We start from the raw sequence: 57,440 nt of genomic DNA, 5'->3' as shown, positions 1-57,440 counted from the left end.
GCGAAGTTTTCTAGTAGCTGTTTTTCGTGACATGTGAAGAGTATAGATATACCTTGTTGTTTTAATGAGAGTAAAATATGTTCTAATTCTTGCTGAGAGTTCGGATCGAGTCCAGAAAGCGGTTCGTCTAAAATTAATAAATGTACGTCCGTAAGTAACGCTTGCATAATACCGGTTTTTTGTTTCATACCTTTTGAAAAGTTTCGTATAACGGAATGCCTTGCATGAAGTAAATGAAACCTTTCAAGAAGCAGCGGAATTTTATCTTTTACATATTTTGTTGATAAACCGTGAATGCGGCCGAGATGAAATAGATAATCCTCTAATGTAAAACGAATCCCTTCAGGAAAATGTTCAGGTACATAGCCGATTTGTATATGTTCTTTCCTTTGAATTGTCCCTGCCGTATGTGAAATAAAGCCTGCAATTATTTTGAGTAGAGTACTTTTTCCAGTCCCGTTCCCGCCAATAATGGCGAGTGCTTCTCCTTCTGGAATGGATAAATCAATGTTGTCTAGTATAAGTGATTTGCCATACTTCTTTTGAATTCCCTTTAGTTCTACTAGCAAAGTTCTATCCTCCTATACAGTGTATATATCCATTATATAGGAGAATAACAAAAAGACGTGCAGTGAGTGCACGTCTTTTTTTGTTATGTTTTGTCGATAAGTCGATATAGTGTGTCGAATCGTCGATATATCGAAAAAATCGTTGATATATTCTAAGTTACGATAGATATAATTGAAAAATCGTCGATATATTTATCGCTTCTCAATCGCCACAATAAATGGCGGGTTATTTTGTTGGTTAATGAAGCCGTAGCGCAGTACGTGTGCTTGTTTTTGGTCTAATTCTTCGGCAAATTTGAGAACAGCGTCCCGTTCTACTTGTCCTTCTGGATGTCCGTGGTAAATAACAAGGACGATGATACCTTCAGGTGCCATTACTTCTAATAATTGTTCGATTGCTGAGATTGTTGAGTTCGGTTTTGTAACGATATGCTTGTCTCCGCCTGGAAGGTAACCTAAGTTGAAAATTGCGCCTGTTACTTTACCTTTTGCATCTTCTGGTAATACGGATAGAAGTGTATCGTGACTATCGTGAACTAAAACAGTACGTTCGAAAAGTTCTTTTTCTTTTAGACGAGTTGTTGAGCTTTCAATTGCCTCTTTTTGAATATCAAATCCAAATACTTTTCCGTTATCGCCAACGATTTCAGCTAGAAAGCATGTGTCATGCCCGTTTCCTAAAGTTGCATCTACAGCGTAATCGCCTTCTTTTACTGCCGTTTGCAAGAGAGTGCGAGCAAACGGTAATACACGTTCTAATTTCATTTTTGTTTCTCCTCATTTGCATATTTTCCTTGCCAGCTTCCGCGGCGTACAAATTCTGCATCGATGGAATTTAATACTTCCCATTTATTTAAGCTCCACATTGGACCAATCATTAAATCAGGTGGACCGTCACCTGTGATGCGGTGCACAATTACGTCCTCTGGAATGATTTCAAGTTGATCAACAACGAGACTTACGTAATCCTCAAGAGAAAGGAACTCGAGTTGTCCTTTTTCATATTGCTTCACCATTGGCGTTCCTTTTAATAAGTGAAGTAAATGAATTTTAATTCCTTGTACGTCAAGCTTCGCTACTTCACGAGCTGTTTCCATCATCATGTCGTAATCTTCAAGAGGAAGACCGTTAATAATATGAGAGCAAACTCGAATACCATGCTTACGTAATTTATTTACGCCTTCAACGTAAGAAGGATAATCGTGAGCGCGGTTAATAAGGTTTGCAGTACGTTCATGAACAGTTTGTAATCCGAGTTCAACCCAAAGGTATGTGCGTTTATTTAAGTCCGCTAAATATGCAACGACATCGTCTGGTAAACAATCTGGACGAGTTGCGATAGAAAGACCGACAACGTCTTTTTCAGCTAGAAGCGGTTCGAATTTTTCTTTTAATACTTCAAGTGGTGCATGTGTATTTGTGTAAGCCTGAAAATAAGCGATACATTTTCCATCTTTCCACTTTGAGTGCATTTTTTCTTTCATTTCATGATATTGCGTTATAACATCATCGCGGCGATCGCCAGCGAAGTCACCAGATCCAGCAGCACTGCAAAATGTACAACCGCCATAAGCAACTGTACCGTCACGGTTCGGACAATCGAAGCCAGCATCTAATGAAACTTTAAAGATTTTTCCACCAAATTCATTTCGTAAATGGTAATTCCATGTATGATAACGTTTATTGTCGTTTGTATATGGAAAAGGGTTTTGAACCTTCATTACTTTCCCTCCTAAGCCGATCAAAATGAAACAAAATCCATTATAACATACTCATAAGGTTCATATGGAAGGGACACACTAAAGGGGAATTGAAGCAAGGAGGGACAATTATGGCAGAGCGTCAATCACTTGAATCGTATATTACACAAGCGGAACAAGCGGTGGAATATGCGAAAGAACAATTAGACCAAGGCATGAGACAAGAGCATTACAATACGATGGAGTATTCGGATGCGCAGTTACAATTAGAACAAGCGTATAACGATTTACAAACGATGCAACAACATGCGAATGATGAGCAACGTGAGCAATTAAATAGAGCGCGTATGGCAATTCGCCAGTTGCAACATCAAATGATTATTACACCGCACTAATAAGGAGTGAATGTAATGGCGAAACGTTCAGATCAAAATAACCCAGAGCAAAAAACGCAAAATGGACATAACGCTGAGTTTTCGAATGAGCTTGATCCAGTTGTTCAAGTGAAACAGCGTAACAGTAAAAAAGGACAACCTCAAAGATCGAAACAATCAGAGTAGACCAGGTCGCAATATGACCTGGTTTTATTTTGTTATATGACAATAATGTAAGATTTCTGTAAGGTTTGTCGATAGTTGCGAGCCGTTTTCTCCAGTAGAGTAAGGAAGGGTTAAATTTTATACAAGGAGTTGCTTTATGGGGAACAATATGACAAACAAACGAATTGATGAGTTAGATTACATTCGTGGCTTCGCATTACTGGGGATTATTTTAGTAAATATTCTTGCACTACTTAACATTAAAATTCCAGATCCTAATACAGTGGATGCTAGTTATCAAAGGTTTTTATACTTATTTGTAGAAGGTCGTTTCTTCTCAATCTTCTCATTCTTATTTGGAGTGGGATTCTATATCTTTATCTCTAGAGCAATTGCAAAGGGGAAAAATGGATATGTTTTATTTTTACGCCGCTTAGTTGCACTATTTATTTTCGGTTTGATTCATCAAATGTTTCAGCCTGGAGAAGCATTAACGTTATATGCAATTTGCGGGTTGATCGCTTTACCATTTTATAAAGTGAAAAAACAAGTGAACTTAGTTATTGGTCTTATTTTAACAATTGCCTTTAGCGTAATGGGTGCTAAGGAACTATTGCCACTTGGCTTAATTTTATTAGGGCTTGCTGCAGGGCAATATCGTGCATTTGAAAATCTTGCGCAAAATATAAAGAAAGTCGCTATTTTTACAGGTATTATGTTTGTTTTAAGTGTCGTAGCTGTATGGTATCAATACGGGCACGTGCCTGCTGATCCATTTGTAAATATGATACTAATGAATGAGGACGGAACAATGGATGCTGCAAGCCAATTTTTAAAAATTGGTGTTACAGTTGGCCCAATTATTTCAGCTTTCTATGTTGGAGCATTAATTTTACTACTTCAATTAAAACTAGTTCAAACATTGTTAGCGCCACTGAAATATTATGGTCGTATGGCTTTAACGAATTATATTGGACAAACTGCAATGATTTTAATCGCAGGAAGTGTATGTAACTTTGCGGGAAATTTAACTTACATGCAGACGTTATATGTGTGTATTGCAATTTATGCAATTCAAATTGTGTTTAGTGTGATTTGGATGAAAATCTTTAAAATGGGTCCATTAGAATGGATTTGGCGTGTTATTACGTATTGGACGGTAACACCTTTAAAGAAATAAAGAGAGAAGTGGGCTGTTCCTTTTGTGGAGCAGCTTATTTTATTGTCAGCTTTTGTCGATAAGTCGATATATTTTGAAAATCGCTGATAAAAGTGGGAGAATCGCCGATATATTAAAAAAATCGCTGATAAAAGTAGGAGAATCGTCGATATATTTGAAAAATCGCCGATATAATTTCAGTTACCGATTCACTATGTTACTAGTAGTAAAAGCCAAGCTTACAAACACACCTTTTTTATCTTACAAAAGTGTAAGGTAATTGTAATGTTAACAAATAGCAGTTCATCTCCAAAAGGCGCAAAATAGGTAATGGAAAAACAAGCGTAGGAGGATATATATGACGAAACCAGTTGTAGACGTGAAAAACGTTCAAAAAGTGTACGGTAAAAAAGGTGAGAACCAATCACATGCATTAAAAGGTGTATCATTCTCAATTCAAGAGGGTGAGTTTGTTGGGATTATGGGACCATCTGGTTCTGGTAAAACGACATTATTAAATGTAATTTCAACGCTAGATAAAGCAACGGGCGGTGTTGTTGAAATTGCGGGTACGGACATTACGAAAATGAAACAAGGTGAGCTTTCTGATTTCCGCTCTCAAAAATTAGGATTCATCTTCCAAGACTTTAACTTATTAGAGAACTTATCTATTTACGAAAACATTGCACTTCCATTATCTCTTCAAGGTGTCTCATCACGAAATATTGGACCAAAAGTAGAAAAGGTAGCAGATATGTTAGGCATTTCGGCAATACTTCAAAAGTATCCATCTGAAGTATCTGGTGGACAAAAGCAACGTTCAGCAGCGGCGCGTGCATTAGTGCATGAACCTGCAATTATTTTAGGGGACGAGCCAACAGGAGCGCTTGATTCTAAAAATGCAACGAGTTTACTTGATGCGATGACAAACTTAAATAAAGATCAAGGCGTATCTATTATGATGGTTACACATGATCCTTACAGTGCAAGTTACTGTCAGCGTATTTTATTCATTCAAGATGGTGAGCTATATAAAGAAATTCACCGCGGCGGTACACGTGAAGAGTTTTATAAAGAGATTTTAGATGTGCTAGCAGACTTAGGCACACAAAAAGCGTAAGAAAGGAGGTTCTAAGGCATGTTATTCAAACTTTCCATGTCAGGACTAAAAAGTAAGCTGAAAGATTATATCGTCTTACTTGTTGGTCTTGTCATGTCGATTTCAATTTTTTATATGTTCCAAACGTTAGCACTAAATAAAGCGTTTATTGAATCCAACTCAGTTATTCAATCAATTGGATTTGTATTCCAAGCAGGTTCATTTTTACTTGCTATTATAACGTTCTTCTATATTTTATATGCGAACTCTTTCTTATTATCTCTTCGTCAAAAAGAGTTTGGTATGTATATGATGTTAGGAGCAAAAAAGCATAAAGTTACATTACTTATGTTTATCGAAACAATCGTATTAGGCGCTGCGTCTCTTGCGATCGGTATTACAGTTGGTGTAGGACTTGCAGAAGGTATCGGACAGTTATTAATGAAACAATTAGAGTTTGCTGGTGAAGGCTATAAAGCATTTTACCTTCCATCAATGACCGTTACTTGCATTTTCTTCTTAGCACTATTTGTATTATCAGCAATTATGAATAGTATTAAGTTATCACGTATTTCTGTACTGCAACTTGTACATGCAGATGCACAAACAGAACGTGTTGCGGTAAAAGGAAAAATGACAGGTGTAGTTGCATTCCTAGCGGTTATTTTATTAGGCATTGGCTATGCATCGATGATTTACATGGAAAAACTAAGAGAAATGGGAATCCTTATTGCATTAGTGACAACAACAGCTGGTACTTACATGTTATTTGGATCACTTCTTCCTGTTATTATTAAAAAGTTAAAAAGTAATAAAAAGCGTAGTGAAAAAGGGCTTAACGCTTTTACATTTGCACAATTAAACTTCCGTATTAATAGCTTAACAAAGGTACTTGCAACAGTAGCGATGTTAGTTGCGCTTGGAGCCGGTGCCATTTCAGGTGGTATGGCGTTTAAAAATAACGTTATAAAAATGGTTGATGGTTTCGTAATATATGATTCAGTAGTTCATAATCCAACTGCTGAAGAAAAGAAAATTTTAGACGATATTACATTTAAAGAGAAAAGCGAATATCGTTACAAAGTCGATGATAAATACGTTTACTATGTAAAAGAAGATTTAGAGAAAAATCGTCCTTTAGTAAAAGATATGACAAATATGAAGTCGATGAAGGATTTAGTAAAAACGAAAAAAGTTTCAGAGGAACTACCAGTGGGTGCAGTTGCTAGAGAAATGAATGAAAAAGATGCGAGTGCTAAAGAACTTCCACAAGAATGGGACGAGGCTTTCAGAACAATCCAGCCATTTTACGTGCATGAAGATCATGCAATTAAAATTGTAGATCAAAAAATGTACGATACTGTAAATGGTAAAGAAGGAATTGTATTTACTGGAAAAACAGATGATTTTGAAGCGCATAAAAAAGAATGGAAAAAACTTGACGAGTTGCAGCTAGATAAATATAAAAATGTAAAAGCTGAAAGATTAGATAGTAAATATCAAGCTTACGACATGTTCTATGGCGTTGCGAGCGGAACAGTGTTTATGGGATTCTTCCTTGGAATTGCTTTCTTAGCAATGATGGCAAGTTGTTTAATGTTCAAAATTCTTTCTGGTGCATCAAAAGATATTACGCGTTATCAAATGCTTCGTAAAATCGGGGTGCGCCGTGAATTATTAACGAAATCCATTTATAAAGAGTTATTCTTAGTCTTCTTATTCCCAGCAATTGTAGGTATTGCTCACGTATTAGTTGGTATGAATATTTTCGGATTTATTTTAATCGATCCGTACTTCCGTATTTGGGTACCAATCATAATTTTCGTAGTTATTTACACGATTTATTACTTCATTACAGTTCAATTGTATAAAGGAATTGTTCTTCCGAAAGAAGATTAATAAAAACCGAGCGAAATTGCTCGGTTTTTATTATTTTCAGAAAAAATACTTTAATGTTACTGAAATATATAATATAATGTAAATAAGTAACATAATATAAAAGTAGAAGCAACTGGATAAGGAAAGGAGGAATCCGATCTGTAGAAAGAGGCTGAACTTGTATCCCCTATTATTCCTACCCCTACTGTATTTGCACAATTATAAATTTCCGAGCTTAAAAGTATATTGTAAAAATAATGGATAATACATGGAAATCTCATAGCGTGATAAGGTAAAATGGACAACATGATGAGAAAATTACCGTTCATAAGATGAGGAGAATACATGTATGGAAGTTGTAGAGGCATTAAAAGATATAAGCCAAATTGAGGCGATGAAAAAGTATTTAAAAGAGCACTCACAGCGAGATTATCTTTTATTTGTTATTGGAATTAACACAGGATTAAAGATTACTGAGCTACTTAGTATGAAATTTGAAGAGGTATTAAATGAAGATGGAACTGTTAAAGAGTTTTATTCTCTTCCTGTGAAAGATGAAAAGTTTAAACAAGATATTTATTTAAATACAAAAGTAAAAGAAGCACTTTTAGAGTACGTACAATCTATTGATGTGAAAAGAGAAAACTACGTATTTCAATCTAATAAAACGAAAAATTCAATTACACGTCAACAAGCGTATCGTGTCATTCATAATGCTGCTGAAGCGGTTGGGATTGTTGGTAAAATCGGAACAAACTCAATGAGAAAAACGTTTGGATTTCATGCATACAAAAGAGGGATAGCGATTGCACTATTGCAAAAGCATTTTCATCACGCAACGCCATCAGAGACGCTCAAGTATTTAGGAATCTCAAAAGATGAAGAATTTAAAACCGAGATTGATGTTGATTTGTAAAAGCCGTAACTAAAAACTTTAGGAGGCGGGAATATGAATATTCGAGAGAGTGAATTACCGGGCATTGGATGTAAGTTTGAAGTAATTACAAAAGGTAATGAAAAGCTGGTTATTGTTATTCATGATGATGGCCGAAGAGAAATGTATCATTTTGATGCAGATCATGATGAAAGTATTTCAAGTATTTCTCTTCGTGATTCTGAAGCGAGACAAATTGCGGCTATATTAGGCGGAATGGTATATAGACCGCAAGCTTTAGACACAATTGAGATGGCTTTTGAAGGACTATCAATTGAATGGTTTAAGGTGGAAAATAACGCACCAGTCGTACAAAAAACAATTGGTAGCTTACATGTCAGAAAAACATATAACGTAACGATTATTGCTATTTTAAAAAAGAATATGAAGAAATTCTTTAATCCAGGTCCAGACTCTATTATTGAAGCTGGCGATATGCTTGTGTTATCGGGCGCGAGACATGAAGTGAAAAGAATTATTAATGAATTGCTTTCAGCAGGAGGTGATTCATAATCGATGGATACTTTAATCTTTGAAGTTGGAACTGCGTTAGTATTAGTAGCTTTTGCAGCTATCCTCGCTGCAAAGTTAAAGTTTTCGATTATTCCGTTTCTCATTATACTCGGTATGTTAGTGGGGCCTCATGCCCCAGATCTAGGACTTATCGATTTAAGGTTTATTGAAAGCGGAGAAGTTATTTCCTTCCTCGGCCGCGTTGGCGTCATATTCCTCCTATTCTATTTAGGCTTAGAATTCTCAATAAAAAAATTAATTAAATCAGGAAAGTCGATTGCTTTTGGGGGGACTGTTCACATATCACTTAATTTCTTATTAGGTTTGCTTTATGGATATGTGGTGGGATTCCCCTTATTAGAGACGTTAATTATTGCTGGAATCATTACAATTTCATCAAGTGCAATTGTTGCAAAAGTCATTGTTGATTTAAGAAGATCTGGTAATAAAGAGACTGAATTAATATTAGGAATCATCATGTTTGATGATATTTTTTTAGCTGTATATTTATCAGTCGTTTCAGGGTTAGTACTCGGTGGTGCCACATCATTTGTAGGTGCTCTTACATCGGTGTTAATCGCAGTAGGGTATATGCTACTATTCTTTGTAATCGCTAGAAAAGCTACGCCGTTTTTAAATAAAATATTAGATATTTCCTCAAATGAAATTTTTATTATCGTAATATTCGCTATTTTATTCTTCGTAGCAGGATTTTCAGAAACGATTCATGTCGCTGAGGCAATTGGAGCGTTATTGTTAGGACTCGTCTTTTCTGAAACAGAGCATAGTGATCGGATTGAGAAGCTAGTCGTCCCATTCCGTGATTTCTTTGGAGCCATATTCTTTTTCAGCTTCGGTTTAAGCATAGATCCGTTTTCGCTTGGAGGAGCAGTGTGGTTGGCATTAGGAGCAGTTTTCATTACTCTAATCGGCAATTTTACTGCTGGAATGGTTGCGGGACGTAAAGCCGGGTTATCCCATAAGGCTTCTACGAATATAGGTTTAACACTCGTATCACGCGGGGAATTTTCTATTATTGTAGCGAATATCGGCATTGCCGGTGGCTTAATGTCAGCGATTAAACCGTTCTCTGCTTTATATGTTTTAATATTGGCATCGTTAGGACCGTTATTAACGAAAGAGTCTGGGAGAATATACTCTCTACTAGATAAGGTATTTAAATGGAGTGCGAAAGAACGTGCAAAGCGAGAAAAAGAAGTTGGATAGTATAAAGAGGCTGCATGAAGTTCATGCAGCCTCTTTATATAGTGTTGCTGTTGTCGTTTTTTGTCGGTAAGTCGATATATTTTAATAATCGCTGATATATTTCGAGAATCGTCGATATATCTTAATAATCGTCGATATATTTCCAAAATCGCCGATATATTTTCAAACAGCAATCAATATAATTTCATTTACCGACAAACCATTATCTGAATTTCATCAACTATTAATCAGTTGCCTTCCTATTTAAAAACGACTACAATTTTACTGTTATAGATGAACGAAAAAATAGAATAGGAGGGGAGACTATGCCAAGGAAAGTATGGCTATTAGTAGCTGGGATGATTATTAATGTCACGGGTGCTTCTTTTTTATGGCCTTTTAATACAATTTATTTGCATGATCACCTAGGGAAATCTTTATCTGTGGCCGGAATGGTATTAATGATCAACTCGCTTACTGGTGTAATCGGAAACTTGCTCGGCGGTGTTTTATTTGATAAATGGGGCGGTTATAAATCAACTTTAGTAGGGATTGTCATTACACTCGTATCGATTTTAGGTCTTGTGTTCTTCCACGGTTGGCCGTTATATGTTGTTTGGCTAGCGTTAATCGGCTTTGGTTCTGGAATGGTCTTTCCATCGATGTATGCGATGGTTGGTACGGTTTGGCCAGAGGGCGGAAGACGAGCATTTAATGCGATGTATGTTGGACAAAACGTTGGTATTGCGATTGGAACAGCGTGTGGTGGATTAGTTGCATCATATCGTTTTGATTATATTTTCTTAGCAAACTTTATTTTATACTTTGTTTTCTTCTTAATTGCTTTTATTGGATTCCGTGGTATGGAAGACAAAAAAGAGCCAGGAGTACAAAAAGAAGTGGAAACGAAAAAAGGTTGGTCGCTTACACCTGGATTCAAAGCACTTCTTATCGTATGTGTAGCATATGCTTTATGCTGGGTTACATACGTACAATGGCAAGGAGCAATTGCAACACATATGCAAGAGTTAAATATTAGTCTTCGTCACTATAGTTTATTATGGACGATAAACGGAGCGATGATCGTTTGTGCACAGCCACTAGTTAGTATGTTAATTCGCTGGATGAAGCGTTCGTTAAAACAACAAATTATGATTGGGATTCTTATTTTTGCAGTGTCATTCATTGTATTAAGTCAAGCGCAGCAATTTACGATGTTCCTCGTTGCGATGGTAACATTAACAATTGGTGAGTTATTCGTATGGCCAGCAGTTCCAACGATTGCAAATATACTTGCGCCAAAAGATAAGTTAGGGTTTTATCAAGGTGTTGTAAATAGTGCGGCGACTGTAGGGAAAATGTTCGGGCCGGTCGTTGGCGGAGCAATTGTGGATTTATACAATATGGAAGTATTGTTTATAGCAATCATGGTAATGCTTGTAGTAGCGCTTATCGCAACGAGTATTTATGATAAACGAGTAAAAGTAGAAGAAACAGTTGAAGAAAAAATTGCAGTTTAGTTTGACGGAACATGTTCACATGTTTTAGAATATATTTAAATAAAACAACCTTTAGAACAAGGGAGATAGCTCGGCTGTCTTAAGACGAATTCGTTAGTTATTAAAAGTAACGATTAACCGAGAAGCCCCGCTTTAAGTAAGCTCTTTAGAGATACGAAGTGGAGGGTAGTTCAAATTAACTCATATGTGTAATAACAGTGAGAAGGAGTAGTAGTAATAGAAGCTGGTTTAGAGAGTTGACGGTCGGTGCAAGTCAATCCACGTTTCGTTATGAACTCGCCTTTGAGTTGCAGTTGTGAAACTAATAGTAGCAATTGCCGTTAATCCACGTTACGGATCTAAGCGAATGTATATTTGTACATTAATTTAGGGTGGTACCGCGGGAATCTATAACCTCTCGTCCCTTTCTAGGGATGAGAGGTTTTTTGTATTTTGGGCGGTGAAAATAAATAGAATTTCAAGGAGGGTATCTCATGAGCTTTAATCATCAAGAAATTGAGAAGAAGTGGCAAGGGTACTGGGAAGAGAATAAAACATTCCGTACGCCAGATGAGACAGAAAAACCAAAATTTTATGCACTAGATATGTTCCCATATCCATCAGGTGCAGGCTTACACGTAGGACATCCAGAAGGTTATACAGCAACAGATATTTTATCTCGTATGAAGCGTATGCAAGGATATAACGTTCTTCATCCAATGGGATGGGATGCATTCGGTCTTCCAGCAGAGCAATATGCACTTGATACTGGAAACAGCCCAGCTGAATTTACAGAGCATAATATTAATACATTCCGTAACCAAATTAAATCATTAGGTTTCTCTTACGATTGGGACCGTGAAGTAAATACAACAGATCCAAACTACTATAAGTGGACACAATGGATCTTCCTAAAACTATTTGAAAAAGGCTTAGCTTACGTTGATGAAGTACCTGTAAACTGGTGCCCAGCACTTGGTACAGTACTTGCAAACGAAGAAATCATTGACGGTAAGAGTGAGCGCGGTGGACATCCAGTTGAGCGTCGTCCGATGAGACAGTGGATGTTAAAAATTACAGCTTACGGAGATCGTCTATTAGAAGATCTAGATGAGCTTGATTGGCCAGAAAGCTTAAAAGATATGCAACGTAACTGGATCGGTCGTTCTGAAGGTGCCGAAGTACACTTCAATATCGATGGCACAGACGAGAAGTTCACAGTTTTCACAACGCGTCCTGATACATTATTCGGTGCAAGCTACTGTGTACTTGCTCCGGAACATGCACTTGTTGCTGATATTACAACTGCTGAACAAAAAGAAGCTGTAGAAGCTTACATTAATTCTGTAAAAATGAAGAGTGATTTAGAGCGTACAGAACTTGCGAAAGAGAAAACTGGTGTATTCACTGGTGCTTACGCAGTTAACCCAGTAAATGGTGAGAAATTACCAATCTGGATCGCTGATTACGTTCTTGCAACTTACGGAACAGGTGCTGTAATGGCAGTTCCAGCTCATGATGAGCGTGACTATGAATTTGCATCAACGTTCAATCTTCCAATGAAGGAAGTTGTAAAAGGCGGAGACATTACGAAAGAAGCATACACAGGTGATGGTGAACACGTAAACTCAGCATTCCTTGATGGTTTAAATAAAGAAGAAGCAATCGCAAAAATGATTGAATGGCTTGAAGTAACGAGCGCAGGAAATCAAAAAGTAACATACCGTCTACGTGACTGGTTATTCAGCCGTCAACGTTACTGGGGTGAGCCAATTCCAGTTATTCACTGGGAAGATGGCACAATGACAGCTGTAAAAGAAGAAGAATTACCATTAGTTCTTCCGAAAACAGACAACATCCGTCCTTCAGGTACAGGTGAATCACCACTTGCTAACATTGACGAGTGGGTAAATGTTGTTGATCCTGAGACTGGTAAAAAAGGTCGTCGTGAAACGAACACAATGCCACAATGGGCTGGTAGCTGCTGGTATTACTTACGTTACATCGATCCAAACAATAGCGAAGCACTTGTAGATCCTGAAAAAGTAAAACAATGGCTTCCAGTTGATATTTATATCGGCGGAGCAGAGCACGCTGTACTTCACTTACTATATGCTCGTTTCTGGCATAAAGTATTATACGATATCGGTGTAGTTCCAACGAAAGAGCCGTTCCAACAATTATTCAACCAAGGTATGATTCTAGGTGAAAACAACGAGAAAATGAGTAAATCAAAAGGTAACGTTGTAAACCCTGATGATATCGTAGCAAGCCACGGTGCAGATACACTTCGTCTATACGAAATGTTCATGGGACCATTAGATGCTTCAATCGCTTGGTCTGAAAATGGTCTTGACGGAGCTCGTCGTTTCCTAGACCGCGTATGGCGCCTATTCGTTCAAGATAACGGTGAATTAAGTGAGAAAATTACTGATGCACCAAATAAAGAGCTTGAAAAAGCTTACCACCAAACAGTGAAGAAAGTAACAGAAGACTATGCAGAGCTTCGCTTCAACACAGCGATTTCTCAAATGATGGTATTCATCAACGATGCATACAAAGCTGAAACGCTTCCGAAAGAATATGTAGAAGGTTTCGTAAAAATGATTGCACCAGTTGCACCTCACATCGGGGAAGAGCTATGGAGCAAACTTGGATACAATGAAACAATCACATATGCAAGCTGGCCAACATTTGATGAGTCTAAACTTGTAGAAGATGAAGTTGAAATCGTTGTTCAAGTTATGGGTAAAGTTCGCGCAAAACTAACAATGAGTAAAGACGCATCAAAAGAAGAAATGGAACAACTTGCACTTGAAGCAATTAAGGACCAAATTGAAGGGAAAACAGTTCGTAAAGTAATTGTAGTTCCTGGAAAACTTGTTAACGTTGTTGCAAACTAATGTATTCTAAATAAAAGCTCAGAGTATTTATGCTCTGAGCTTTTTTGTGTAGAAAATAATCTCTGGATCACCTTAGTCTAAGTTTTCAATTATTTCACTACGTACAAATAAAAGAGCGGAATTCCAATACAGACAAACACCTATTTTTCTATAGGAAATATGATAAAAAAGGTAGGCTAAATTGAGTAGAAGAGGTGAAAGGAATGAAAGGGATGGACAATAATGCACCACATGGCTTTTTCGGAGGTGGATCGGATAGTTATGAACAAATGATGTTAATGGGAGGCGGACAACAAGGGTATGGCGGAATTCCGAGCTGGATGGGTGGAACACCTGGAGGATTTTCCACATCAGTAGCTGGAGCACAAACAGGAATCCCAACATTTGTAGGCGGAGCAGCGGGAGGAGTACCAGTGGGCGTACCAACTACATTCCCATCTTTCGTTGGAGGAGTACAAACAGGATTTCCGGTACCGGGAGTAGGTGTTGTGGCAGGCGGAGTAGGTGGTTATCCACAAGGTTTTTACGGTCACCATGGCCACCACGACGGTCATCATGGACACCATCATCAAGGTCACCATGGCCATCATGGACACCATCATCAAGGTCACCATGGCCATCATGGACATCACCACCAAGGTCACCATGGCCATCATGGACACCATCACCACCAAGGTCACCACGGTCATCATGGACATCATCAACAACAAGTACATCACCACGGACACCATCATATACATCCGCAGGCTGTTCTTTATCAAATTCATCAAGATCACCATGGTCACCATGGCCACCATGGTCACCATGGCCACCATGGTCACCATGGCCACCACGGCCACCAAGGTCAACATGGTCATCAAGGTCACCACGGTCACCAAGGTCAACATGGCCATCAAGGTCACCACGGCCACCAAGGTCAACATGGCCATCAAGGCCACCAAGGTCAACATGGTCATCAAGGTTACCAAGGCCAACAACATCAACAATACCAACAGTATCAACAGTATCAACAACAATCTTCTCCTTGGACAGGTGGAATTGGAGCAGGAGGAGCGGGGGCAGCAGCAGGAGCGGCTAGCATTAGTGGAGCAGCAGGACATGCGGGACACGTGGGTCATTAATGATTGCCAGAAAAAAAGACATAATAAAAAACTGCTAGGAAATCCTAGCAGTTTTTTTCAGCTTCTTGGCGTTGACGTTCGATTTCAGCACGAAGTTGTGGTTCTGGTGCTTGCCAGCCTTCAGGTTTTAGAATTTTACCGTCACCTTCGCGGAATCGAGGTTTCCCGTCAGGGAATAGTTTTGCCATGTTTGCGTTATTTACAATTTCGAATCCTTTATCAGGACGTACGCCCATTTCGGCAAACGTGCCGAATGCAAAGTAAATAAGGTCAATCAGTGCATCATATTGATCTTCAACAGTCGTTGCTTCTAGAAATTCTTCTAACTCTTCTTGCATAAAACTCGCACGGATTTTTGCACGTTCTTCTGTTAATTTTGTTGGAGTATTTGTTACGGGATGTCCGAATACTTCATGCATTTTTGCAACAAGTTCGTACCCTTTATCTAAACCTTTTTCGTTTGTCATGTTGTTTCATCCTTTCTCGCTTAGTGCCGAATCTCATTGTAACATAAGGTGATTATGAAATGAAAAGAACATCTTATAGAAAATAAGATGCTCGCCTGTTATTCTTCTTTCTTAATTAAAATGGATAAAATAAGGTCGATGCCAAACATACCAACGAGCAACATTGGTATAACGACAAGTAAATAACGTGTGAAGGAAACATTTTTTAAGTATGTATGAGCAAATAAAAAGACGCCGAGAAATAAAATACCATTTAAAATAGGCTTTACTAATTTTTTAGACATAAGCTCCCCCATAAATATCTTCTCTCTCTATCTAAAATAAAAACTCCTCTTTCCGTTGTATCATGCCGGGAAGAGGAGTTCAATCATTTCTCATTCAATTACACCAGAATTTGTAATATTTACAGTGTATTTTATATGAATTGGAACATCTTTGTACATTTTTCTCCACTCTTCTAATTTGAATGGACGATAATGGTGTTTATATTTTGCTCCTAGCCCGAGGGGATCGACATTTAAAGATTTAAACTGCTTAATTAACTTAGCAGCTTGTTTATCTAATTGCTTTTGAACATCTTTTTCAATGTTTTTTGTGTTTTTATTATTTTCTAAGTTAATTTGTTTTGATAGTTCTTGAATACGTGCATCAAGATGAACGTGAATGAAAAAAGAAGGCTTCCCGTTTTTAATCTTTATATCGTAATATGGAATGGAACGAATGTTGTTAACCACTACGTATGCAGAATCCGTTTTAAATTCATGTGAATCTAATTTATGTTTCTCTAATAGTTCTTTAAAGATGAACATATCTTTTTCCGCAATTTTACCGATATATTTATCCTTTTTAAAAAGACCAATTCCGGTAATTTTTATTTTATCACCATGCTTCTTTAAAATGGGAATATAGTAGTCTTGTCCTTCTTGATAATAACGGAATGCTCCTACATGTAGGTTATCCGTTGGTAAAGGACCGGTCTCCATATTATGTTCTAGCAATTTTTTTATATAAATTGCAACGTTGTATGAAGTCGAATATTTGCCTTTTAAAAGTTCAGTACCATTCCCCTCTAATAAAGCAGCATATAAAGCGTTCCCTATATTCACATCTCGAAGTAATGTATCGAATGAAGTAGCCATTCCTGTTTTAGCAAGTCTTATCGTATATAGAGCGACACGCATTTGTCCGCTAGCAAAAGGTTGAGAAGATTCTAACGATGTATCTGCTTTTACTTGTTTTACCGCATTTGCAGTTCCTTCAAAAACTTGAACTTTATTTCCCTTTTTCTGAATGGGGCAAACGAATGTCACTTTTACTTTATTATCTTTTGCAACGTCAAATACGGTTCCTTGAATAAGTTGTACATCATCGATAATGTTTTTTTGTAAACATCCCGTTAGACTGAAGAATGTTATACAAGAAATAAGTATTAATTTGCTTGTGCTTTTGATTTTTTCCATTTTCTTTTCACCCACACAATGATAAATAGGATTGGGATGTATACATAAATGAGCCAAAAACTAACTTTTGCTGCATTACTAATAAAATTGTTAATATCGTGCCTGTTTGTTAAAAGTTGTGAAACAATAAGCGTGATAAAGAAAAAAGCAATTAAAATACCTCGTTGTTTTACACGAAATATTTCGTGAGTTGCTCTCATTGACGCCCATAAAGGGAGGATAAAACTTGAAATAATAACAAGTGCATAGCCTGAAATTGCAATATATTCGAGTCTTTCTATAAATGGTAATTGAATGACTTGGGTCATAGAAAGTTGGGCCCATATCGTTTTTAACAATTGTTTTTCACTAAAAAAAGAAAAGGCTAAAAGGGTGCTAAATAGATATAGAAGATTTGAAAATAGTGCTCCGAGCTGAGCGTATTTATGAGATTGCATAGGCTTTTTCACAAATGGATACACCATGAGGTAAATCTCAAAACCGGTCATACTGTAGATTGACAGTTGAGCGGATTTTAAAATGTCTGAAAAAGAATGTGTAAATATAGGTAGTAAATTATCCCAATGTGAGTATTTCAAAACGAATAAACTTAGAAATAAATATCCTAATGTACCACCAATAGAGATGACGCAAATACCGGTAATTACACGAAATCCAGAAGAGATAATGTAATAGCTAACTAAGCACAAAAAGAGTGTTAACATAAAGGTGGAAGCGGTAGGAAACATCCATACTTGAATAATTTCAACATACGTTCGAATAACCGAAATACTGACGATTAAAAAATAAGCTGCAAAGATGATATTAAAGACATTTCCTATCCACTTTCCAAACGTTTGCCTTTGTAAATCAATTAAATTTCCATTTGTTTCTTTTAATAAAAAATACATCATCCATATAAGGAGATGGATACAGAGTCCTGTGATTACAACGCCCATCCATCCGTCATATCCAGCGGCCTTTGCGATGATTCGAGCGAAGCCGAGAACGCCAGCACCGAACTGTGCACCGTGAATTAAGAAGAAAACGAAGATAGGAGATATTTGATATTTTTCTTGAACTTTACTCATCGAATGCACCTCATTTCTTAATCATCAAAGTCTGATCTATGTTTTGTTGAAATTCCTTTCGCTGCTTTTTTTACATGTTGTGGCCTTGCTTGTACATCCCGTGTATCAATCATTGTTAAAGGGAAACGGATCCAAGAATCTTTAACAGATTGTTGTCTTGTTGGGTAGAACAAAGCGTACGGCTTGCGTAAAGAAGTAAGTCTAAATAGATGCGTAAATAAGAAGATAAATCCAAGTGAAATCCCGAAAAGTCCTCCTATTTCTGCAAATATGAGAAACGGGAAACGTAGTAATCGAACTGCATTACCCATTTTATAAATAGGTGTAATAAAGGAAGCGAGTGCTGATAAGGCAACGATAATTAATAAAATATTACTCGTTAAACCAGCTTGTACAGATGCTTGCCCGATTACGATACCGCCTACAATACCGAGCGTTTGACCAACTTTCATCGGTAACCTTGCCCCAGCTTCTCTCAGTAAATCGATTGCGAGTTCTAAAAAGAGTGCTTCAATTAAAGGCGGGAATGGTACTTGCGCCCTTGATAAAATTAAAGTTTCAAGTAAATCACTCGGAATGAGTTCATAATGATAATTTAAAACTGCAACGTATAACGGTGTAGCGCATATAGAGAATAAAACGGAAATAAGACGTAAAACCCTTGAGAATGTAGCGTATAGCCAAGAGACGTTGTAGTCTTCTGGTGAAATGAAAAAATCGAAATAGGATACAGGTGTTAGTAAAACACTTGGAGAACCGTCCACAAAAATAGCGATTTTCCCATCGATTAGTGCTTTTGTAACTCTATCAGTGCGTTCTGTATTGATATAGAGAGGGAAAATCGACTTTTCTCCCATCAATTCTTGTAAATAAGCACTATCATTAATTTGATCATATTCAAGAGCACGTAAAGACTCCTCTAGAAAATCAACATTATCTTTTTCAGCAAGGTTGTCTAAATACATCATGACAACTTTTGTTTTGGAAAACTCACCGATAATCATCTCTTTTGTTTGTAAATCTAAAACAGGAAGACGTTTTCGTACTAAATTTATGTTTGTATCAATATCTTCTACAAAACCTTCTTGCGGACCAATAACAGTCGATTCATTTAAAGGAGGAGTTGGTGCACGATAATTATCAATTGCAATATTTGCGAGCATACATTTTTGATCTTGTTGATTTACTTGAACAATCGCATGCCCCTTTAAAACCATGTCCTCAATTTTTTGTAAATCGTTCGTAATTGTAATGCCGCTCATCGGAATATGTTCCTTCAGCTCTTCTAGTGATGCGTTAGGTCGTTCTAAAAGAGTGGGCATTAAATATTTTTGTAATTTCTCTCCATCAAGCGAAGGACGATAGTAAGAAATCCAATAAGGCATCGTTTCGTCGTCGGATGTATGATAATTCACAAAATCACTAGACTTTTTCAGCTTCTCTATTAAATCTTGTAAAGAATGAATACGATCTTTTTCTGGTTTCGAAAAATCATAAATACTATTACCTTTAGAATTTTGTTGCTTACCCTGATTTGAGTTGTCTTGTTTAGAGTGTTGCTGTTGACCCTGATCGGAGTCGTTCTGCTTAGAATGCTTCTGTTGCCCTTGATTCGAGTCGTTTTGTTTAGAGTGTTGCTGTTGACCCTGATCGGAGTCGTTCTGCTTAGAATGCTTCTGTTGCTCTTGATTGGAGTCGTCTTGCTTAGAGTGTTGCTGTTGACCCTGATCGGAGTCGTTCTGCTTAGAATGCTTCTGTTGCTCTTGATTGGAGTCGTCTTGCTTAGAATGCTTCTGTTGCCCTTGATTGGAGTCATCTTGTTTAGAATGCTTCTGTTGTTCTTGATTGGAGTCGTCTTGCTTAGAATGCTTCTGTTGCCCTTGATTGGAGTCGTCTTGTTTAGAATGCTTCTGTTGCTCTTGAGAAGATTCATCTTGTTTAGCACTTTGTTGCTGATTTTGATTCGATTGATTTTGCTGCTTATCTTGAGAAGATTCCTTGTGTTCCTCTTTTTTTTGCTCGCTATTGTTACCTTTATTATGTTTCGTACTTCTAGTCTGTTCTTTGTTGTCGTCCTCTTGATTGTTAGGTTTTTGCTCCGAATTATCTGTTTCGTTTTTCTCTGTTGTATTTGATTTTTTTTTCTTACGTAGCCAATTCCAAATCATATGTATGCCCTCTTTGATTGTGTAATATAGTGCTATTTTGTGGCTAATTTTGTATATTATTCATTTATTTATGAAAAGAAGGAGGAGATGGGTTTGCATAGAAAAAATCCTTTAGTAAGCAGTACATACTATGACGAGAAGAGGGCGAGTCTGTGCAAATTGTAAAAAAGGAGAAATTTATTTTAAAGGAGTTTACATTTGAAAATGGTAGGACAATTCCTGTTCAAATGGGGTATGAGACTTATGGTACTTTAAATAGAGAAAGGTCAAATACGATTTTGGTTTGTCATTATTTTAGTGCAACTAGTCACGCGGCAGGAAAATATACAGCGCATGATGAGGAGTCTGGCTGGTGGGATGGTTTAATTGGACCAGGAAAAGCAATTGATACAAATAAATACTTCGTTATATGCACTGATAATCTTTGTAATGTGCAGGTGAAGAACCCTTATGTAATTACAACGGGACCGAAATCGATTAATCCGAAAACTGGAGATGAATATGCGATGGACTTTCCGGTTTTTACATTTCTTGATGTAGCTCGTATGCAATATGAGTTAATAAAAGATATGGGAATCGCAAGGCTACATGCTGTAATGGGACCGTCAGCTGGCGGGATGATTGCGCAGCAATGGGCTGTTCATTATCCTCATATGGTAGAGCGGATGATTGGTGTTATTACGAACCCGCAAAATCCAATTATTACGTCGGTAAATGTAGCGCAAAATGCAATTGAGGCTATCCGGCTGGATCCAAGTTGGAAGGGCGGGAAATATGGAGAAGAGCAGCCAATGAAGGGGCTTCAGTTAGCAAATAGAATGATGTTTATGAACGCGTTTGATGAGCATTTTTATGAAACAACCTTCCCTCGTAATAGTATAGAAGTAGAACCGTATGAAAAGGTTTCTTCATTAACATCATTTGAGAAAGAGATAAATAAATTGACATATAGAAGTATAGAGTTAGTAGATGCAAATTCGTGGATGTACACTGCGAAAGCAGTTTTATTACATGATATTGCACATGGATTTTCGTCTTTAGAAGACGCACTGTCTAATATAGAAGCAAATGTACTTATGATTCCGTGTAAACAAGATTTGCTTCAGCCGTCACGTTATAATTATAAAATGGTAGACCTATTGCAAAAACAAGGGAAGTATGCAGAAGTATATGAGATAGAAAGTATAAATGGGCATATGGCGGGAGTATTTGATATTCATTTATTTGAAAAGAAAGTGTATGAGTTTTTAAATCGGAAAGTATCTAGTTTTGTGTAGAAAATAAATGATGTGAAAAAGGTGCAATGTATGTAGTAGGCACCTTTTTTTACATGATTTGTAGGCGGAAAATATATGTGGCAATTGCTATACCGAAGAAGGCGATACTAAGCAATAGAAACAAGAATGACATTTCTTGTGGTGATTTTATCTTTCTATTATTTTTCATACTAAGAGCAATAATTGCAGCGATTAAGAAAATGATGCCCATAATGAAAAGAAAAAGTGTCATTTTCATTGGCTCCTTTCATAAAACAAGTATATTGAGGATACAATGCAAGAGTTATGTTTGTAAAGGATAAGTTTTACGAGAAAATTGAGAAATAAATTCCCTATTCTTTGCGTTCTTTCTTTCGCGTGCTAAAATTGATGAGAAATGATTGTTTAAAGAAGAGATTAAAGGTTTTATTGTATATAAGGAGGAACGAAATATGACAGAAGTGAAAACAATTACTACAGAAGAAGTACAAGAGCGTTTAGAAAACGGAGAAACGTTATTTTTAGTAGACGTAAGAGAAGATGAAGAAGTAGCAACAGGGAAAATTCCAGAAGCTGTACATATTAAAATGGGGGATATCCCAAATAAAGTAGATTTCTTTGATAAAGAGAATGAATATATCTTTATTTGCCGTTCGGGAATGCGCAGTGAAAATGTATGCCATTATTTAAATGAGCAAGGCTTTAAAACAGTGAACATGGTTGGCGGTATGCTTCGATATGAAGGCGAAATCAAATAAGTAGTTTAAAAAACTTGAAACGAGTCTGTTTCAAGTTTTTTTCTTTTGCATACAGTGTACAAAAGGGGGATAGGTAAATGGGGATTAACTTACGGAAAGTAAAAATTATAAATAATACAGGGGCTGTTAATGTCGGCGATTGTTATGATATCTCACCTTTAGCTGTAGCAAAAGTATATGCAGGTGCTGGAGGATCGAGTGCGGCTATTTTTTTAAATGGGAAAAGACAGCCAGAAGCGGTCATTAGAACATCGGTGTTTCTTCCGCCATTAGCAACGAGTACACGTACATTAGGCTCATAGAAGAAAGGTAGAGTGTAATTATGCCTGCTCATATAAAAGAGTTCGTTATTGTGAATAACACTGGGAATATATTTACTGGTGATAATTTGAGTGATACGTCATTTACTGCTTCGAAATCGTATAGTGGTTCGATGGGGTGTACTTGGATTGATGTTGTTACAGTAATAGGGACGGAGACGAAGCTTTGTTTACAGCCAGGAGATTCTGTCACAACAACGTATACGAGAGGTACTCCTGCCGGTACTGTAACAGGAACAAATATGGGGCAAAGTGTAAATGCATCGGGTATAGCACAAGCTGTCCCTAATACAGATAATATGGATTCAGTTGCTGGACTCCCCTAAAATCATAGGGGAGTTTATTATTTGTAGAAGAGCTTATGTAGCGTGAAAAGCGGAGTAATTGTTTGAAAAATAGTATTGGAAACCTCTTTGGAAAATACAATTCAAATAGAAGGTGATTTTTTATCCCACTTTAATGGGCAGTAAGATCCTCCACCTCAAAATTCAGCGAAAGCAAAGAAGGTAGGTGGGGGGCGGGCTGCTTATAAAAGTCCGATTGGCGAGGGCTGATTGAAGTTTCACTTTATGTGAAGCATATTTTGTAATTGTATTTTGCTGTTGAAGGTGGTGGGAGTAGTGGAAGGAAATGATGAAAATTTAAAAATAAAAAGGTCGATACATTCTAATTTTAAGTTATCACCAGATCTTGTTGGTCCTACTTTTCCTCCAGTGCCAACTGGAATGACAGGGACGACAGGGCCGACGGGGAGTACCGGAGCAACCGGAAGCACGGGAGCAACGGGAGTAACAGGTCCAACCGGAAGTACGGGAGCAACGGGAGTAACAGGCCCAACCGGAAATACGGGAGTAACGGGAGTAACAGGCCCAACCGGAAATACAGGAGTAACGGGAAGTACGGGCCCAACCGGAAATACGGGAGTAACCGGAGCAACGGGAAGTACAGGAGCAACAGGAGATACAGGAGCAACGGGAAGCACAGGTCCAACCGGAAGCACGGGAGTAACGGGAGTAACAGGCCCAACCGGAAATACAGGAGTAACGGGAAGTACGGGAGCGACAGGAAATACCGGGGCAACGGGAGATACGGGTCCGACCGGAAGTACGGGATCAGCCGGAAGCACGGGATCAACGGGAGTAACAGGTCCAACCGGAAGCACGGGTTCAACGGGAGTAACAGGCCCAACCGGAAATACAGGAATAACGGGAAGTACGGGAGCGATAGGAAATACAGGGGCAACGGGAGATACGGGCCCGACCGGAAGTACAGGAGCCACGGGAGTAACAGGCCCAACCGGAAATACGGGAGCAACGGGAAGTACGGGATCAACAGGAAGCACGGGATCAACAGGAAGCACCGGCCCGACAGGAAGTACGGGAGCAACGGGAGTAACCGGCCCAACCGGAAATACGGGAGCAACGGGAAATACAGGAGCAACGGGAAGTACAGGAGCAACAGGAAATACAGGATCAACGGGAAGCACCGGCCCGACAGGAAGTACAGGAGCAACGGGAAGTGCAGGAGCAACAGGAAATACAGGATCAACGGGAAGCACCGGCCCAACCGGAAATACGGGAGCAACGGGAAGTACAGGAGCAACAGGAAGTACAGGAGCAACAGGAAGTACAGGAGCAACAGGAAGTACGGGAGCAATAGGAAGTACGGGTCCAACAGGAAGTACGGGAGCCACGGGAGTAACAGGCCCAACCGGAAATACAGGAGTAACGGGAAGTACGGGAGCGACAGGAAATACCGGGGCAACGGGAGATACGGGCCCAACAGGAAGTACGGGAGCAACGGGAGCCACGGGAAGCACCGGCCCAACCGGAAATACAGGAGTGACAGGAAATACAGGAAATACAGGAGTGACAGGAAATACAGGAGTGACAGGAAATACAGGAGTGACAGGAGATACGGGATCAACAGGAAGCACCGGCCCGACCGGAAGTACGGGATCAACAGGAAGCACCGGCCCGACCGGAAGTACGGGATCAACAGGAAGCACCGGCCCAACCGGAAGCACAGGTTCAACGGGAGTAACAGGACCAACGGGAAGTACAGGAGCGACCGGAAGTACGGGATCAACGGGAAGTACGGGATCAACAGGAAGCACCGGCCCAACCGGAAGCACGGGTTCAACGGGAGATACGGGTCCAACGGGAAGTACCGGATCAACCGGAAATACGGGAGTAACGGGAGCCACGGGAAGTACGGGACCAACAGGGAGTACAGGAGCAACGGGAAGTACAGGAGCAACAGGAAATACAGGAGCAACGGGAAGCACCGGCCCGACAGGAAGTACAGGAGCAACGGGAAGTGCAGGAGCAACAGGAAATACAGGAGCAACGGGAAGCACAGGCCCAACCGGAAATACGGGATCAACGGGAAATACGGGATCAACGGGAAGTACAGGAGCAACAGGAAGTACGGGAGCAATAGGAAGTACGGGCCCAACAGGGAGTACAGGAGCAACGGGAAGTACAGGAGCAACAGGAAGTACGGGAGCAATAGGAAGTACGGGCCCAACAGGAAGTACGGGAGCAACGGGAGTAACAGGCCCAATCGGAAATACAGGAGTAACGGGAAGTACGGGCCCAACCGGAAATACGGGAGTAACCGGAGCCACGGGAAGTACAGGAGCAACAGGAAATACCGGAGCAACGGGAAGCACCGGCCCGACAGGAAGCACAGGATCAACAGGAAGCACCGGCCCAACCGGAAATACGGGAGTAACCGGAGCAACGGGAAGTACAGGAGCAACAGGAGATACAGGAGCAACGGGAAGCACAGGTCCAACAGGAAGCACCGGAGCAACGGGAGATACGGGTCCAACAGGAAGCACCGGAACAACGGGAAGTACTGGCCCGACCGGAAATACCGGAGCAACAGGAAGTACGGGAGCGACAGGAAACACGGGTCTAACGGGGAGTACCGGCCCAACCGGAAGCACCGGAGCGACAGGAAACACGGGTCCAACAGGAAGCACCGGAGCAACGGGAAGTACTGGCCCGACCGGAAATACCGGTCCAACAGGAGACACGGGAGCGACCGGGGCGACTGGAGTTAGTACAACTGCAACGTACGCTTTTGCAAATAATACATCAGGAAGTGTTATTTCTGTTTTGTTAGGTGGCACGAATATTCCGTTACCAAACAATCAAAATATTGGACCGGGAATAACTGTTAGTGGTGGGAATACTGTATTTACAGTTGCAAATGCAGGGAATTATTATATAGCCTATACAATTAATTTAACAGCAGGTTTACTTGTGAGTTCCCGTATAACTGTAAATAGTAGCCCACTTGCGGGAACGATAAATGCTCCGACAGTGGCTACCGGTTCATTTAGTGCAACAATCATTGCTAACTTGCCTGCTGGAGCTGCTGTTAGCTTACAATTATTTGGAGTAGTTGCGTTGGCTACATTATCGACGGCAACGCCAGGAGCTACTTTAACGATTATTAGATTAAGTTAATAAGGAGAAAACCTTGGGGCTTTTATGCTTCAAGGTTTTTTATCTCCTTATTTGTATGTAGTCTCATTGATTAGGAAAGTTTTACTTTATTCACATGAGTAAAAACATCGCAGTTCGAAAATATATTATAATAGAATGAAAAGAAAGAAATTTGGCAGAAAGGGAGGGTGGCGATGCAGGAGATGGTTACAGATTTTTTTGGACGCCCACTTCAAGATTTGCGCATATCTGTCATTGATCGTTGCAATTTTAGATGTACATATTGTATGCCAGCGGAAGTGTTTGGGCCAGATTATGCTTTTTTAAAAGATGAGTTTTTACTGACGTTTGATGAAATTGAGCGTTTAGCAAAACTATTTGTTAGCATCGGTGTACGAAAAATTAGACTTACTGGTGGCGAGCCACTACTTCGTAAAGATTTAACAAAACTTATTGCACGTCTCGTGAAAATTGACGGGCTATTAGATATAGGGTTAACGACCAATGCAATTCATTTAACAAAGCAAGCAAAAGTATTAAAAGAAGCTGGATTACATAGAGTAAATGTTAGTTTGGATGCAATAGATGATGATGTATTTAAGGCTATTAATGGCCGGAATATTAATACGAAACCTGTTATAAAGGGAATTATGGCTGCAAAAGAGGCTGGGCTTGATGTAAAGGTAAATATGGTTGTGAAAAAAGGGATGAATGATCATCAAGTACTTCCGATGGCTGCGTATTTTAAAGAGCAAGGAATCCCGCTTAGGTTCATTGAGTTTATGGATGTTGGTAGTACAAATGGATGGAATTTTGATCAAGTTGTTACGAAGCGAGAGTTAATTGAGATGATTCATCGCGTGTATCCGCTTGAGCCAGCTGAAGCGCATTATTTTGGTGAAGTTGCGAAGCGATATCGTTACGTTGGAACAAATATTGAAGTCGGTTTTATTACTTCTGTTTCTGAGTCCTTTTGTTCCTCTTGTACGAGAGCGAGAATTTCAGCAGATGGAAAGTTTTATACTTGCTTATTTGCGACAGAAGGACTGGACATAAGAGAACTTCTTAGAGGGAATCTTTCAGATGATGAGTTATTACGTGTTATACAAGATGTATGGATGAATAGAAAAGATAGGTATTCGGATGAACGGACAGAAGAAAGTGCAAAAAATCGTCCGAAAATTGAAATGTCTTATATAGGGGGATAAGAAGGGAGGCTATCGTATGCAGGAGCGATATTCAAGGCAAATATTATTTTCTGGTGTTGGAGAAGAAGGACAGAGAAAAATTAGAGAGAAGCATGTGCTTATTATTGGTGCTGGAGCTCTTGGTGCAGCAAATGCAGAAGCGATTGTTAGAGCAGGTGTTGGAAAAATAACAATTGCGGATCGTGATTATGTAGAGTGGAGTAATTTACAAAGGCAACAATTATATACAGAAGGAGACGCAAAGCAGTATAAACCGAAGGCGGTAGCAGCGGCAGAGCATTTAAAAGCGATTAATTCTGAGGTGGAAATAAATCCGGTTGTAACTGATGTAACAGTACAAGAAATGGAAGAGCTAGTGAATGGTGTAGATTTAATATTAGATGCGACAGATAATTTTGAAACGCGACTTCTTATTAATGATATTTCACAAAAGTATAATATTCCGTGGATATATGGTGGTTGTGTCGGAAGCTATGGCGTAACATATACAATTTTACCAGGGAAAACACCGTGTTTTCGCTGTTTAATGGAGCATCCAGCAAGCGGAGCAACATGTGATACGGCTGGTATTATACAGCCGGCAGTACAATTAGTAGTTGCGCATCAAATAACGGAAGCGCTGAAAATATTAGTAGAAGACTATGGGGCGCTTCGCGAAACGATGTTATCGTTTGATCTTTGGAATAATCAACAGATGGCATTTAAAGTGAATAGACAGAAAAAAGAAACGTGTTTATCTTGCGGAAGATTACGTACATATCCGAGTTTAACATTTGAAGCACAAACGAAAACAGAAGTGTTATGTGGACGAAATACAGTACAAATCCGTCCAGGTGTGCGGAATGAATTTAATTTAGAAGAAATTAAAAAGCGCTTACAAAGAAGTGTGGATGTAAAGGCTACTCCGTATTTAGTATCGTTTCTGGTAGAGGAATTTCGTTTTGTTTTATTTACAGATGGCAGAGCTTTTATTCATGGGACGAATGATATAAATGTAGCAAAACGTTTATATACAAGATACATAGGTTGAACCTAAAGAGAAACCCTTTAGGTTCAACAGAGAGAAAATCAAGACTTTCTCGTATAATCTCCACTTTTTCCACCTGTTTTTTCAAGTAAGTACGTTTCGCCAATAATCATACCTTTATCAACAGCTTTACACATATCATACACAGTAAGGGCAGTAGCGGAAGCAGCTGTTAAAGCTTCCATTTCAACACCGGTGCTACCTTCTGTTTTAACTTTTACTTCAATCAGTAATCGATATTGTTCATCAGATTGTTTCCAATCGAAAGAAACGTCAACACCTTTTAATAATAAAGGATGACACATTGGGATAATATCAGAAGTGCGTTTCGCAGCCATAATACCAGCGATTTGTGCAACTGCTAATACGTCACCTTTCCCGATTTCATTATGAGAGATTTTATCGTAAATTTCTTTCGTAACGACAATGCTAGAGCGCGCCATTGCTGTTCGAACGGTTGCTTTTTTGTCGCTTATATCAACCATTTTCGCGCGTCCTTGGTCATTAAAGTGTGTGAATGAAGACATGGAATTCCTCCTTGAAGTAATTTCTATTTAATATATAAAGTTTAATCGAGATAAAAAAAATTGCAAATATGGGGTGAGAAACGATGGTAGAAAAACGAATTCCGATTCAAGTTGCTGAGGCAGTAGAGAGAGTAATGGAATATGCGAAAATTGGTGAAGTAGAAGAAGTTTCTATTACGGAAAGTTACGGGAGAATTCTTGGGGAGGATGTTGTCTCTGATCATGACGTTCCTCATTTTGATCGTTCTCCTTACGATGGTTTCGCAATTCGAGCAGAAGATACGAAAGAAGCAAATCAAGAGAATGCAATTGAGTTTGAAGTAATAGGGGAAATCGGGGCTGGATCTGTTTTTACAGAAGAAGTAGGATCTTTTCAGGCGGTTCGTATTATGACAGGAGCAGCTATTCCAGCAGATTGTAATGCAGTCGTAATGCTAGAACTGACGGAAGGTTTTGAGAAGGACGGAAAAACATATATGAAGTTAAAGCGTCCTTTTCATAGTGGCGACAATGTGTCATTTAAAGGGGAAGATATAAAACAAAATCAAGTTCTCGTTCAGAAAGGTGTTGCAATTAATCCAGGTGTTGCGGCCTTATTAGCGACGTTTGGATATAGTACTGTGAAAGTTGTAAAACAGCCTGTTGTTGGTATTGTGACGACAGGAAGTGAATTGTTAGAAGTACATGAGTCGTTACAACCGGGGAAAATTAGAAATAGTAACTCTTATATGATTGCTGCTCAAATTATGAAAGCTGGAGGTAAAGTCCGATATTATGGCCAACTTGCCGACGAGTTAGGTGCATGTTTTACAGCTGTTCAATCAGCGATGGATGAAGTTGATATTTTAATTACGACAGGCGGTGTGTCGGTAGGAGATTATGACTACTTGCCAGCTATTTATGAAAGATTACAAGCGAATGTACTCTTCAATAAAATAGCGATGAGACCAGGAAGTGTAACGACCGTAGCTGAAGTTGATGGAAAGTTACTTTTCGGTTTATCAGGGAATCCGTCAGCTTGTTACGTAGGATTTGAGCTATTTGTGCATCCAGTTATAAAAACATATTTGAATGCGAAAGAACCTCACATATATAGAGCAGATGCTATTTTACAAAAAGATTTTCCAAAGCCGAATCCGTTTACTCGTTTTGTAAGAGCAAAGGTGACAATTGTGGACGGGGCATTACAAGCGATGCCGGTCGGTTTAGATAAATCGAGTGCGGTATCTTCACTTGCAGATGCGAATGCTTTTATTGTGTTGCCTGGAGGAACGAGAGGCTTTGAGGCAGGGATGAAAGTGTCTGTATTATTGTTAGAGCACGCTGAGGGATGTGATTGGCCATGGGCAAAGCCCCTTCAATCTTACAAATAGTAGGGTATCAAAATAGCGGGAAAACAACACTTGTTGAGAAAATTGTACATGTATTAACTGAAAGCGAAATGAAAGTTGCTACGATTAAACATCACGGGCATGGAGGGTTTCCAGAAGTAGCGCAAAAAGATAGTGAAAGGCATAGAAAGGCCGGTGCTGTCGTAAGTAGTGTAGAAGGTGCTGGGTTACTTTCATTGTCATCATTAAGAGAGGAATGGTCCTTGCAAGAAATTATCCGTTTATACGAGTTTTTTGAAGTGGATACAATTTTAATTGAGGGCTATAAAAAAGAGAGCTATCCGAAAGTGGTGTTACTTCGTTCTGAGGAAGACGTTGAACTTTTACATAAAGTAGAAAATATAGTAGCAGTTATTACGTGGTATGATGCTCCTGCAAACTTACGAGAAGAATATAAAGTATTTCATATAACAGAAGAAAAATTGTACATAGACTGGTTTTTACAAACGGTAAGGAGTGCGAAATGACACATACGTATTATGAAGTAATTGATACAGAAATTTCAATTGAAGAAGTAGCGAATAAGGTTATTCGCCGCGAATGTGGTGCTGTTACAACATTTATTGGAACGGTTAGAGAGTTTACGAAAGGGCGTCGTACATTATACTTAGAATATGTCGCTTATAAAACGATGGCAGAAAAGATGCTAGAGAAAATCGGATCAGAAGTGAAAGAGAAATGGCCAGATACACACGTTGCGATTACACATCGCATCGGTACACTGCAAATTTCTGATATCGCGGTTGTTGTGGCTGTTTCAACGCCGCATCGTAAAGCGGCTTATGAAGCAAATGAATACATTATGGAACGCATAAAACAAATTGTTCCGATTTGGAAAAAAGAGTTTTGGGAAGATGGAGACTCTTGGATTGGCGATCAATTAGAAAAAACGCCATATCCGGCGGGAGAGCCTGGGAAGGAGCTATAAGTATGATTCGAGTATTGTTATTTGCGAACTTACAAGAAGAAGCAGGAAGAAGTGAATTACAAATAGAGAAAGAAAGTATTACGGTTGCAGAGTTAAAAGATGTTATTGCAAAAGAATATAATGTACCAGTCACAGAACCAATTATGGTTGCGATTAATGAAGAATATGCAAATGAAGATGATACGATTCAATCTGGTGATGTTGTTGCACTAATCCCACCAGTGAGCGGTGGTTAATATTGGATTCATTAAAACGACTTTCCTATGTAGGGAAAGTCGTTTTTTTATGGCGGTTTTGAGAACACTAACGTATAGAACAAGGAGGGCGTTATGAAAAAAATATGTGTAATGCTAACAATGATATGTTCTATCTTTTCTTTATTGCCAAGTTATTCTTTGGCAAAAGAATCGAATGAACAACTTTTAGAAAGTGCATTATTAAATCGATATTATTCTGTGATAAGACAAGTGACAGAAGATCAATATGAATGTGCTTCAGTTATCAATATAAAGCGTCTCGGCAAGAATGGTGAGTTCGTTCCTAGATATGAAGTGACGCTACAATTTCTTACATTTCAAGGAGCACATAACCCGCCGAATGATAAAGTTACGCTTACTTTGGAAGATTATTTAGATCACGTAAGGATAAAGAAAGTGGAGCGAGAAAAGAATGTTTCTGGTGCTATTGTAGAAAAGATTTGTGAAAGGGAAAAAGAAAAAATAAAAGCTCACTCTACTGATTCAGAGTGATAACCTATGACATTTAGTAAAGAAAGGTAATGAGCGATGGATATATTTTTAGCGATTTTACCAGCTATATTTTGGGGAAGTATTGTGCTATTTAACGTAAAACTGGGCGGGGGGCCTTATAGTCAAACGCTCGGTACAACGTTTGGCGCGCTTATTTTCTCGATTGTTGTTTATATTTTTATGAAACCAGTATTGACTCCTACTGTTATCGGAGTTGGTATTGTGTCAGGTTTATTTTGGGCGCTCGGTCAGGCGAATCAATTAAAAAGTATTGATTTAATGGGCGTTTCAAGGACGATGCCGATTTCAACAGGACTTCAATTAGTTGCGACAACTTTATTTGGAGTCATCGTATTTCATGAGTGGTCCACAACAATATCAGTCGTCCTTGGTGTTTTGGCCCTCGTTTGTATTATTATCGGTGTTATTTTAACATCGCTTCAAAGTGAAGAAGAAAAGAGTGCAGAGCAAGCGGGGAATTTTAAAAAAGGCATTATCATTTTATTGATTTCAACAGTCGGCTATTTAGTTTATGTAGTAGTGATTAGACTATTTAAAGTAGATGGTTGGTCAGCTTTGTTGCCACAAGCAGTTGGTATGGTGTTAGGGGGGATTTTGCTTACTTTTAAACATCATCCATTTAATAAATATGCAATACGAAATATTATTCCAGGATTAATTTGGGCAGCTGGAAATATGTTTTTATTCATTTCACAGCCGCGTGTTGGAGTGGCAACAAGTTTCTCGCTATCGCAAATGGGAATTATTATTTCGACGCTTGGCGGGATTCTTATATTAGGTGAAAGAAAAACGAAACGCCAATTAACAGGGATTGTTGTCGGTATCATTTTTATTATTGCAGCCGGAATTATGTTAGGTATAGCAAAAAGTTAAAGGAGGTATGGAAATGTATAGTGATTTAGAAGGAAAGGTTGTCGTTATTACAGGATCAGCAAGTGGTCTTGGAAGAGCAATGGGGGTAAGGTTTGCTGAGGAGAAAGCAAAGGTAGTGATTAATTATCGCTCACGGGAGTCAGAAGCGAATGATGTGTTAGAAGAAATTAAAAAGGTAGGCGGAGAAGCGATTGCTGTAAAAGGTGATGTGACGGTCGAATCAGATGTGGCGAATCTCATTCAATCTGCTGTGAAAGAGTTTGGTACGCTTGACGTTATGATTAACAATGCAGGGATAGAAAATGCGGTACCATCGCATGAAATGCCGCTTGAAGATTGGAATAGGGTAATTAACACAAATTTAACAGGTGCTTTTTTAGGAAGCCGTGAAGCGATTAAATATTTTGTAGAACATGATATTAAAGGATCTGTCATTAACATGTCGAGTGTTCATGAGAAAATTCCGTGGCCATTATTTGTGCACTATGCAGCAAGTAAGGGTGGTATTAAACTGATGACAGAAACGTTAGCGTTAGAATATGCACCAAAAGGTATTCGAGTAAATAATATAGGGCCAGGTGCAATTAATACGCCGATCAATGCAGAGAAGTTTGCTGATCCTAAAAAACGTGCTGACGTAGAAAGTATGATACCGATGGGCTACATCGGAAAACCAGAAGAAATTGCAGCAGTAGCAACTTGGCTCGCTTCTTCAGAGGCGAGTTATGTAACGGGTATTACGCTATTTGCAGATGGTGGAATGACGTTATATCCATCGTTTCAAGCTGGGCGTGGGTAATAGAAAAGGACGAAGAGATAAAACTCTTCGTCCTTTTTTACAAAAAAAAAATAGCGGCCAGCTATTTTAAATTTAGTGATTAATTGTATCTTGAAGATATTCTGTTGCTTGATGTTCAGAAACATTTTGTACGAGTGCAACTTCACTAATCATCATTTTTCGGGCATTATCTAGCATTTGTTTTTCGCTCGCATTTAAAGCTCTCTCTTTATTGCGGCGAAGTAAATCCCGAACAACTTCTGCACTATCTTGCAGATTGCCGTTTTTCATTTTTTCCATATTCATTGTATATCTTTGTTTCCAGGAAAGTGATGTATCTGATTCCCCGTTTTGAAATTCAAGAAGTATATCATCTAACGTACCTTTATCTACGATATAACGAATACCTGATTTTTGTAATTGATCCATCGGAAGCATTACTTGCATATCCTTACTAATGATACGTATTACACAATATTGACGTATTGTTCCTAATATTTCTTTCTCTTCAATGGCTTCGATGACTCCTGCGCCGTTCATTGGATAAACGATTTTATCACCAATTTGAAACAAATCATCCACCTCCATATGTGGTAACCATCTTTAATGATAGCATAAGTAAATGTAAATGTCAAATTTTATATAATACCATAATAATTATATTTGAGTCAATAAGTAAAAGCTCTTTTTATATATATTTTTTTTGCTTTTATTTATGGATGATTTTTTTAGAAAAATAGTACAGGTGGAGAAAGGAGGCATATCCACTTATTTTTAAGCATAAAATGTAAAATCGCTAATACAATATACCTAAATCCGTTCTTTGCAAAGGAGGGAGAGAAGGTGGGGCGCACAATAAAAATTGATATTACAAATAAAGTGGTAGCTAAATTTAGACCAGATTATTTGGAATTGTATACGAGTAAATTTATGATAGGTAAGTTTTATGTCTATACTGAAGGTAAACAATATGTGTTAGAAGACGGATATATATATGAAGACGGAAAGTTTTATCGCATCATAGATACGCACCGTGGCAATAATCAAGCGGCGGAGGGCTGCGATCTAGGATGGTGTTAACATGATTCGTGTAAAAGTGTTTGATGAAAGTCACGAAAAAGACTTAGAAGACGCTGTAAATGTTTTTTTGAAAAAGATTGATGATAGTAACTTTGTAGACATTAAGTACCAAGTCGGTGTTTCTATTAACGATGACGAAAACCAAATTTATTGTTTTTCAGCAATGATCGTTTATAAAGCATAAAAAAGAGCTGGATGAGCCAGCTCTTTTTTATGCTTTATGTTGGGACAACATGTGTCGGTAATACGTTCATAATAGATTGGGTTGCGCCTAATTTCTTTGTCGTTAAAAGAGGCTCCCCTGTCTCATGATTTTGGGCATCTTTACACATACCAAGGTGATAACGATCACCTAAAAATGGATCAATATAAAAACCGTTTTTGAATACTTTATCATTCGGATGTTTTTCATGGTGAATATCAGAGCAGTTAATGCAATAGAACATAGCGTTCAACCCCTTTTTATTTTTGTTTGAAAAAAGTGAGTCGGTAGTCATTTCGCTCCTAAGGAAATGTTGAGGAGAAGAGAAATAACTACCTACTCAAATGGTGGGCATATTCCTTCTGATTTTTCATATCTCGCGTAGTGTCCCTGAGGGAAGGAGGAGAGACGAAATACGCATGATATACGTAAGGCGCTTCTTCCAAGATGAATGATGGAGTTTCATGTTGAGAGAAGTTTTTATTTTTTGTTGCCTTTGTGAGTATATTATGAGGAAATGTTCGGAGGGTGTTTGTCCTGTTGAAAAAATGTTGAGAATTTCTCAACAGTAAAAAAGAGTTAGCGTTGACATGAAACTAAAAGGTGTTATATTATCGAAGTGTAACCAAAAGGTGTTATATTTGATTGCCGAATAAAGGAGAATGGAAATGGAACAACAAAATACATTAACTGACATTAAACAAACGATCGTTTTTAACGCGTCTATTCAAAAGGTGTGGAATGTAGTATCAACTGCAGAAGGGATTGCCTCATGGTTTATGCCAAATGATTTCGTATTAGAGGTAGGACATGAATTTCATATACAATCACCATTTGGACCATCACCATGTAAAGTATTAGAAATCGATGAGCCAAATCATCTATCTTTTTCATGGGATACAGATGGCTGGGTTGTTTCATTTCATCTGAAAGACCTAGGAGATAATAAAACAGAATTTACGTTAATTCACGGCGGCTGGAAACACCCTGATGAAATTCTTCCGAAAGCGAATGCGAAGAGCTCTATTATTCGCGACAGAATGAGCGGAGGCTGGGTAGCGATTGTAAATGAAAAACTGAAAAAGGTTGTCGAAGGCTAAGTGTCCTCATCAGCAGCGAAATATGATGTGTTTCAAGCAATTGCTGATCCAACCCGCCGAGAAGTAATACGGTTATTAAGTGATAAAGAGTTACCGATTTCCAAAATAACGGATCATTTTCCGATGAGTCGTACTGCGGTTGTAAAGCACCTTCATATTCTTTCAGAAGCGAATTTAGTAAGTGGAAGAAAAAGCGGAAGAGAGAAAATATATCGCTTGCATCCAGAACCATTAGAGGAATTACAACAGTGGCTCTCGTATTATGAACGTTTTTGGGATAATAAATTGTCCATGCTGAAACATATTGTGGAGAATGAAGAGTAAAAGAGGATGACCATATTTTGGTCATCCTCTTTCTTATTGCTCACTCGTTTGTGTAGCGGGCTTTAATAAAAGCCAAGCGATAATTAATGTACATACTGCCAATACAAAAGTACTCATATAAATGACGTGTACACTTGATGCTAATGCGGATTGCGATTCGGTTACTACGTTTGTTGTAGTACCTCCATGTCCGCCAGATACAAGATCAAGGTTTTTAATACCACGTGCGTGAATCATCGTATTGAAGATTGTGCCAAATACTGCCGCACCTAATGTTTGGCTAAATGTATTGATAAATGTGTTTAAACCTACTGCTGTCCCGCGTGTTTGAGCTGGTACGGCTGCTTGAATTGTTACCATGTAAATCGGTGTCACAAGCCCCATTCCTAAGCCGAATAATCCGACTGCCACATAAATAAGGAACGATGGTGAATGTGTTGATAATGTAAATAATAAGAACGTAGCGACTGATAAAATGCTAGCCCCAAGTAAAATGATTTGTTTCGTTTTTAATTTTCCTACTAAGTTACCAGAGAAAATAGCTCCAAATGTCCACATAACAGGGATTGGCATTAAAATAAGTCCGGCTTCTGTTGCATTTTTTCCTAATACACCTTGGCTCCAAATTGGAAGGTACATTGTAATACTAATAATCATTGCGCCAGCGATAAGCGTTAATATATTAATCGTAGATAATGTACGGTTAGAGAAAAGTGCTAGCGGAATTAATGGTTCCGGAGATTTTTTCTCGATGAATAAGAAAATAATGAATGAAACGACGGCGAAGATTAATAGGCCGATAATTGTTATATCTCCCCAGTTTTGCTTACTGCTACCTGTTAATAATGCGTATAGTAGAGCAATCGTACTTAGTGAGAATACTGTTGCACCAAGATAGTCGATATGGTGCTTAGCAGGCTTAATAGATTCTTTGTAGTAAATGGCAATCATTAAGCAAGCGATAATTCCAAATGGAACGTTTAAGAAGAAAATATAACGCCAAGAAAGAGAATCAACTAAAAATCCGCCGACTAATGGTCCGATAACACCTGAGACACCCCAAACAGCACTTATCCATCCTTGTGCTTTTGCGCGGTCTTTCGCTTCGTCATATAAGTCACCAATGATTGTCATAGTAATTGGCATGACAGCACCAGCACCTAAACCTTGAAGGGCACGAAAGACGATAAGTTGTTCCATCGATGTAACGACACCGCAAAGTGCAGAACCGACTAAAAAGATTGTAGCTCCAATAAGTAAAACTTTTTTACGGCCAAATAAATCAGCTAGCTTTCCGTATATTGGAGTTGAAACCGCTGTGGCAAGCATGTAAATTGCGTAAACCCAGCTAACAAGTTCAACGCCGGATAAATCACTCGTTATACGAGGGATCGCTGTACTAACAATCGTTCCTTCTACAGCAGAAAGAAACGTCATTAGCATTAAAGACATCATGACTTTTTTTCTCATATGTTTTCCCCTTACCCTTTTTCAAATATTCAACAATATAAAATATAAAGGTACTAAGGTAAATAAAGCAACAAAAAAGCAATGGAAAGTTAAGGGGAGGGGATATTTGTCGTTTTTTGTCGGTAAGTCGATATATTTGAAAAATCGCCGATATAAGTAGCAGAATCGCTGATATATTTGGAAAATCGCCGATATAAGTAGCAGAATCGCTGATATATTTGGAAAATCGCCGATATAAGTAGCAGAATCGCTGATATATTTACAGAATCGCCGATATAATTTCATGTACCTATAAAAAAGAAACAGGAATCCCTGTTTCTCAGTTTAATATTGCATTTTCGCGTTTTCTCCAGCTGTCGTTCCGGCAATTCTACCAGTAACGAGAGCAGATGTAATGTTATAGCCACCAGTGTAACCGTGAATATCAAGAACTTCCCCGCAGAAATATAAGCCATTTGTAAATTTAGAAGACATTTCTTTCGGGTTAATTTCTTTAACGGATACACCGCCGCCAGTAACGAATGCTTTTTCAATTGACTGCGTACCATTTACATTTACAGTAAATTCTTTAAAGTCTTTCACAAGTGCACGAATCTTCTCGTGAGAAACTTGTCCAGCTTGCTCGCTGCCATCAATTTCATTTTTTTCTAATAAGAATAGGAAGTAACGTTCAGGAACATAACCTTTTAACACGTTTTTAATTCCTTTTTTCGGATCTTCCTTCATTTGTTTCAGCATGCGCTGGAATAGTTGTTCACTATTTTCTTCTGGCAATGCATCGATGCTCATTTGCACTGTATTCGTTTTGAACTTTTTCAGTGCTTTTACAACGAATTGACTACAGCGAAGGGCAGCAGGACCAGATAGGCCGAAATGAGTGAAGAGCATGTCCATTTTGTGAGAAATGATAGCTTTTCCTTTCGGGTTTAATACACTTAAGTTTACATCTCGTAAAGCGAGGCCTTGTAGTGAACGGTCTCGAATAAATGGTTCGTTTGAAAGGATTGGTACTTCTGTTGGGAATAATTCTGTAATTGTATGACCAGCTTTTTCTGCCCAAGCATATCCGTCTCCAGTAGAACCAGTTTGAGGAACAGATTTTCCGCCAACAGCGATAACGACGTGATTTGTTTCTAGCACTTCGCCAGTCTTTAGTACGACTGCTTTCGTTTGACCATTTTCATATTCAATCGTTTCAACAGGTGTATTCGTGCGGATCTTTACACCTAAATCTTTTAATCGTGTTAAAAGTGCGTCTACTACCGATTGGGCTTTATTTGAAACAGGGAACATGCGGCCATGATCCTCTTCTTTCAGTTTTACACCGAGATTTTCGAAGAATGTAATAATATCTTCATTATTAAAAATAGAAAAAGCGCTGTATAAGAAGCGGCCATTTCCTGGTATATGTTTAACGATCTCATCAAGTGGTAGACGGTTCGTTACGTTACAGCGGCCGCCACCAGAAATCGCAAGTTTACGCCCTAGTTTATTTCCTTTATCAAGAAGTAAGACGCTTGCGCCTTCTTCTGCAGCACCGATTGCAGCCATTAGCCCAGAAGGCCCACCGCCGATGACAATAACATCATAATGCATAATATATCGACCTCATTTTCTACATTTCCTGCCTAAAAGAATAGCATGTTTTCCCTTAAAAGAAAAATAGAGTGAAGTACTGCTTAAGGAGAGAATTGTGGTACAATACAAAAGTTAGAGTTCAGCACTATCCTGCTATTTGTGGGCCATAGGACTAAAACCTTATGAGTTAGGGGAAGTCTAATAGTTCTCGAATGCTCGAATAGTTCAATTTATTATAGTTTCACTTTACCCCGCATTAACGGGCAGTAAGACTCCCACCTTAAAGTTTGCTTAGGTCAAAGAAGTAGGTGGGAGATTAACTGCCCCTAAATGCCCGATTGGTTCAACTAATAATCAGTGGGGAAGAACACCCCACTGATTAAAGTTTCACTTTATGTAGATGTAGGAGGATTTTTGTATGTCCGATTCGAAATTTCTGCGCGGAACGCTTATCGTTACGTTAGGGACATTTTTAGTGAAGTTCTTAGGCATGATTTACGTCTTTCCGTTTCATGCATTAGTAGGGACAGAAGGCGGAACGCTCTATACATATGGATACATTCCATATACGATCTTTTTAAGTATTGCAACGGCAGGGGTGCCGCTTGCTGTTTCAAAATTCGTTTCCAAATATAATGCGCTTGGCGATTATAAAACGAGCCGGAGAATGTTCCGCTCGGGAATGGTTATGATGATAGTAACAGGAGTTCTTTCATTCCTAGTACTGTACATGACGGCGCCGTTGTTTGCAGAAGCAATGCTTGGTAAACAAAGTGTACACAGTAATATAGGAGAAGTTACGACGATTATTCGTCTTGTAAGTTTTGCGCTTATTGTTGTGCCGGCAGCGAGTTTAATTCGTGGTTATTTCCAAGGTCACCAATCGATGGGACCAACTACTGTTTCGCAAATTATTGAACAAATTATTCGTATCGTCTTTTTATTAGCGGGTAGTTTTATCGTTATTAAAGTACTTGGTGGTACAGTTGCAACAGCAGTTGGGGTAGCGACATTTGCTGCATTCGTTTCAGCAGTTGGAGCGCTCGGTGTACTCATTTGGTACTGGCTAAAACGTAAAAAACATTTGGATCAATATTTAATTGAACAAACTGTACCAGAATCGACAGTGAGTACTGTTCAATTATTTAAAGAATTATTTGCATATGCGATTCCTTACGTTGTAATTGGGTTAACAATTCCTTTATATCAACAAATTGATACATTGACATTTAACTCAATTATGCAAGCGATTGGCCAAGGTGATATTGCAGAGCGAGCGCTCGGTATTTTCACAATGTGGACGCATAAATTAATTATGATTCCTGTATCACTTGCGACAGCGTTTAGTTTAACGCTCGTACCAGCGATTACAAAATCATTTACTGAAAAGCAATACCGTTATTTAAAGTTACAAATTACACAAACATTCCAGGCAAATATGTTCTTAACATTGCCAGCAGTTGTCGGTATTTCATCACTTGCCTATCCGATTTATACTGCATTTTACGATTCAGATCCATTAGGTGGACAAGTATTAATGTGGTATGCACCGGTTGCGTTGTTATTTGCTTTATTTACAGTAACAGCGGCAATTTTGCAAGGTATTAACCAACAAAAGCATGCGATTATCGCACTTATAATGGGTGTTATTTTGAAATTTGTATGTAACGTAATCTTTATTCGTTATTTCGGTACAGTAGGGGCGATTCTAGCAACAGCTGTTGGTTTCTTAGCTTCTGTTTGGTACACAAATCAACAAATTAAAAAATACGCACACTATTCATTCGGTGTTGTATATAAGAGAACGTTCCAAATTGCAGTATTAACATTTGTAATGGTTGTGGTCGTAAAACTATCACAATGGATTCTATCCTTCATGATTTCGCCGGATGGCCGAGTTGGCGCTCTTATTACAGTTGCGATTTGTGCAGGTCTTGGCGGTCTCGTTTACGGATTGTTAGCAATTCGCACAGGAGTACTTGAAAGAGTATTCGGCGGAGAAGCGTTAGAGAAAATCCAGCGTAAACTTGGCAATAGATTTAAAATAAAGTTGAAATCAAAAGGGGCGTAATTACGTCCCCTTTTCTATGATAAATAAAGAAGGTGAAAAACGTGAGATTAGATAAATTATTAGCAAATATGGGATATGGAAGTAGAAAAGAAGTAAAGAAATTATTGAAAGACGGCGTTGTGAAAATTGATGGAATACCGGTGAAAGATGCAAAGGTTCATGTAAATGTAGAAGAACAAGAAGTTATGATTCACGGTGAAGTCGTGGAATATAAAGAGTTTGTCTACTTAATGATGCATAAACCACAAGGCGTTATTTCAGCTACAGAAGATGATAATCATGAAACGGTAATAGATTTATTAGAGTTAGAAGATGCGATTTTTAATCCGTTCCCAGTGGGAAGACTTGATATTGATACAGAAGGTTTCTTATTAATAACAAATGACGGGAAGTTATCACATCAATTGTTATCTCCGAAAAAGCATGTGCCGAAAAAATATTATGCACACGTTGCAGGAGTAGTAACGGAAGAGGATGTAAAAGAGTTTGCTAAAGGTGTTATTTTAGATGATGGCTATGAAACAAAGCCAGGTGCACTTACAATATTAAAAAGCGATGATATTTCTGAAATCGAGCTTGTCATTACAGAAGGAAAGTTCCATCAAGTGAAGCGTATGTTTGAAGCGGTAGGGAAAAAAGTAGTCTACTTAAAGAGAACAGAGATGGGGCCGTTAGTGTTAGATGAAGAGCTAGAACTTGGACAATACCGAGAGCTAACAGATGAAGAAGTAGAGATGTTAAAAACATATCAAGTAGATACTGAGAAATAGTGCTATTTTTAGGTGCAGAAAAGACCCCTTTCTAATGAGTTAGAAAGGGGTATGTATTTATTTACATACAATTATTTTTCGTTATGAGGTCATTCTCACTTTCTTTCCTGTTGTTGTCCACTTACCGCGGCAAGGGCTATACACGAGTTCATTAAACTGCAACACATTTAGATCACGTTGTATCGTTCGCGGTGTGATCCCGAACTCATCTACAAGGTCTTTCGTCGTTACCGTTCCGTTTTCATTGATGTACATATAAATTGATTTAATGCGTGTTAGCATACGAGTAGTTGTAGGTTTCAAGAGAAAACCACTCCTCTACTAGTTTTTTTGACCCCATTCAGGAAAGAAGGTCGTTACTACCATTGTACTCTACATGATAAAATTCATGCTTTAATCTACTTAAATTTTACAGAAATTTAACAAATATTCATATAGAAAAATATTGGTAGTTGACATTGTATATATGGTCAGTCAACTAACACATAAAATTCTACGTAAAACGCCAAATTCCTGCAAATTTTTTTGAGAAAATAAAAGAAAAACTAATAAGAAATATCTGAAATATTACAATTGTTCGGTATTTGGTTTTCGTATATGGCATAAGAGATTTTGGTTTGTTATGATGAAAGAAACAATATAGTGAAGGATGGATGCGTGATGTCAGCAATTAATTGGACAGAAGAAGTTGTAAAACGAAAAGATGATTTAATTCGTGATACACAACAATTTTTACAAATTAAAAGTGTATGGGAAGAAGAATCGGCGAAAGAGGGCGCACCATTCGGTGAAGGTGTAGAAAAAGCTTTATCTTTCATGTTACATAAAGGAGAAACGGAAGGCTTTACTTCTAAAAATTTAGAAGGGTATGCAGGTCATCTTGAAATGGGACAAGGAGAAGAATTAGTAGGTATTCTTTGTCACGTTGACGTTGTACCAGAAGGAGATGGCTGGACGACTCCTGCATATAGTGCAGATATTCGCGATGGAAAGATTTTTGCACGTGGTGCAATTGACGATAAAGGCCCAACGATGGCAGCTTACTATGCGATGAAAATTGTGAAAGAATTAGGTTTACCTCTTTCAAAACGTGTTCGTATGATTTTAGGAACAGATGAGGAAAGCAATTGGAAATGTGTAGATCACTACTTTAAAAACGAAGAAATGCCAACAATCGGTTTTGCGCCAGACGCGGACTTTCCAATTATTAATGCAGAAAAAGGAATTTCTGATATACAAGTTGTGCAAAATGGTAGTGAAGAGAAGAAAGGTACATATGAACTTGTTTCATTTGAGTCAGGTCGCCGTTTAAATATGGTTCCTGATTTTGCAGAAGCGGTTGTTACAGGAGAGGATGTAAGTGCACTTACAGTAGCATATGAAGAGTATTTACAAACTGCTAAAAAAATAGGTGAAGCAATTGTAGAAGGTAATACAGTAACGTTGCAAATTAAAGGGGTTTCAGCTCACGGATCTACTCCTGAAAAAGGAGAAAATGCAGGTTTATTACTGGCAAACTTCTTAACGAAAGTTGCTCTTGATGGAAAAGGGGCTTCGTTTGCGACATTTGTAGCAGCAACATTTATTGGTGATATTTATGGTGAAAAGGCTACTATCGCTTATAAAGATGAGGTTAGTGGTCCGTTAACAGTGAATGTTGGTCGCCTTTCTTATACGAAAGAGAATGGTGGCAATTTAGGATTAAACGTACGTTATCCAGTTACGACTAACTTTGAAGAAATGATTGCAAAGTTAAAAGAATATGTGGGTACTCATGGATTTGAAGTAGCTGATTATTCAAACTCTCGTCCGCATCACGTTGATAAAGACCACGTATTAATTCGTACGTTGCAGCGCGTATATGAAGAACAAACAGGTGAAAAAGCAGAACTATTAGCAATTGGCGGTGGTACTTACGCTCGTTCGTTAAAAGCTGGTGTTGCATTTGGCCCATTGTTCCCTGGAAAAGAAGAACTTGCGCATCAAAAAGATGAGTATATTGAAATTGAAGACTTATTAAAAGCAACAGCAATTTACGCGCAAGCAATTTATGAATTGGCGAAGTAATGGATATATAAATAATAAAAGACCGTCCCGATACATTCTTTGGGACGGTTTTCTATTACGTGTCGTTTGTTGGTAAGCAGATGTTCCTTGTCGAAATGTCGATATCATTTCATCTATTAACGCGACCTGAACTTGGTTAGACTTGTAGGGAAGTTGGATTCTTTTTAATGGAATGAGATAAGAAAGAAAAGCAACAATAGAAAGAAGGAGAAGATGTACATGGAACTGCATTATTTTGTCGCGATTACGTTACCAAATCATATAAAAGAAGTGCTGTCTAACTATAAAGAGGAAATGCAAGAGGAATTACCATTTCGTTCATGGGTACATAAAGAAGACTATCATGTTACCCTTTCGTTTTTAGGTAGTGCGACAGAGGAACAATTAGAAGGAATAAAGAATGGATTACAAACACTTATAAAAATGAAAGAACTATCGTTCACATTACAAGGATTTTCAACGTTTGGTATGGAAGACAGGCCGCGTATTTTTTGGGCAAAGGTAAGAGGAAATCAAGATTTGTTTCAATTGCAAAAGCGAGTACACGTTATGTGTGAAGAGAATGGATTTTCTTTAGAAACGCGCCCATATCATCCGCATATTACTGTTGCACGTAAATGGGTAGGAGAAGAAAAGTTTAATTTAGAACATATAAAGGAAGTGCCTGAAATATCATTTCAAGCGGATACGATTACTTTATACGAATCTCACGTAAAGGAGACACCGAAATATAAAGCAATTGCTGAAATAAAATTACAAAAATAGAATGTATGAAAACGTTTTTTATACAGGTGAATATACTATAAAGAATAATGTGTTACTGTATAGGGCTTCGCTGATAAGAAAAGCCTTATCATTTGCAGCTCGTTTCATTTTAACTTTAAGAATGATGGTGATTTTTTTATGTTGAAAGTAAAACGTCCATTTGATGCCTATTTAGATGAAATGAATAAAATTACAATTTTGCTCCCACATGCGTATGGAACAAGTCGGACATTTCGTTTGCAAGAAGGAAGTAACGTGAAAGATTTACCGATTGCTCATACAATTGCGCTTCCGGATGCAACGAAGTATGAGTGCTTTATAGAAGAGCCGCTAGATGTGGGGAAGTATTATACAGTACGAGATGAACGGAATGAAGAAACAGATTTACAAATAGGTGCTGTCATAAGAACAGCGATTTTCGATGAAAAGTATTATTACGAAGGTACAGATTTAGGGGCAGTACACCAAAAGGAAGCAACTACATTTAAAGTATGGGCTCCAACTGCGAGGCTTGCGAAAGTAAGAATTTATAAAAGTGATAAAGAATATACCGATCACGAAATGCACAGAGAAGAAAATGGGGTATGGGCTCATACATTACAAGGCGATTTAGCCGGAGAAAAGTATACATTTCTTGTTTGTATAAATTTAATATGGAACGAAGCTGTGGATCCTTATGCAAAATCAGTGACTGTAAATGGGAAGTACGGCGTTGTTATTGATTTGGAAAAGACGAATGTAACAAAGCGAGGGCAATTACCACCTTTACAAGCAATGACAGACGCCATATTGTATGAACTGCATATTCGTGATGCTACTATTCATCCGAATAGTGGAGTGAGTAAAAAAGGAACATATAAAGGGCTAATGGAAGAAGGGACAACAGGACAAAATGGGACGTTAACAGGTTTGTCTCATATAAAAGATTTAGGTGTTACACATGTTGAACTATTACCTTTATATTGTTTCGGTGGTGTAGATGAGGCAAACCCTTCCTCTGCGTATAATTGGGGTTACAATCCATTATATTACAACGCACCAACGGGATTTTATGCTACAAATCCTTCTGACCCGTATAACAGGATCGTAGAGTGTAAACAGCTGATTGAAACATTTCATGAGCATGGCATTAGGGTGATTATAGATGTTGTATATAATCATGTGTATGAAAGAGAGCTATCGTCATTTGAAAAGCTTGTTCCAGGATATTATTTTCGTCATGGTGAAAATGGTATGCCTTCTAATGGGACGGGAGTCGGAAATGATATAGCATCTGAACGGAAAATGATGAGGAAATTCATTGTAGAGTCTATTTTATATTGGCTTACAGAGTACAATGTTGATGGATTTCGGTTCGACTTAATGGGAATTTTAGATGTTGATACAATAAATATAATAGAAAAAGAAGTGCGAAACATAAAGCGAGATGCACTGCTATTAGGAGAAGGATGGGATCTACAAACACCACTTCCTCTAGAGGAAAAAGCAACGTTAAATAACGCAAAGAAAATGCCGCATATTGCGCAATTTAATGATCAATTTCGTGATGGGATAAAAGGGAGTACCTTTCATATAAATAAACGTGGTTTTGCATTTGGTGGGTATGTAGACTGTAATCATTTGCAGTATATTGCATCAGGAAGCCTTTTGAGTATGAAAGAAACAGGTTTGTTTCTAGAGCCTGTGCAAAGCATTAACTATGTAGAATGTCATGACAATATGACGATGTGGGATAAACTAATGCGCAGTAATGAAGAGTCGGAAGAGATTTTGAAAAAACGTCACGTGCTAGCAACTGCAATGGTGATTCTGTCGCAAGGCATCCCTTTCTTACATGCTGGGCAAGAGTTTTATCGTACGAAGCAAGGAAATGAAAATAGTTATAATGCAAATGATGAAATTAATCAATTAGATTGGGATCGAAAAGAGAAAGAAATAGAGACCGTTAACTATATAAAAGGTTTAATTGCGATTCGTAAAGAGCACGGAGCATTCCGGTTACAAAATGCAGACCTTATAAAAAAGCATATGACTTTTTTGCAAACATCCCCAGAAGTACTTGCATATCATTTAGAAAATGTAGAGTCGTTTGGACCGTGGAAAGAAATTGTCGTTTTATTTAATAGCAGTTTAGAAGCGAAAACGGTGCAACTGCCGAAAGAAGAAACGTGGCATGTGCTAGTAAACGAAAAGCAAGCGAAAATAGAGCCAATTTCTTCATTTAGAGGAAAGGAACTTAGGCTCGCTCCGATTAGCACGTATATATTGACGATAATGTGACAAATCGCTACTTGACGGTGAGAATGTAATAAATGTAGAATTGACAAAGGTGACGATTTTGATAAGTTGTCATTCTATGGCTGGTTTTGTAAAATAAAATAGAGAGTTTTTGGCTTATGCCAAATTTTCTTTTCATTTACAGTAAAATATATATGAATCCACAACATGTGTAGAAATGTTGCGGTTTTTCTTTTCATAACTATAAAAGATAAGGATTTGTTAACGGGTAATGAATATGGAATGGTTGGAACAATTATTAGGAAAAGAGTGGAGTCTTGTACCGGCTGGTGGAGTAACGGGCGATGCATATATTGCGCAAAACGGACAACAGAGGTTATTTTTAAAGCGGAATACATCGCCCTTTTTAGCGGTATTGTCAGCAGAAGGAATTGTTCCAAAATTACTTTGGACAAGAAGGGTAACGAACGGTGATGTAATTTCTGCTCAAAAATGGCTTCCGGGACAGAAGTTAGAGCCAGAGGATATGAAACTAGAACGTGTTGCGAAACTTTTGAAGAAAATACACTCCTCTAAAGCACTTGTGCAGATGATTCAGAGACTTGGGAAGCAGCCGCTTCACGCACAAGAGTTATTACAACAACTGCAACTTGTGTTAAGAGGAGATATAAGGGATGAGGAAACAATTCAACAAGGTCTTCAATATTTAATGGATTCATTAAAAGATATTGAATACAACGAATTCGTTGTATGCCATTGTGATGTAAACCATAACAATTGGCTATTGTCGGATGAAGATGAGTTGTTTTTAATTGATTGGGATGGAGCTGTAATTGCTGACCCAGCTCTAGACCTCGGTATGTTATTATATTGGTACATTCCGCGCCAAGAATGGAGTGAGTGGCTCGGTTACTATGATATTGAAATGGATGAATCGCTGCTTAAACGTATGAGATGGTATGTGATAGCACAAACGATTTTGTCTATTCAATGGCATACAACAAAAAAACAGCAAGCAGAAGCTGAATATTGGCATCAATATTTACAGCAACTACTTGCTTCAGAGTAATACTTAAGAAAAATTGTCCATTCCAGCAATCCACTGAGTAAGTTGTTCTTGATTATTGGAAATGTGGTTGTCCAAATTAGAGGAAGATTTACCCGATTGACTATAAGAATATACATCGTTTAGCATTGCTTTAGCGTCACTACTTATATTATCGTTTGCGAGTAACGATTGAATGAGACGCTCTAATTGCTCGCATTCAGAAACTGTCCCGCAACAATCACTTTGGTGATTGACTAAAATATCTTTCAGCACTTCTAATTGATGTTGTTGATTAATTGGCATGAACGGATCATCCTTTCGATTGTTTTTCTCTTCTTAGAAAAGTAAGAGAAAAAGCTGTTTCGTCATGGAATGTTTAATGCTGTATGTAGTTTTTATCAAAATGGTACATCTTATACTTGAAAGAAACGGACCGAGTGCTCGTACGTACTTGGTTTTTTGTTTGGTAGATTGATTAAAAACAGAAAGAAGGAATTATTCCTTTAAAATAGCTATGTAAAGAGAGGGAAACATCTATGCGTTTAAGACATAAACCATATGCAATGGATCGAATTAATGAGTATTCACATATCGTAATCGGAAACCCAGAGGAGCGCGCTGGTAACTGGAAAGAAGTATTTGGAAATGAGCAACCCATTCACATCGAAGTAGGTACAGGTCGTGGCCGCTTTATGTATGATATGGCAAAAGCCAATCCACATATTAATTATATTGGAATTGAAAAATTCACAAGTGTTGTTGTAGATGCACTGGATAAATTAATTGAAGAAGAATTGCCGAACTTAAAGTTAATTAATAAAGATGCTGAAGATTTAACAGTTTTCTTTGCAAAAGGTGAGATCGATCGCGTGTATTTAAACTTCTCAGATCCATGGCCAAAGAAACGTCATACGAAGCGTCGTTTAACGTACAAAACGTTTTTACGCAATTATGAAGAAGTGTTAGTAGAAGGCGGAGAAATTCATTTCAAAACAGATAACCAAGGTTTATTTGAATATTCTCTTATGAGTATGGCGGAGTATGGTATGTTACTAACTTACTTAAGCTTAGATCTTCATAACAGCGACTTTGAAGGTAACATTATGACTGAGTACGAAGAGAAATTCTCTAGTAAAGGTCATCGCATTTACCGAGTAGAAGCAAAATATCGTACAGAGCCTATGCAGTAATGCATAGGTTTTTTTGTGTCTAAAATAATCAGAATTTTATGTTAGTATTAAAAGAAAAGGGGGATGAAAAATGGAACAGTTACAAGTTGGAGATATAAAAGTGACGTGGCTAAAAGGTGGGAACACACATTTAGACGGAGGAGCAATGTTTGGCGTTGTGCCGAAAGTACTTTGGTCACGTAAATATAAACATAATGATACAAATCATATTTATTTACGAACAGATCCGTTACTTTTACAAACGAAAGATGGCAACATGCTCATTGATTCTGGTATAGGAAATGGTAAATTGAATGAAAAGATGAAGCGGAATCAAGGTGTAACGGAAGAGTCGTCAGTTGAGAATTCTTTAGAAAAGATGGGACTAAAGCCTGAAGATATTCATTACGTTTTAATGACGCACCTTCACTTTGATCATGCATCTGGTTTAACGAAATGGGAAGGTGATCAACTTGTACCAACTTTTCCAAATGCAAAAGTTTACGTAAGTGAAACAGAGTGGAATGAAATGAGAAATCCAAATATTAGATCCCGTAATACATATTGGAAGGAAAATTGGGAGCCAATTGTAGACCAAGTTATTACGTTTCAGCAAGAAATAGAAATTACGGATGAAATAAAAATGGCGCATACGGGCGGCCATAGTGACGGACACGCAGTGATCGCTTTAGAAAGCAAAGGGGAAACGATGTTGCATTTAGCAGACCTATTGCCGACGCACGCCCATCAAAATGTATTATGGGTCATGGCTTATGATGATTATCCGATGACATCGATTGAAAATAAGCAAAAGTGGATGAAGTATGGTGCTGAAAACGATGCTTGGTTCACTTTTTATCATGACGCGTATTATCGCGCAGTAAAGTGGAATGAGGAAGGTCATATCGTACAAAAAATAGAACGGAAAACGGGTATAGAAGCATAAAAATGGGAGGGTGTTCCAGCAGTCTGTTGGAGCAGTCTCCTTTTTGTTGTCGTTTTTTGTCGGTAAGTCGATATATTTCAAAAATCGCCGATATAATTTGAGTTACGGTCGATATATTTCAAAAATCGCTGATATATTTGGAGTTGCAGCCGATATATTCGAAAAAACGCCGATATAATTTCAAGCACTATCTGCAATTAAAAAATAAGAGGTTCACCTAATGGGAACCCTCCTTTTTATGCTGCTATAACCTCTAAAACAGTACCTGTTTTAGCATCAACTAAAAATTCAAATCGTTCTTGTATATCATTTAACATCGTTGTAAGACCGCCGCGATACACTTCATACGCGACATCATATTTTTCAAATGTCTCTGGAACCATATGTACCCAAGAGCCAGTAATTTCACCTTTATGACTTAATGCTTGTTTTACCATTTTCAATGCTTTTTCTGAAGAAATATGGGATTGTTCTTGTACTTTGTTTGCAACGAAATAACCAGCTGCGAACCCAACGCCAAGACCTGCTACTAAACCTTTCCAGCTCATATATTCACCTCAATTCTATAAAATAAAAATAGTGTACCGATAATAATTATAAAGCAAATACAGCTAAAAAAGAAGAAACTAGAAACATTTCGAAAATTTCGTTACAATAAAAGAGGTATTCTACTAAGGTTTGAAAGAAGGGGACTTCGTGAATAAAGAGACATTACAATTATTTCGTACGTTAACAGAATTACAAGGTGCATCAGGTTTCGAACATGATGTACGCCGTTTTATGAAGCAAGAATTAAGCAAATATGCAGATGAAATTGTACAAGACGGTTTAGGTAGCGTATTTGGTCTGAAAAAAGGGGACGAAACTGGCCCGCGTGTTCTTGTAGCAGGTCATATGGATGAAGTAGGTTTTATGGTTACGCAAATTACGAAAAACGGAATGCTTCGTTTTCAACCTTTAGGCGGCTGGTGGAGCCAAGTACTATTAGCTCAGCGCGTTCAAGTTATGACGAAGAATGGCCCTGTTATTGGGGTTGTTGGTTCTATTCCTCCTCATTTATTAAGTGACGCGCAACGTGCAAAACCGATGGATATAAAAAATATGTTAATTGATATAGGCGCAGATAGCTATGAAGATGCGATTGAGATTGGTGTAAAACCAGGACAACAAATCGTGCCAATCTGCCCGTTTACGCCGATGGCAAACGAAAAGAAAATTATGGCGAAAGCTTGGGACAACCGTTATGGATGTGGCCTTGCAATCGAATTACTAAAAGAATTAAAAGACGAAACATTACCAAACACATTGTACTCTGGTGCGACTGTACAAGAAGAAGTTGGTCTTCGCGGTGCTCAAACTGCTGCAAATATGATTCAACCAGATATTTTCTATGCGCTTGATGCAAGTCCAGCTAACGATGCATCTGGTGACAAAACACAGTTCGGTCAATTAGGAAAAGGTGCTCTTCTTCGTATTTATGACCGTACGATGGTAACGCATAGAGGAATGCGCGAATTCATTTTAGATACAGCAGAAACACATAACATTCCGTACCAATACTTTATTTCACAAGGTGGTACAGATGCGGGCCGTGTACATACAAGTAACTCAGGTATCCCATCAGCAGTAATTGGTGTTTGCGCACGCTACATTCATACACATGCTTCTATTTTACATGTTGATGACTATGCAGCAGCGAAAGAACTAATTACGAAGCTTGTAAGAGCAACGGATAAAACGACGTTAGAGACAATTAAGAATAACGCGTAGAGAAGAAGGGCTGAAGAGCCTTTCTTTTTTTGGATTGAATAGATGACCCATCCATGTGTGGGAGCGGTCAGTGCCTAATTGGTGTTCGAATGGTGTATTAAGACCCTGAGTAGGAAAAGAGAGGAAGGCTGTTTTTGTGTTCGAAGACGGTAATGGTGAGGAAATCCACCTTCTTTTTTTAGGTTGAATAGATGGCCCAGTGATGTATGGTAGTGATTGATGTTTAATTTAAGTAGAACAAAATGATAAATTTTTATAGAGGTGAATGAAATGAAAGTAGTAGTTGGATCGAAGAATAAAACGAAGGTTGGAGCTGTGGAGAAGGTTTGGAAAGATGCCGAAATTACATCTCTTTCTGTTCCTTCAGGAGTAGCAGCACAACCGTTTTCAGATGAAGAGACGATGCAAGGAGCGATCAATAGAGCGAAGCGAGCGCTAGAGGAAGGGGAAGCTCAAATTGGCATTGGACTAGAGGGCGGCGTGATGAAAACGGAGTACGGTTTATTTATGTGTAATTGGGGCGCACTAGCAACAAGTGATGGTAAAACATTCGTTGCCGGCGGGGCGCGTATTACGTTACCGGATGATTTTTTAGCACCTCTTGAAGAGGGCAAGGAGTTAAGTGAAGTGATGGAAGAGTTTGTACAGAGAAAAGATATTCGTAGTCATGAAGGTGCTATCGGTATTTTTACGGATGATTATGTGGACCGTACGGAATTATTTGTACACGTTGTTAAGTTACTTGTTGGGCAATATAAGTATGATGAAAAGCAAGCATAAACCTTGCACCGTGCGCGATGTATGGTAGTATAAAGGAAAGATTATAACATGAAAAAATGCACTCGTTAGAGGAGGAAATATAGATGAAATCATTAGAAAGCATGGAGCAATTCCAAGAGTTAAAAAATGAAGAGAATGTAATCTTTATGTTCTCAGCAGAATGGTGCCCAGACTGCCGCTTCGTAGATCCATTTATGCCAGAAGTAGAAGAGAAATATAGTGATTTCTCATTTTACTATGTAGATCGTGATGAGTTTATTGATCTATGCGTAAAATTAGACGTATTTGGCATTCCGAGCTTTGTAGCGTACAATAAAGGTGAAGAAACAGGTCGCTATGTAAACAAAGATCGTAAAACACAAGAACAAATCGAAGAGTTCATTGAAGGTTTAAAATAAGGCAATTTGCCAATTGAATTGTAAAACAACCTCTACCTTCGCGGGGGAGGTTATTTTTTTGGAAGGGAGGAAAAAGAGATGAAGATGACAAGTAAAAAGATGAAAGACGAGTTAATGAAGAGATTATCTCGCCCGGAATGGGACTTTCAGTATGATAGTGAGAAAGAAGTTCTACGTATAGAACAGAAAGACTCAAAAAAAGGTATTAACGTATCGCTTCCAGGAGTTGTAGCAAAATGGGAAGTGAATAAAGAAAAGGCGATTGAAGAGGTTGCCTACTACGTACAAGAAGCGTTAATTGCGATGCATAAGGAAGAAAATAGCGCGGCGAAAATTTTACCTGTTATTCGCTCTACTTCTTTCCCGAAACAAGCAGAAGAAGGAAATCCGTTTATTATGACGGATCATACGGCGGAAACACGTATTTACTATGCGCTAGATTCGAATAAAACATATCGTCTCATTGACGAGCGTTTATTACAAAAATTAGGGCTTACAGAGCAACAAGTACGTGAAATGGCATTATTCAACGCTCGCTCATTAAGTTATGAATTTAAACAAGACACAGTAGCAGGTAATACATTCTACTTTTTAAACACAAATGATGGGTATGATGCCACTCGTATTTTAAACGAATCGTTACTACAATCGATGCGTGAAAAGATTTCTGGTGACATGGTTGTTGCTGTTCCTCACCAAGATGTATTAATTATTGCTGATATCGTCAACGAAATCGGTTATGATATTATTGCACAAATGACAATGAAATTTTTTGCCGAAGGGCATGTTCCGATTACATCACTTTCATTCGTATATGAAGATGGGGACTTTGAACCAATCTTTATTTTAGCGAAGAATCGGAAGAAGACAGATGGAAAAGAGAAAGGATGAACGAAGTGAACGTTTTTTACAACCTTGAAGGAATTGGTGACACTTTAATTGTTGCCTTACAAGATATTACTTTAGAGAACCGTACTTTTGATCGCAAAGGAGATGTTGCACGCGTATATGACCGTGAAAGCAACGAAACAGCAGGATTCAACATCTTTAATGCATCTTCTTACTTAGAAGTAAAAGAAACAGGTAACCTTACATTAACGAAAGAACTTGTAGAAAAAATTAACGAAATTTTAGCGAAGAACGGCTTTGAAGAAACAGTAGAAGCAGATCTTTCTCCGAAATTTGTTGTAGGCTATGTAGCTGAAAAAGAGAAACACCCAAATGCCGATAAGCTAAACATCTGTAAAGTAGAAATCGGTACAGAAACATTACAAATCGTATGTGGCGCACCAAACGTTGATGCAGGACAAAAAGTTGTCGTTGCAAAAATCGGCGCTGTAATGCCAAGCGGTATGTTAATCAAGCCAGCTGAGCTTCGCGGAGTTCCTTCTGCTGGAATGATTTGTTCAGCACGTGAATTAGAGCTTCCAGATGCTCCACAAGAAAAAGGTATTCTTGTATTAGAAGATAGCTTTGAAGTTGGACAAGAGTTTAAATTTTAATTGATATAAGAAAAGAGAGGTTGTCCTTTTGGGCAGCCTCTCTTTTCTATTGAATCTTTGATATATTGTGAGTTGTGATAGATATATGTAGAAAATCGTTCATATTCATAAGGATGTCACCTTTTTTCTTAAAATCTATATTGTGTTTTATAAACAAAATAGTTAAAATTTAGAAAAATAGAAGGGGATAGGCTTATGAAACAACAACCAAAAATTGCAGAACTTCTGAAACGAATTGAAACTTCAAAACAGCAAGATATCGAGTTAGGTACTTATGAGATATATTTGTTTAGTGAAAATGAATTAGAAAAAGGACAAATTGGTTATCGATATGATAAACATAAAAATTCATTAATAAGTAAAGAACACGGAAAATGGAAAGATGAATGGATTGTTATTGGATATGAAACAGATATGGGAGACCCAGTTTTCGTGAATATCGATGATGATGCGTATCCAGTGTATACGGCAGAGCGTGGTACAGAATTGTGGCAACCCGTTCATATTGGAAATATAGATGAGATTATAAAACAATTATAAAAAACTTTGAGACCGGTGCAAAGTGTAACGGATAGTGTAGATGAGTATCGGAAGAGTAAAGCTTGAACGCATTCTTACATGTAAGAATGCGTTTTTCTATATGAAAACACTCGTAAATTAGAATATTATGGATAAATATGACATGCTTAATTTTACCTGCACTTTTTGCCGAATGCTGATACAATAAAGGATGTTACTATTTAGTAGAAAGAGTGGTAAGCATGTTAGATTGGATGAAAAAGCTGTTTAACAAAGAGGAAGAACAAACAGCGATGAATAAAGAAGTACAAAAGCAAGTTGAAAGTCAGCCGAAAATTCCTCGTGTAAACCACTACACTGAAGCAAGAGAAGCACAAATGGCAAGTAGGAATGCAGGTAAATGCCGTTTTCCATTAGTACCGGATAATGGGTTCGATGAAGAGGATGTTATAGAAACAGGGCGTTTTGAAGAACAACCTGTTCAAGCTGTAACATATGAGAATCAGCCTATTCAAAGAGGAATCAAAGTGGAAAGAAGCAGACGACAGTATGTGGAGAAGGTAGTTTCTACATATGAAGAGCCGGAAATACAATATGAACCGGAGCGAGAGCCTGTCGTAAAGAAAGCATCTACACCAGCGCAAGAAAGTAACCGTAGACCATTTCGTCCAACAGAAATGATTTCGCCAATTTACGGATATAACCGTCCTTCAGTAGAGAAAAAGGAAGAAAAGCAGGAGGAAGTAAAGGAAAGAGAAGACCTTGAAATATCTGTAGAGGGCAAATCAGTCGTTGATGCATGGTTAGAGAAAAAAGGATATACATTATCTGATTTCTCAGAAGGACAAGCACCGACTTCTTCTAGTCATAGAGCTGCTAACGAGCAAGGAGAGCAACAATATGAAGAGAGTAAAAAGGAAGAAAAGTCAGTTGTTGATCAATGGCTAGAGAAAAACGGTTATGAAATCGAACGCCAAGAGCCTATAGTGGAAGAAAAAGAAGTGGTTCAAGAAATGAGTGCACCGCAGGAAGTTCCAGCGGCTGAATTACTTCATGAAACAATTGCTGAGCGCATGGAAGGTGCGAAGCAAGAAAGTGATGTAGTGGACAAAAACATTCTACAAGAGGAATTAGTAGATTCTAAAGTAGAGCACGAGGATACAATATTATCAGAAGAAATTAAACGTAGTACAGAAATAGAACAACCTACTATTGAAGTAGAAAAACAAGCACCAGAAGAATCAGTGATTGTCAAAGCAGAAGAAAAACTTGAAGAAACAATTGTTGTAGAAATACCAGAAGAAGTGGAAGTAATTGCGGAAACAGAAGAGTCAGAAGAAGTAGAAGTAATTGCAGAAACAGAAGAGTCAGAAGAAGTGGAAGTAATTGCGGAAACAGAAGAGTCAGAAGAAGTGGAAGTAATTGCAGAAACAGAAGAGTCAGAAGAAGTAGAAGTAATTGCGGAAGCTGAAGAGTCAGAAGAAGTAGAAGTAATTGCGGAAGCGGAAGAATCAGAAGAAGTGGAAGTAATTGCAGAAACAGAAGAGTCGGAAGAAGTAGAAGTAATTGCGGAAGCAGAAGAAGTAGAAGCAATTGCGGAAGCGGAAGAGCAAGAAGAAGTAGAAGCAATTGCGGAAGCGGAAGAGCGAAAAGAAGTAGAAGTAATTGCAGAAACAGAAGAGTCAGAAGAAGTGGAACCTGTAGTACTTGAGGAAACGCAGCAAGAAATGGTGTTAAATGAAGCAATTGAACAAAAGAATGAATTCATACATGTTGCTGAGGCTGATGAACAAACGAAAAAAGATGTTCAAAGCTTTGCGGATGTTTTAATTGCAGAAGAAACACCGGCCTTAGAAGAACAATCAGTTGTAGAAGAAGCACCGGTCGTAGAAGAACAATCAGTTGTAGAAGAAGCACCGATTGCAGAAGAACAACCAGTTGCAGAGGAAACATCGGTCGTAGAAGAACAACCAGTTGCAGAAGAAACATCGGTCGTAGAAGAACAATCAGTTGTAGAAGAAGCACCGATTGCAGAAGAACAGCCAGTTGCAGAGGAAGCACCGG

At 38.2% G+C, this 57,440-nt stretch carries 60 protein-coding genes, 1 pseudogene and 1 other annotated feature (1 of these 62 running past the window's edge); of the genes and pseudogenes, 44 read left to right on the top strand and 17 right to left on the bottom strand.

The features are described from left to right. The 3 genes from ACTFR9_RS22765 to ACTFR9_RS22755 form a co-directional block, all read right to left on the bottom strand. Window positions 1-569 carry the 5' portion of an ABC transporter ATP-binding protein gene (locus tag ACTFR9_RS22765; RefSeq protein WP_000959708.1) on the bottom strand. The gene continues 265 nt to the left of window position 1, outside the view, so 569 of the gene's 834 nt are visible here — the first part of the coding sequence; its start codon is at window positions 567-569; its stop codon lies beyond the left edge, outside the window. A 192-nt stretch (window positions 570-761) separates the two neighbouring features. Further along, the gene (locus ACTFR9_RS22760) at window positions 762-1,334 is read right to left on the bottom strand and encodes a class I SAM-dependent methyltransferase (protein WP_000764489.1); all 573 of its coding nucleotides are present in this window, start codon (window positions 1,332-1,334) and stop codon (window positions 762-764) included. Further along, on the bottom strand, window positions 1,331-2,290 hold the full coding sequence (locus ACTFR9_RS22755; RefSeq protein ID WP_000868043.1) for a TIGR01212 family radical SAM protein: 960 nt from the start codon (window positions 2,288-2,290) through the stop codon (window positions 1,331-1,333). Before ACTFR9_RS22755 ends, ACTFR9_RS22760 begins: the two co-directional genes overlap by 4 nt. Before the next feature lie 110 nt (window positions 2,291-2,400). Between ACTFR9_RS22755 and ACTFR9_RS22750 the strand changes: the two genes are divergently transcribed. From ACTFR9_RS22750 to ACTFR9_RS22700, 11 genes are all read left to right on the top strand, one after another. Next, a complete protein-coding gene (locus ACTFR9_RS22750; protein ID WP_000840869.1) occupies window positions 2,401-2,664 on the top strand; it encodes a YtzC family protein in 264 nt (87 codons plus the stop codon). Between the two features lie 15 nt (window positions 2,665-2,679). Then, window positions 2,680-2,829: a hypothetical protein gene (locus tag ACTFR9_RS22745; protein WP_001129345.1), complete on the top strand. Its 150-nt coding sequence runs from the start codon at window positions 2,680-2,682 to the stop codon at window positions 2,827-2,829. A 136-nt stretch (window positions 2,830-2,965) separates the two neighbouring features. After that, complete coding sequence (locus ACTFR9_RS22740) at window positions 2,966-3,988, top strand: DUF418 domain-containing protein (RefSeq protein WP_000527877.1); 1,023 nt, start codon at window positions 2,966-2,968, stop codon at window positions 3,986-3,988. Between the two features lie 337 nt (window positions 3,989-4,325). Further along, window positions 4,326-5,087 carry an ABC transporter ATP-binding protein gene (locus ACTFR9_RS22735; protein ID WP_000165846.1) on the top strand — a complete coding sequence of 254 codons (762 nt, stop codon included), beginning with the start codon at window positions 4,326-4,328 and terminating at the stop codon, window positions 5,085-5,087. An 18-nt stretch (window positions 5,088-5,105) separates the two neighbouring features. Next, a complete protein-coding gene (locus tag ACTFR9_RS22730) occupies window positions 5,106-6,965 on the top strand; it encodes an FtsX-like permease family protein (RefSeq protein WP_000897792.1) in 1,860 nt (619 codons plus the stop codon). A 328-nt stretch (window positions 6,966-7,293) separates the two neighbouring features. Continuing rightward, on the top strand, window positions 7,294-7,860 hold the full coding sequence (locus tag ACTFR9_RS22725) for a tyrosine-type recombinase/integrase (RefSeq protein ID WP_000454218.1): 567 nt from the start codon (window positions 7,294-7,296) through the stop codon (window positions 7,858-7,860). 33 nt (window positions 7,861-7,893) lie between these two features. Continuing rightward, complete coding sequence (locus ACTFR9_RS22720; RefSeq protein WP_001026041.1) at window positions 7,894-8,391, top strand: cation:proton antiporter regulatory subunit; 498 nt, start codon at window positions 7,894-7,896, stop codon at window positions 8,389-8,391. A 3-nt stretch (window positions 8,392-8,394) separates the two neighbouring features. Then, on the top strand, window positions 8,395-9,618 hold the full coding sequence (locus tag ACTFR9_RS22715) for a cation:proton antiporter (RefSeq protein ID WP_000380204.1): 1,224 nt from the start codon (window positions 8,395-8,397) through the stop codon (window positions 9,616-9,618). A gap of 305 nt (window positions 9,619-9,923) precedes the next feature. Continuing rightward, complete coding sequence (locus tag ACTFR9_RS22710) at window positions 9,924-11,117, top strand: MDR family MFS transporter (RefSeq protein WP_001137564.1); 1,194 nt, start codon at window positions 9,924-9,926, stop codon at window positions 11,115-11,117. A 188-nt stretch (window positions 11,118-11,305) separates the two neighbouring features. Further along, window positions 11,306-11,525 (top strand) — a binding site (T-box leader). A gap of 65 nt (window positions 11,526-11,590) precedes the next feature. Then, on the top strand, window positions 11,591-13,999 hold the full coding sequence (gene leuS, locus ACTFR9_RS22705; RefSeq protein ID WP_000009457.1) for a leucine--tRNA ligase: 2,409 nt from the start codon (window positions 11,591-11,593) through the stop codon (window positions 13,997-13,999). Window positions 14,000-14,202: 203 nt separating this feature from the next. Further along, on the top strand, window positions 14,203-15,120 hold the full coding sequence (locus tag ACTFR9_RS22700) for a hypothetical protein (protein WP_440049023.1): 918 nt from the start codon (window positions 14,203-14,205) through the stop codon (window positions 15,118-15,120). A gap of 44 nt (window positions 15,121-15,164) precedes the next feature. On the opposite strand, the gene ACTFR9_RS22695 is transcribed toward ACTFR9_RS22700, so the two are convergent. The 5 genes from ACTFR9_RS22695 to ACTFR9_RS22675 all read right to left on the bottom strand — a co-directional run bounded on the left by ACTFR9_RS22695 (window position 15,165) and on the right by ACTFR9_RS22675 (window position 20,285). Beyond that, window positions 15,165-15,587, bottom strand: a complete 423-nt coding sequence (locus tag ACTFR9_RS22695) for a hypothetical protein (protein ID WP_000180554.1) — start codon at window positions 15,585-15,587, stop codon at window positions 15,165-15,167. Window positions 15,588-15,685: 98 nt separating this feature from the next. Continuing rightward, window positions 15,686-15,871, bottom strand: coding sequence for a hypothetical protein (locus tag ACTFR9_RS22690; protein WP_000038783.1), 186 nt, complete (start codon window positions 15,869-15,871; stop codon window positions 15,686-15,688). Between the two features lie 90 nt (window positions 15,872-15,961). Next, a complete protein-coding gene (locus ACTFR9_RS22685) occupies window positions 15,962-17,047 on the bottom strand; it encodes a Ger(x)C family spore germination protein (RefSeq protein WP_000411398.1) in 1,086 nt (361 codons plus the stop codon). Next, window positions 17,017-18,117: a spore germination protein gene (locus tag ACTFR9_RS22680; protein ID WP_000049063.1), complete on the bottom strand. Its 1,101-nt coding sequence runs from the start codon at window positions 18,115-18,117 to the stop codon at window positions 17,017-17,019. Before ACTFR9_RS22680 ends, ACTFR9_RS22685 begins: the two co-directional genes overlap by 31 nt. A 17-nt stretch (window positions 18,118-18,134) precedes the next feature. Continuing rightward, the gene (locus ACTFR9_RS22675) at window positions 18,135-20,285 is read right to left on the bottom strand and encodes a spore germination protein (protein ID WP_440049022.1); all 2,151 of its coding nucleotides are present in this window, start codon (window positions 20,283-20,285) and stop codon (window positions 18,135-18,137) included. Between the two features lie 152 nt (window positions 20,286-20,437). Between ACTFR9_RS22675 and ACTFR9_RS22670 the strand changes: the two genes are divergently transcribed. After that, window positions 20,438-21,562, top strand: a complete 1,125-nt coding sequence (locus tag ACTFR9_RS22670; RefSeq protein ID WP_109630362.1) for an alpha/beta fold hydrolase — start codon at window positions 20,438-20,440, stop codon at window positions 21,560-21,562. 49 nt (window positions 21,563-21,611) lie between these two features. Here ACTFR9_RS22670 and ACTFR9_RS22665 read toward each other — a convergent pair whose 3' ends face one another. Beyond that, window positions 21,612-21,794, bottom strand: coding sequence for a hypothetical protein (locus tag ACTFR9_RS22665; protein ID WP_000171883.1), 183 nt, complete (start codon window positions 21,792-21,794; stop codon window positions 21,612-21,614). Window positions 21,795-21,993: 199 nt separating this feature from the next. On the opposite strand from ACTFR9_RS22665, the gene ACTFR9_RS22660 reads away from it, so the two are divergent. From ACTFR9_RS22660 to ACTFR9_RS22635, 6 genes are all read left to right on the top strand, one after another. Further along, the gene (locus ACTFR9_RS22660; RefSeq protein WP_440049021.1) at window positions 21,994-22,299 is read left to right on the top strand and encodes a rhodanese-like domain-containing protein; all 306 of its coding nucleotides are present in this window, start codon (window positions 21,994-21,996) and stop codon (window positions 22,297-22,299) included. Between the two features lie 77 nt (window positions 22,300-22,376). After that, on the top strand, window positions 22,377-22,601 hold the full coding sequence (locus ACTFR9_RS22655; RefSeq protein ID WP_000512463.1) for a spore germination protein: 225 nt from the start codon (window positions 22,377-22,379) through the stop codon (window positions 22,599-22,601). Between the two features lie 20 nt (window positions 22,602-22,621). Continuing rightward, a complete protein-coding gene (locus ACTFR9_RS22650; protein ID WP_001110853.1) occupies window positions 22,622-22,945 on the top strand; it encodes a hypothetical protein in 324 nt (107 codons plus the stop codon). 876 nt (window positions 22,946-23,821) lie between these two features. After that, window positions 23,822-26,098 (top strand): beta strand repeat-containing protein, encoded by a 2,277-nt coding sequence (locus ACTFR9_RS22645; RefSeq protein ID WP_440049027.1) that lies wholly within the window; start codon window positions 23,822-23,824, stop codon window positions 26,096-26,098. A 173-nt stretch (window positions 26,099-26,271) separates the two neighbouring features. Further along, on the top strand, window positions 26,272-27,285 hold the full coding sequence (gene moaA, locus ACTFR9_RS22640; protein WP_103102656.1) for a GTP 3',8-cyclase MoaA: 1,014 nt from the start codon (window positions 26,272-26,274) through the stop codon (window positions 27,283-27,285). 16 nt (window positions 27,286-27,301) lie between these two features. Beyond that, on the top strand, window positions 27,302-28,315 hold the full coding sequence (locus tag ACTFR9_RS22635) for a molybdopterin-synthase adenylyltransferase MoeB (RefSeq protein WP_061536621.1): 1,014 nt from the start codon (window positions 27,302-27,304) through the stop codon (window positions 28,313-28,315). A gap of 38 nt (window positions 28,316-28,353) precedes the next feature. Here ACTFR9_RS22635 and moaC read toward each other — a convergent pair whose 3' ends face one another. Beyond that, window positions 28,354-28,839 carry a cyclic pyranopterin monophosphate synthase MoaC gene (gene moaC / locus ACTFR9_RS22630; protein ID WP_229136270.1) on the bottom strand — a complete coding sequence of 162 codons (486 nt, stop codon included), beginning with the start codon at window positions 28,837-28,839 and terminating at the stop codon, window positions 28,354-28,356. Window positions 28,840-28,922: 83 nt separating this feature from the next. Here moaC and moeA point away from each other — a divergent pair, with 83 nt between their 5' ends. The 7 genes from moeA to ACTFR9_RS22595 all read left to right on the top strand — a co-directional run bounded on the left by moeA (window position 28,923) and on the right by ACTFR9_RS22595 (window position 33,600). Beyond that, window positions 28,923-30,212 carry a molybdopterin molybdotransferase MoeA gene (gene moeA / locus ACTFR9_RS22625; RefSeq protein WP_229136269.1) on the top strand — a complete coding sequence of 430 codons (1,290 nt, stop codon included), beginning with the start codon at window positions 28,923-28,925 and terminating at the stop codon, window positions 30,210-30,212. Beyond that, window positions 30,182-30,697 (top strand): molybdopterin-guanine dinucleotide biosynthesis protein B, encoded by a 516-nt coding sequence (gene mobB, locus ACTFR9_RS22620; RefSeq protein ID WP_000513638.1) that lies wholly within the window; start codon window positions 30,182-30,184, stop codon window positions 30,695-30,697. Before moeA ends, mobB begins: the two co-directional genes overlap by 31 nt. Further along, on the top strand, window positions 30,694-31,158 hold the full coding sequence (gene moaE / locus ACTFR9_RS22615; RefSeq protein ID WP_000149942.1) for a molybdopterin synthase catalytic subunit MoaE: 465 nt from the start codon (window positions 30,694-30,696) through the stop codon (window positions 31,156-31,158). The genes mobB and moaE overlap by 4 nt, the downstream gene beginning before the upstream one ends. Window positions 31,159-31,160: 2 nt before the next feature. Next, window positions 31,161-31,394, top strand: coding sequence for a molybdopterin converting factor subunit 1 (moaD, locus tag ACTFR9_RS22610; protein ID WP_000621789.1), 234 nt, complete (start codon window positions 31,161-31,163; stop codon window positions 31,392-31,394). A gap of 93 nt (window positions 31,395-31,487) precedes the next feature. After that, window positions 31,488-31,907 (top strand): DUF3888 domain-containing protein, encoded by a 420-nt coding sequence (locus ACTFR9_RS22605; protein ID WP_229136268.1) that lies wholly within the window; start codon window positions 31,488-31,490, stop codon window positions 31,905-31,907. Window positions 31,908-31,943: 36 nt separating this feature from the next. Further along, a complete protein-coding gene (gene glcU / locus ACTFR9_RS22600; protein ID WP_000350853.1) occupies window positions 31,944-32,801 on the top strand; it encodes a glucose uptake protein GlcU in 858 nt (285 codons plus the stop codon). A 13-nt stretch (window positions 32,802-32,814) separates the two neighbouring features. Then, window positions 32,815-33,600 (top strand): glucose 1-dehydrogenase, encoded by a 786-nt coding sequence (locus ACTFR9_RS22595; protein WP_000286688.1) that lies wholly within the window; start codon window positions 32,815-32,817, stop codon window positions 33,598-33,600. A gap of 72 nt (window positions 33,601-33,672) precedes the next feature. Here ACTFR9_RS22595 and ACTFR9_RS22590 read toward each other — a convergent pair whose 3' ends face one another. Then, a complete protein-coding gene (locus ACTFR9_RS22590) occupies window positions 33,673-34,167 on the bottom strand; it encodes a CarD family transcriptional regulator (RefSeq protein WP_001998466.1) in 495 nt (164 codons plus the stop codon). A gap of 255 nt (window positions 34,168-34,422) precedes the next feature. Between ACTFR9_RS22590 and ACTFR9_RS22585 the strand changes: the two genes are divergently transcribed. Beyond that, a complete protein-coding gene (locus ACTFR9_RS22585; RefSeq protein ID WP_000533800.1) occupies window positions 34,423-34,659 on the top strand; it encodes a DUF2553 family protein in 237 nt (78 codons plus the stop codon). 1 nt (window position 34,660) lies between these two features. Further along, window positions 34,661-34,843, top strand: a complete 183-nt coding sequence (locus ACTFR9_RS22580) for a sporulation protein Cse60 (protein WP_000621751.1) — start codon at window positions 34,661-34,663, stop codon at window positions 34,841-34,843. Window positions 34,844-34,877: 34 nt separating this feature from the next. On the opposite strand, the gene ACTFR9_RS22575 is transcribed toward ACTFR9_RS22580, so the two are convergent. Beyond that, window positions 34,878-35,105, bottom strand: coding sequence for a DUF3973 domain-containing protein (locus ACTFR9_RS22575; RefSeq protein ID WP_000498984.1), 228 nt, complete (start codon window positions 35,103-35,105; stop codon window positions 34,878-34,880). Window positions 35,106-35,529: 424 nt separating this feature from the next. Here ACTFR9_RS22575 and ACTFR9_RS22570 point away from each other — a divergent pair, with 424 nt between their 5' ends. Next, entirely contained in the window at window positions 35,530-35,961 is a 432-nt protein-coding gene (locus tag ACTFR9_RS22570; protein WP_000437774.1) for an SRPBCC family protein, read from the top strand. Next, complete coding sequence (locus ACTFR9_RS22565; RefSeq protein WP_000098837.1) at window positions 35,962-36,285, top strand: ArsR/SmtB family transcription factor; 324 nt, start codon at window positions 35,962-35,964, stop codon at window positions 36,283-36,285. It abuts the gene before it with no gap. A 33-nt stretch (window positions 36,286-36,318) separates the two neighbouring features. Here ACTFR9_RS22565 and ACTFR9_RS22560 read toward each other — a convergent pair whose 3' ends face one another. Then, window positions 36,319-37,755, bottom strand: coding sequence for an MDR family MFS transporter (locus tag ACTFR9_RS22560; RefSeq protein WP_095843191.1), 1,437 nt, complete (start codon window positions 37,753-37,755; stop codon window positions 36,319-36,321). A gap of 324 nt (window positions 37,756-38,079) precedes the next feature. Next, entirely contained in the window at window positions 38,080-39,351 is a 1,272-nt protein-coding gene (locus ACTFR9_RS22555) for an NAD(P)/FAD-dependent oxidoreductase (RefSeq protein ID WP_000558878.1), read from the bottom strand. Window positions 39,352-39,751: 400 nt separating this feature from the next. Here ACTFR9_RS22555 and ACTFR9_RS22550 point away from each other — a divergent pair, with 400 nt between their 5' ends. Both ACTFR9_RS22550 and ACTFR9_RS22545 read left to right on the top strand, forming a co-directional pair. After that, a complete protein-coding gene (locus ACTFR9_RS22550) occupies window positions 39,752-41,404 on the top strand; it encodes a putative polysaccharide biosynthesis protein (protein WP_001284047.1) in 1,653 nt (550 codons plus the stop codon). 41 nt (window positions 41,405-41,445) lie between these two features. Further along, window positions 41,446-42,174, top strand: coding sequence for a pseudouridine synthase (locus tag ACTFR9_RS22545; RefSeq protein ID WP_001234931.1), 729 nt, complete (start codon window positions 41,446-41,448; stop codon window positions 42,172-42,174). 81 nt (window positions 42,175-42,255) lie between these two features. Here the strand turns inward: ACTFR9_RS22545 and ACTFR9_RS22540 are convergent, their stop codons facing one another. Then, complete coding sequence (locus tag ACTFR9_RS22540; protein WP_000805512.1) at window positions 42,256-42,477, bottom strand: DeoR family transcriptional regulator; 222 nt, start codon at window positions 42,475-42,477, stop codon at window positions 42,256-42,258. 357 nt (window positions 42,478-42,834) lie between these two features. Here ACTFR9_RS22540 and pepV point away from each other — a divergent pair, with 357 nt between their 5' ends. The 4 genes from pepV (at window position 42,835) to ACTFR9_RS22520 (ending at window position 48,313) form a co-directional block, all read left to right on the top strand. Continuing rightward, on the top strand, window positions 42,835-44,241 hold the full coding sequence (gene pepV, locus ACTFR9_RS22535; protein ID WP_163072438.1) for a dipeptidase PepV: 1,407 nt from the start codon (window positions 42,835-42,837) through the stop codon (window positions 44,239-44,241). Between the two features lie 219 nt (window positions 44,242-44,460). Beyond that, on the top strand, window positions 44,461-45,006 hold the full coding sequence (thpR, locus tag ACTFR9_RS22530) for an RNA 2',3'-cyclic phosphodiesterase (protein WP_109630343.1): 546 nt from the start codon (window positions 44,461-44,463) through the stop codon (window positions 45,004-45,006). Between the two features lie 138 nt (window positions 45,007-45,144). After that, on the top strand, window positions 45,145-47,286 hold the full coding sequence (gene pulA, locus ACTFR9_RS22525; RefSeq protein WP_074531917.1) for a type I pullulanase: 2,142 nt from the start codon (window positions 45,145-45,147) through the stop codon (window positions 47,284-47,286). A gap of 229 nt (window positions 47,287-47,515) precedes the next feature. Beyond that, the gene (locus tag ACTFR9_RS22520; protein ID WP_001998457.1) at window positions 47,516-48,313 is read left to right on the top strand and encodes a phosphotransferase family protein; all 798 of its coding nucleotides are present in this window, start codon (window positions 47,516-47,518) and stop codon (window positions 48,311-48,313) included. Window positions 48,314-48,316: 3 nt separating this feature from the next. Here the strand turns inward: ACTFR9_RS22520 and ACTFR9_RS22515 are convergent, their stop codons facing one another. Further along, window positions 48,317-48,595, bottom strand: a complete 279-nt coding sequence (locus ACTFR9_RS22515; protein WP_001122234.1) for a YtzH-like family protein — start codon at window positions 48,593-48,595, stop codon at window positions 48,317-48,319. A 233-nt stretch (window positions 48,596-48,828) separates the two neighbouring features. Here ACTFR9_RS22515 and trmB point away from each other — a divergent pair, with 233 nt between their 5' ends. Then, entirely contained in the window at window positions 48,829-49,482 is a 654-nt protein-coding gene (trmB, locus tag ACTFR9_RS22510) for a tRNA (guanosine(46)-N7)-methyltransferase TrmB (protein ID WP_001239380.1), read from the top strand. A 70-nt stretch (window positions 49,483-49,552) separates the two neighbouring features. After that, entirely contained in the window at window positions 49,553-50,407 is an 855-nt protein-coding gene (locus ACTFR9_RS22505; RefSeq protein WP_000436881.1) for a YtnP family quorum-quenching lactonase, read from the top strand. A gap of 236 nt (window positions 50,408-50,643) precedes the next feature. On the opposite strand, the gene ACTFR9_RS22500 is transcribed toward ACTFR9_RS22505, so the two are convergent. Continuing rightward, window positions 50,644-50,955 (bottom strand): PepSY domain-containing protein, encoded by a 312-nt coding sequence (locus ACTFR9_RS22500; RefSeq protein WP_000118540.1) that lies wholly within the window; start codon window positions 50,953-50,955, stop codon window positions 50,644-50,646. A 148-nt stretch (window positions 50,956-51,103) separates the two neighbouring features. Here ACTFR9_RS22500 and ACTFR9_RS22495 point away from each other — a divergent pair, with 148 nt between their 5' ends. The 7 genes and pseudogenes from ACTFR9_RS22495 to ACTFR9_RS22465 form a co-directional block, all read left to right on the top strand. Then, a complete protein-coding gene (locus ACTFR9_RS22495; RefSeq protein ID WP_001031510.1) occupies window positions 51,104-52,177 on the top strand; it encodes a M42 family metallopeptidase in 1,074 nt (357 codons plus the stop codon). 270 nt (window positions 52,178-52,447) lie between these two features. Next, window positions 52,448-52,957, top strand: coding sequence for a DUF84 family protein (locus tag ACTFR9_RS22490; protein WP_000869929.1), 510 nt, complete (start codon window positions 52,448-52,450; stop codon window positions 52,955-52,957). 83 nt (window positions 52,958-53,040) lie between these two features. Further along, window positions 53,041-53,355 carry a thioredoxin family protein gene (locus tag ACTFR9_RS22485; protein WP_000838188.1) on the top strand — a complete coding sequence of 105 codons (315 nt, stop codon included), beginning with the start codon at window positions 53,041-53,043 and terminating at the stop codon, window positions 53,353-53,355. 78 nt (window positions 53,356-53,433) lie between these two features. After that, window positions 53,434-54,246, top strand: a complete 813-nt coding sequence (locus tag ACTFR9_RS22480; RefSeq protein WP_000784614.1) for a DUF1444 domain-containing protein — start codon at window positions 53,434-53,436, stop codon at window positions 54,244-54,246. Further along, window positions 54,243-54,857: a YtpR family tRNA-binding protein gene (gene ytpR, locus ACTFR9_RS22475; RefSeq protein WP_001006759.1), complete on the top strand. Its 615-nt coding sequence runs from the start codon at window positions 54,243-54,245 to the stop codon at window positions 54,855-54,857. The genes ACTFR9_RS22480 and ytpR overlap by 4 nt, the downstream gene beginning before the upstream one ends. 195 nt (window positions 54,858-55,052) lie before the next feature. Then, on the top strand, window positions 55,053-55,397 hold the full coding sequence (locus tag ACTFR9_RS22470; protein ID WP_048557786.1) for a hypothetical protein: 345 nt from the start codon (window positions 55,053-55,055) through the stop codon (window positions 55,395-55,397). A 221-nt stretch (window positions 55,398-55,618) separates the two neighbouring features. Next, window positions 55,619-57,440 (top strand): annotated as a pseudogene (locus ACTFR9_RS22465) (DNA translocase FtsK); the annotation flags it as partial.

The sequence above is a fragment of the Bacillus cereus group sp. MYBK222-1 genome (genome assembly GCF_051916425.1).
Classification (GTDB): Bacteria; Bacillota; Bacilli; order Bacillales; family Bacillaceae_G; genus Bacillus_A; species Bacillus_A paranthracis.
This window is presented reverse-complemented; position numbering and strand designations above follow the sequence as displayed.

Bases quoted from the DNA above. Each gene is read 5' to 3' on its own strand.
- moaD (WP_000621789.1), top strand. From the start codon at position 31,161: ATGATTCGAGTATTGTTATTTGCGAACTTACAAGAAGAAGCAGGAAGA.
- ACTFR9_RS22590 (WP_001998466.1), bottom strand. From the start codon at position 34,167: ATGGAGGTGGATGATTTGTTTCAAATTGGTGATAAAATCGTTTATCCA.
- ACTFR9_RS22515 (WP_001122234.1), bottom strand. From the start codon at position 48,595: ATGCCAATTAATCAACAACATCAATTAGAAGTGCTGAAAGATATTTTA.
- ACTFR9_RS22730 (WP_000897792.1), top strand. From the start codon at position 5,106: ATGTTATTCAAACTTTCCATGTCAGGACTAAAAAGTAAGCTGAAAGAT.
- ACTFR9_RS22575 (WP_000498984.1), bottom strand. From the start codon at position 35,105: ATGTTCTATTGCATTAACTGCTCTGATATTCACCATGAAAAACATCCG.
- ACTFR9_RS22695 (WP_000180554.1), bottom strand. From the start codon at position 15,587: ATGACAAACGAAAAAGGTTTAGATAAAGGGTACGAACTTGTTGCAAAA.
- ACTFR9_RS22720 (WP_001026041.1), top strand. From the start codon at position 7,894: ATGAATATTCGAGAGAGTGAATTACCGGGCATTGGATGTAAGTTTGAA.
- pulA (WP_074531917.1), top strand. From the start codon at position 45,145: ATGTTGAAAGTAAAACGTCCATTTGATGCCTATTTAGATGAAATGAAT.
- moaE (WP_000149942.1), top strand. From the start codon at position 30,694: ATGACACATACGTATTATGAAGTAATTGATACAGAAATTTCAATTGAA.
- glcU (WP_000350853.1), top strand. From the start codon at position 31,944: ATGGATATATTTTTAGCGATTTTACCAGCTATATTTTGGGGAAGTATT.
- ACTFR9_RS22505 (WP_000436881.1), top strand. From the start codon at position 49,553: ATGGAACAGTTACAAGTTGGAGATATAAAAGTGACGTGGCTAAAAGGT.
- ACTFR9_RS22750 (WP_000840869.1), top strand. From the start codon at position 2,401: ATGGCAGAGCGTCAATCACTTGAATCGTATATTACACAAGCGGAACAA.
- ACTFR9_RS22490 (WP_000869929.1), top strand. From the start codon at position 52,448: ATGAAAGTAGTAGTTGGATCGAAGAATAAAACGAAGGTTGGAGCTGTG.
- moeA (WP_229136269.1), top strand. From the start codon at position 28,923: ATGGTAGAAAAACGAATTCCGATTCAAGTTGCTGAGGCAGTAGAGAGA.
- ACTFR9_RS22635 (WP_061536621.1), top strand. From the start codon at position 27,302: ATGCAGGAGCGATATTCAAGGCAAATATTATTTTCTGGTGTTGGAGAA.
- ytpR (WP_001006759.1), top strand. From the start codon at position 54,243: ATGAACGAAGTGAACGTTTTTTACAACCTTGAAGGAATTGGTGACACT.
- ACTFR9_RS22710 (WP_001137564.1), top strand. From the start codon at position 9,924: ATGCCAAGGAAAGTATGGCTATTAGTAGCTGGGATGATTATTAATGTC.
- ACTFR9_RS22690 (WP_000038783.1), bottom strand. From the start codon at position 15,871: ATGTCTAAAAAATTAGTAAAGCCTATTTTAAATGGTATTTTATTTCTC.
- moaC (WP_229136270.1), bottom strand. From the start codon at position 28,839: ATGTCTTCATTCACACACTTTAATGACCAAGGACGCGCGAAAATGGTT.
- ACTFR9_RS22755 (WP_000868043.1), bottom strand. From the start codon at position 2,290: ATGAAGGTTCAAAACCCTTTTCCATATACAAACGACAATAAACGTTAT.
- ACTFR9_RS22700 (WP_440049023.1), top strand. From the start codon at position 14,203: ATGAAAGGGATGGACAATAATGCACCACATGGCTTTTTCGGAGGTGGA.
- pepV (WP_163072438.1), top strand. From the start codon at position 42,835: ATGTCAGCAATTAATTGGACAGAAGAAGTTGTAAAACGAAAAGATGAT.
- ACTFR9_RS22550 (WP_001284047.1), top strand. From the start codon at position 39,752: ATGTCCGATTCGAAATTTCTGCGCGGAACGCTTATCGTTACGTTAGGG.
- ACTFR9_RS22715 (WP_000380204.1), top strand. From the start codon at position 8,395: ATGGATACTTTAATCTTTGAAGTTGGAACTGCGTTAGTATTAGTAGCT.
- ACTFR9_RS22725 (WP_000454218.1), top strand. From the start codon at position 7,294: ATGGAAGTTGTAGAGGCATTAAAAGATATAAGCCAAATTGAGGCGATG.
- ACTFR9_RS22660 (WP_440049021.1), top strand. From the start codon at position 21,994: ATGACAGAAGTGAAAACAATTACTACAGAAGAAGTACAAGAGCGTTTA.
- leuS (WP_000009457.1), top strand. From the start codon at position 11,591: ATGAGCTTTAATCATCAAGAAATTGAGAAGAAGTGGCAAGGGTACTGG.
- ACTFR9_RS22520 (WP_001998457.1), top strand. From the start codon at position 47,516: ATGAATATGGAATGGTTGGAACAATTATTAGGAAAAGAGTGGAGTCTT.
- ACTFR9_RS22745 (WP_001129345.1), top strand. From the start codon at position 2,680: ATGGCGAAACGTTCAGATCAAAATAACCCAGAGCAAAAAACGCAAAAT.
- ACTFR9_RS22675 (WP_440049022.1), bottom strand. From the start codon at position 20,285: ATGATTTGGAATTGGCTACGTAAGAAAAAAAAATCAAATACAACAGAG.
- ACTFR9_RS22485 (WP_000838188.1), top strand. From the start codon at position 53,041: ATGAAATCATTAGAAAGCATGGAGCAATTCCAAGAGTTAAAAAATGAA.
- ACTFR9_RS22655 (WP_000512463.1), top strand. From the start codon at position 22,377: ATGGGGATTAACTTACGGAAAGTAAAAATTATAAATAATACAGGGGCT.
- ACTFR9_RS22680 (WP_000049063.1), bottom strand. From the start codon at position 18,117: ATGAGTAAAGTTCAAGAAAAATATCAAATATCTCCTATCTTCGTTTTC.
- ACTFR9_RS22760 (WP_000764489.1), bottom strand. From the start codon at position 1,334: ATGAAATTAGAACGTGTATTACCGTTTGCTCGCACTCTCTTGCAAACG.
- ACTFR9_RS22480 (WP_000784614.1), top strand. From the start codon at position 53,434: ATGAAGATGACAAGTAAAAAGATGAAAGACGAGTTAATGAAGAGATTA.
- ACTFR9_RS22665 (WP_000171883.1), bottom strand. From the start codon at position 21,794: ATGACACTTTTTCTTTTCATTATGGGCATCATTTTCTTAATCGCTGCA.
- ACTFR9_RS22555 (WP_000558878.1), bottom strand. From the start codon at position 39,351: ATGCATTATGATGTTATTGTCATCGGCGGTGGGCCTTCTGGGCTAATG.
- ACTFR9_RS22470 (WP_048557786.1), top strand. From the start codon at position 55,053: ATGAAACAACAACCAAAAATTGCAGAACTTCTGAAACGAATTGAAACT.
- ACTFR9_RS22570 (WP_000437774.1), top strand. From the start codon at position 35,530: ATGGAACAACAAAATACATTAACTGACATTAAACAAACGATCGTTTTT.
- ACTFR9_RS22605 (WP_229136268.1), top strand. From the start codon at position 31,488: ATGAAAAAAATATGTGTAATGCTAACAATGATATGTTCTATCTTTTCT.
- thpR (WP_109630343.1), top strand. From the start codon at position 44,461: ATGGAACTGCATTATTTTGTCGCGATTACGTTACCAAATCATATAAAA.
- trmB (WP_001239380.1), top strand. From the start codon at position 48,829: ATGCGTTTAAGACATAAACCATATGCAATGGATCGAATTAATGAGTAT.
- mobB (WP_000513638.1), top strand. From the start codon at position 30,182: ATGGGCAAAGCCCCTTCAATCTTACAAATAGTAGGGTATCAAAATAGC.
- ACTFR9_RS22740 (WP_000527877.1), top strand. From the start codon at position 2,966: ATGGGGAACAATATGACAAACAAACGAATTGATGAGTTAGATTACATT.
- moaA (WP_103102656.1), top strand. From the start codon at position 26,272: ATGCAGGAGATGGTTACAGATTTTTTTGGACGCCCACTTCAAGATTTG.
- ACTFR9_RS22685 (WP_000411398.1), bottom strand. From the start codon at position 17,047: ATGGAAAAAATCAAAAGCACAAGCAAATTAATACTTATTTCTTGTATA.
- ACTFR9_RS22560 (WP_095843191.1), bottom strand. From the start codon at position 37,755: ATGAGAAAAAAAGTCATGATGTCTTTAATGCTAATGACGTTTCTTTCT.
- ACTFR9_RS22650 (WP_001110853.1), top strand. From the start codon at position 22,622: ATGCCTGCTCATATAAAAGAGTTCGTTATTGTGAATAACACTGGGAAT.
- ACTFR9_RS22500 (WP_000118540.1), bottom strand. From the start codon at position 50,955: ATGAGCTGGAAAGGTTTAGTAGCAGGTCTTGGCGTTGGGTTCGCAGCT.
- ACTFR9_RS22580 (WP_000621751.1), top strand. From the start codon at position 34,661: ATGATTCGTGTAAAAGTGTTTGATGAAAGTCACGAAAAAGACTTAGAA.
- ACTFR9_RS22735 (WP_000165846.1), top strand. From the start codon at position 4,326: ATGACGAAACCAGTTGTAGACGTGAAAAACGTTCAAAAAGTGTACGGT.
- ACTFR9_RS22595 (WP_000286688.1), top strand. From the start codon at position 32,815: ATGTATAGTGATTTAGAAGGAAAGGTTGTCGTTATTACAGGATCAGCA.